This is a genomic window from Planctomycetota bacterium (genome assembly GCA_018242585.1).
Taxonomy (GTDB): Bacteria; Planctomycetota; Planctomycetia; order Pirellulales; family PNKZ01; genus JAFEBQ01.
The window spans coordinates 1-57,671 of the sequence record JAFEBQ010000005.1; the positions used below are offsets into that span (position 1 = coordinate 1).

At 64.5% G+C, this 57,671-nt stretch carries 53 protein-coding genes; 41 read left to right on the top strand and 12 right to left on the bottom strand.

From position 1 onward, the window contains the following. Positions 1-56: 56 nt before the first annotated feature. On the top strand, positions 57-488 hold the full coding sequence (locus JSS27_02420) for a hypothetical protein (protein MBS0207784.1): 432 nt from the start codon (positions 57-59) through the stop codon (positions 486-488). 45 nt (positions 489-533) lie between these two features. On the opposite strand, the gene JSS27_02425 is transcribed toward JSS27_02420, so the two are convergent. Next, positions 534-1,862, bottom strand: coding sequence for a DUF1570 domain-containing protein (locus tag JSS27_02425; protein ID MBS0207785.1), 1,329 nt, complete (start codon positions 1,860-1,862; stop codon positions 534-536). A gap of 297 nt (positions 1,863-2,159) precedes the next feature. On the opposite strand from JSS27_02425, the gene JSS27_02430 reads away from it, so the two are divergent. The 28 genes from JSS27_02430 (at position 2,160) to JSS27_02565 (ending at position 28,001) form a co-directional block, all read left to right on the top strand. Further along, on the top strand, positions 2,160-3,407 hold the full coding sequence (locus JSS27_02430; GenBank protein ID MBS0207786.1) for a hypothetical protein: 1,248 nt from the start codon (positions 2,160-2,162) through the stop codon (positions 3,405-3,407). A 48-nt stretch (positions 3,408-3,455) separates the two neighbouring features. Continuing rightward, complete coding sequence (locus tag JSS27_02435) at positions 3,456-4,061, top strand: hypothetical protein (protein ID MBS0207787.1); 606 nt, start codon at positions 3,456-3,458, stop codon at positions 4,059-4,061. Between the two features lie 36 nt (positions 4,062-4,097). Continuing rightward, on the top strand, positions 4,098-5,150 hold the full coding sequence (locus JSS27_02440; GenBank protein MBS0207788.1) for a TIM barrel protein: 1,053 nt from the start codon (positions 4,098-4,100) through the stop codon (positions 5,148-5,150). A gap of 126 nt (positions 5,151-5,276) precedes the next feature. Continuing rightward, positions 5,277-7,004 carry a c-type cytochrome gene (locus JSS27_02445; protein MBS0207789.1) on the top strand — a complete coding sequence of 576 codons (1,728 nt, stop codon included), beginning with the start codon at positions 5,277-5,279 and terminating at the stop codon, positions 7,002-7,004. A 305-nt stretch (positions 7,005-7,309) separates the two neighbouring features. Further along, positions 7,310-7,606 (top strand): hypothetical protein, encoded by a 297-nt coding sequence (locus JSS27_02450; GenBank protein ID MBS0207790.1) that lies wholly within the window; start codon positions 7,310-7,312, stop codon positions 7,604-7,606. A 43-nt stretch (positions 7,607-7,649) separates the two neighbouring features. Then, entirely contained in the window at positions 7,650-8,057 is a 408-nt protein-coding gene (locus tag JSS27_02455; GenBank protein ID MBS0207791.1) for a hypothetical protein, read from the top strand. After that, positions 8,054-9,163 carry a S8 family peptidase gene (locus JSS27_02460; GenBank protein ID MBS0207792.1) on the top strand — a complete coding sequence of 370 codons (1,110 nt, stop codon included), beginning with the start codon at positions 8,054-8,056 and terminating at the stop codon, positions 9,161-9,163. The genes JSS27_02455 and JSS27_02460 overlap by 4 nt, the downstream gene beginning before the upstream one ends. Before the next feature lie 59 nt (positions 9,164-9,222). Continuing rightward, positions 9,223-10,617 (top strand): hypothetical protein, encoded by a 1,395-nt coding sequence (locus tag JSS27_02465; GenBank protein MBS0207793.1) that lies wholly within the window; start codon positions 9,223-9,225, stop codon positions 10,615-10,617. A gap of 4 nt (positions 10,618-10,621) precedes the next feature. After that, positions 10,622-11,170, top strand: coding sequence for a hypothetical protein (locus JSS27_02470; protein ID MBS0207794.1), 549 nt, complete (start codon positions 10,622-10,624; stop codon positions 11,168-11,170). A 3-nt stretch (positions 11,171-11,173) separates the two neighbouring features. Next, complete coding sequence (locus JSS27_02475; protein MBS0207795.1) at positions 11,174-11,485, top strand: hypothetical protein; 312 nt, start codon at positions 11,174-11,176, stop codon at positions 11,483-11,485. A gap of 236 nt (positions 11,486-11,721) precedes the next feature. Then, on the top strand, positions 11,722-12,279 hold the full coding sequence (locus tag JSS27_02480; protein MBS0207796.1) for a ParB N-terminal domain-containing protein: 558 nt from the start codon (positions 11,722-11,724) through the stop codon (positions 12,277-12,279). A 97-nt stretch (positions 12,280-12,376) separates the two neighbouring features. Further along, positions 12,377-13,501, top strand: a complete 1,125-nt coding sequence (locus JSS27_02485) for an ABC transporter ATP-binding protein (protein ID MBS0207797.1) — start codon at positions 12,377-12,379, stop codon at positions 13,499-13,501. Then, complete coding sequence (locus JSS27_02490) at positions 13,498-13,992, top strand: hypothetical protein (protein MBS0207798.1); 495 nt, start codon at positions 13,498-13,500, stop codon at positions 13,990-13,992. The genes JSS27_02485 and JSS27_02490 overlap by 4 nt, the downstream gene beginning before the upstream one ends. Beyond that, a complete protein-coding gene (locus tag JSS27_02495; protein ID MBS0207799.1) occupies positions 13,989-15,587 on the top strand; it encodes a hypothetical protein in 1,599 nt (532 codons plus the stop codon). Before JSS27_02490 ends, JSS27_02495 begins: the two co-directional genes overlap by 4 nt. 227 nt (positions 15,588-15,814) lie before the next feature. Next, on the top strand, positions 15,815-17,215 hold the full coding sequence (locus tag JSS27_02500; GenBank protein MBS0207800.1) for a phage portal protein: 1,401 nt from the start codon (positions 15,815-15,817) through the stop codon (positions 17,213-17,215). A gap of 307 nt (positions 17,216-17,522) precedes the next feature. Continuing rightward, positions 17,523-17,705 carry a hypothetical protein gene (locus JSS27_02505; protein MBS0207801.1) on the top strand — a complete coding sequence of 61 codons (183 nt, stop codon included), beginning with the start codon at positions 17,523-17,525 and terminating at the stop codon, positions 17,703-17,705. A 168-nt stretch (positions 17,706-17,873) separates the two neighbouring features. Continuing rightward, positions 17,874-18,833: a hypothetical protein gene (locus JSS27_02510; GenBank protein ID MBS0207802.1), complete on the top strand. Its 960-nt coding sequence runs from the start codon at positions 17,874-17,876 to the stop codon at positions 18,831-18,833. Between the two features lie 61 nt (positions 18,834-18,894). Beyond that, the gene (locus tag JSS27_02515; GenBank protein ID MBS0207803.1) at positions 18,895-19,368 is read left to right on the top strand and encodes a hypothetical protein; all 474 of its coding nucleotides are present in this window, start codon (positions 18,895-18,897) and stop codon (positions 19,366-19,368) included. Positions 19,369-19,444: 76 nt separating this feature from the next. Further along, positions 19,445-20,611: a hypothetical protein gene (locus JSS27_02520; GenBank protein ID MBS0207804.1), complete on the top strand. Its 1,167-nt coding sequence runs from the start codon at positions 19,445-19,447 to the stop codon at positions 20,609-20,611. A gap of 244 nt (positions 20,612-20,855) precedes the next feature. Next, the gene (locus JSS27_02525; GenBank protein MBS0207805.1) at positions 20,856-21,071 is read left to right on the top strand and encodes a hypothetical protein; all 216 of its coding nucleotides are present in this window, start codon (positions 20,856-20,858) and stop codon (positions 21,069-21,071) included. Between the two features lie 2 nt (positions 21,072-21,073). Beyond that, positions 21,074-21,400 (top strand): hypothetical protein, encoded by a 327-nt coding sequence (locus JSS27_02530; protein MBS0207806.1) that lies wholly within the window; start codon positions 21,074-21,076, stop codon positions 21,398-21,400. Between the two features lie 50 nt (positions 21,401-21,450). Beyond that, entirely contained in the window at positions 21,451-22,440 is a 990-nt protein-coding gene (locus JSS27_02535) for a hypothetical protein (protein ID MBS0207807.1), read from the top strand. Beyond that, positions 22,441-23,103 (top strand): hypothetical protein, encoded by a 663-nt coding sequence (locus JSS27_02540; protein MBS0207808.1) that lies wholly within the window; start codon positions 22,441-22,443, stop codon positions 23,101-23,103. Further along, the gene (locus JSS27_02545) at positions 23,100-23,615 is read left to right on the top strand and encodes a hypothetical protein (GenBank protein ID MBS0207809.1); all 516 of its coding nucleotides are present in this window, start codon (positions 23,100-23,102) and stop codon (positions 23,613-23,615) included. The genes JSS27_02540 and JSS27_02545 overlap by 4 nt, the downstream gene beginning before the upstream one ends. A 185-nt stretch (positions 23,616-23,800) precedes the next feature. After that, positions 23,801-24,664 (top strand): hypothetical protein, encoded by an 864-nt coding sequence (locus JSS27_02550; GenBank protein MBS0207810.1) that lies wholly within the window; start codon positions 23,801-23,803, stop codon positions 24,662-24,664. A gap of 31 nt (positions 24,665-24,695) precedes the next feature. Continuing rightward, on the top strand, positions 24,696-25,430 hold the full coding sequence (locus JSS27_02555) for a hypothetical protein (GenBank protein ID MBS0207811.1): 735 nt from the start codon (positions 24,696-24,698) through the stop codon (positions 25,428-25,430). 148 nt (positions 25,431-25,578) lie between these two features. Beyond that, positions 25,579-27,351 (top strand): hypothetical protein, encoded by a 1,773-nt coding sequence (locus JSS27_02560; protein MBS0207812.1) that lies wholly within the window; start codon positions 25,579-25,581, stop codon positions 27,349-27,351. Between the two features lie 2 nt (positions 27,352-27,353). After that, positions 27,354-28,001 carry a hypothetical protein gene (locus JSS27_02565; GenBank protein ID MBS0207813.1) on the top strand — a complete coding sequence of 216 codons (648 nt, stop codon included), beginning with the start codon at positions 27,354-27,356 and terminating at the stop codon, positions 27,999-28,001. Here JSS27_02565 and JSS27_02570 read toward each other — a convergent pair. The 5 genes from JSS27_02570 to mnmA form a co-directional block, all read right to left on the bottom strand. Next, positions 27,998-28,537 (bottom strand): helix-turn-helix transcriptional regulator, encoded by a 540-nt coding sequence (locus JSS27_02570; protein ID MBS0207814.1) that lies wholly within the window; start codon positions 28,535-28,537, stop codon positions 27,998-28,000. The genes JSS27_02565 and JSS27_02570 overlap by 4 nt on opposite strands. Positions 28,538-28,836: 299 nt before the next feature. After that, a complete protein-coding gene (locus JSS27_02575) occupies positions 28,837-29,001 on the bottom strand; it encodes a hypothetical protein (protein MBS0207815.1) in 165 nt (54 codons plus the stop codon). Positions 29,002-29,036: 35 nt separating this feature from the next. Continuing rightward, entirely contained in the window at positions 29,037-29,993 is a 957-nt protein-coding gene (locus tag JSS27_02580; protein ID MBS0207816.1) for a ThuA domain-containing protein, read from the bottom strand. Between the two features lie 99 nt (positions 29,994-30,092). Continuing rightward, a complete protein-coding gene (locus JSS27_02585; GenBank protein MBS0207817.1) occupies positions 30,093-31,973 on the bottom strand; it encodes a chloride channel protein in 1,881 nt (626 codons plus the stop codon). A 173-nt stretch (positions 31,974-32,146) separates the two neighbouring features. After that, the gene (gene mnmA / locus JSS27_02590; GenBank protein ID MBS0207818.1) at positions 32,147-33,304 is read right to left on the bottom strand and encodes a tRNA 2-thiouridine(34) synthase MnmA; all 1,158 of its coding nucleotides are present in this window, start codon (positions 33,302-33,304) and stop codon (positions 32,147-32,149) included. A gap of 388 nt (positions 33,305-33,692) precedes the next feature. On the opposite strand from mnmA, the gene JSS27_02595 reads away from it, so the two are divergent. Both JSS27_02595 and rpiB read left to right on the top strand, forming a co-directional pair. After that, positions 33,693-34,874 (top strand): Sua5/YciO/YrdC/YwlC family protein, encoded by a 1,182-nt coding sequence (locus JSS27_02595; protein MBS0207819.1) that lies wholly within the window; start codon positions 33,693-33,695, stop codon positions 34,872-34,874. 94 nt (positions 34,875-34,968) lie between these two features. Beyond that, a complete protein-coding gene (rpiB, locus tag JSS27_02600; protein ID MBS0207820.1) occupies positions 34,969-35,412 on the top strand; it encodes a ribose 5-phosphate isomerase B in 444 nt (147 codons plus the stop codon). A gap of 15 nt (positions 35,413-35,427) precedes the next feature. Here rpiB and JSS27_02605 read toward each other — a convergent pair whose 3' ends face one another. The 4 genes from JSS27_02605 to JSS27_02620 all read right to left on the bottom strand — a co-directional run bounded on the left by JSS27_02605 (position 35,428) and on the right by JSS27_02620 (position 38,635). Next, a complete protein-coding gene (locus tag JSS27_02605; protein ID MBS0207821.1) occupies positions 35,428-35,757 on the bottom strand; it encodes a hypothetical protein in 330 nt (109 codons plus the stop codon). Then, complete coding sequence (locus JSS27_02610) at positions 35,750-36,166, bottom strand: HEPN domain-containing protein (protein MBS0207822.1); 417 nt, start codon at positions 36,164-36,166, stop codon at positions 35,750-35,752. Before JSS27_02610 ends, JSS27_02605 begins: the two co-directional genes overlap by 8 nt. Positions 36,167-36,227: 61 nt before the next feature. Then, positions 36,228-37,916: an alpha-keto acid decarboxylase family protein gene (locus JSS27_02615; GenBank protein MBS0207823.1), complete on the bottom strand. Its 1,689-nt coding sequence runs from the start codon at positions 37,914-37,916 to the stop codon at positions 36,228-36,230. Positions 37,917-38,239: 323 nt separating this feature from the next. Continuing rightward, positions 38,240-38,635 (bottom strand): type II toxin-antitoxin system PemK/MazF family toxin, encoded by a 396-nt coding sequence (locus tag JSS27_02620; GenBank protein MBS0207824.1) that lies wholly within the window; start codon positions 38,633-38,635, stop codon positions 38,240-38,242. Here JSS27_02620 and JSS27_02625 point away from each other — a divergent pair. The 8 genes from JSS27_02625 (at position 38,634) to JSS27_02660 (ending at position 49,689) form a co-directional block, all read left to right on the top strand. Then, the gene (locus JSS27_02625; protein ID MBS0207825.1) at positions 38,634-38,798 is read left to right on the top strand and encodes a hypothetical protein; all 165 of its coding nucleotides are present in this window, start codon (positions 38,634-38,636) and stop codon (positions 38,796-38,798) included. The genes JSS27_02620 and JSS27_02625 overlap by 2 nt on opposite strands. 86 nt (positions 38,799-38,884) lie before the next feature. Continuing rightward, a complete protein-coding gene (locus tag JSS27_02630) occupies positions 38,885-39,748 on the top strand; it encodes a fumarylacetoacetate hydrolase family protein (protein MBS0207826.1) in 864 nt (287 codons plus the stop codon). Positions 39,749-39,933: 185 nt separating this feature from the next. Beyond that, a complete protein-coding gene (locus JSS27_02635) occupies positions 39,934-42,462 on the top strand; it encodes a U32 family peptidase (GenBank protein MBS0207827.1) in 2,529 nt (842 codons plus the stop codon). 40 nt (positions 42,463-42,502) lie between these two features. Beyond that, complete coding sequence (locus JSS27_02640) at positions 42,503-43,546, top strand: sugar nucleotide-binding protein (GenBank protein MBS0207828.1); 1,044 nt, start codon at positions 42,503-42,505, stop codon at positions 43,544-43,546. 256 nt (positions 43,547-43,802) lie between these two features. Then, positions 43,803-46,652, top strand: coding sequence for a hypothetical protein (locus JSS27_02645; GenBank protein ID MBS0207829.1), 2,850 nt, complete (start codon positions 43,803-43,805; stop codon positions 46,650-46,652). 183 nt (positions 46,653-46,835) lie between these two features. Next, positions 46,836-47,507, top strand: a complete 672-nt coding sequence (locus JSS27_02650) for a (d)CMP kinase (GenBank protein ID MBS0207830.1) — start codon at positions 46,836-46,838, stop codon at positions 47,505-47,507. An 80-nt stretch (positions 47,508-47,587) separates the two neighbouring features. Then, positions 47,588-48,757 (top strand): iron-containing alcohol dehydrogenase, encoded by a 1,170-nt coding sequence (locus tag JSS27_02655; protein ID MBS0207831.1) that lies wholly within the window; start codon positions 47,588-47,590, stop codon positions 48,755-48,757. After that, on the top strand, positions 48,754-49,689 hold the full coding sequence (locus JSS27_02660; protein MBS0207832.1) for a bifunctional hydroxymethylpyrimidine kinase/phosphomethylpyrimidine kinase: 936 nt from the start codon (positions 48,754-48,756) through the stop codon (positions 49,687-49,689). Before JSS27_02655 ends, JSS27_02660 begins: the two co-directional genes overlap by 4 nt. Positions 49,690-50,428: 739 nt before the next feature. On the opposite strand, the gene JSS27_02665 is transcribed toward JSS27_02660, so the two are convergent. After that, positions 50,429-52,822 carry a galactose-1-epimerase gene (locus JSS27_02665; protein ID MBS0207833.1) on the bottom strand — a complete coding sequence of 798 codons (2,394 nt, stop codon included), beginning with the start codon at positions 52,820-52,822 and terminating at the stop codon, positions 50,429-50,431. Between the two features lie 479 nt (positions 52,823-53,301). Here JSS27_02665 and JSS27_02670 point away from each other — a divergent pair, with 479 nt between their 5' ends. Both JSS27_02670 and JSS27_02675 read left to right on the top strand, forming a co-directional pair. Beyond that, entirely contained in the window at positions 53,302-53,961 is a 660-nt protein-coding gene (locus tag JSS27_02670; GenBank protein MBS0207834.1) for a 1-acyl-sn-glycerol-3-phosphate acyltransferase, read from the top strand. Between the two features lie 500 nt (positions 53,962-54,461). Next, positions 54,462-56,546, top strand: coding sequence for a UvrD-helicase domain-containing protein (locus JSS27_02675; protein MBS0207835.1), 2,085 nt, complete (start codon positions 54,462-54,464; stop codon positions 56,544-56,546). A 103-nt stretch (positions 56,547-56,649) separates the two neighbouring features. On the opposite strand, the gene JSS27_02680 is transcribed toward JSS27_02675, so the two are convergent. Further along, positions 56,650-57,654 (bottom strand): FkbM family methyltransferase, encoded by a 1,005-nt coding sequence (locus JSS27_02680; GenBank protein MBS0207836.1) that lies wholly within the window; start codon positions 57,652-57,654, stop codon positions 56,650-56,652. Between the last annotated feature and the right edge of the window lie 17 nt (positions 57,655-57,671).

A 57,671-nucleotide genomic window follows, 5' to 3' on the forward strand; every position in this document is an offset into this window, starting at 1 on the left:
TTCTCCCCGGGGGAGAAGGGTTCGTGTGCTGGCCCGCGCGAGGTAGATACTACCAAATGAGCACCCTCCCCTATCATCTGGTGATTCACTCACGCCCGGCCGGGCCTGTCGCCGCGCGCGTCGTGCCGGCCGGCGGACGCGATTGGCGGGCGCTATCGATCGATCCCGCGGCCCTGGCCGACCCGCTGCCGGCGTCGTTCGAGGGGGCTTTCGTCGCGCTGGAACAATTCGAGCGGATGTTCATCGAGCCCGACGGTTCGTTCGTCTGGCGCGGCGAGTCGCACGGCCGACCGTGGCAATTGGACGGCGTGCTTTACGACCGGGCCGGGCAATTGATGCACGTCGAGCTAAAAGGGGACGCGCCGATGGGGCCGCTGGAACAGTTGCTGACGGTTATCGGCGACCACCGGCCGCTGGTGATTCAACTGGCCCGCGAAGGCGTCGTTGTCTCGGCCGAGGAGTTCCTGCGAGTGTTAGCCGGAGACTGACGTCCCTGGCTCTTGTCGAATGGCGCGACAAGATCACGCGCGCCGTCATTTGCCGCGCTTGGTCGACGACTTGGACGGCACGACGATCACCCGGGCTTCGGCCAGGGGATCGCGGAACGGCAATTTGGTCAGATGCGTGAACAAGTTGTCGCTCATCCTGCCATAGTCTTTGCCAAAGTGACGATTGAACAGCTCTTCGTCCTCTTCCTTGTCAAACCGCTTCAGCGGCGGACGCTGGCTGACTTCCTGCATAAAGCTTTGAAACTCGTCGGATCGCTTCTGGGCCAGAAAGTGGGTCAAGGCCCAGGCGCTGGCATAGCCGGTCGACGTCAATTGCGGCGCCGTCGCGGTGTCACGAATCGTGGCGCTGTCAAACCCGCCGCGCGCCAGCGCGTAGCGCTTCAGCTCGGACATCCGCAGGTCGTTAACCTTGCCGATCCCCTTCCATTTGATGTCGTTGACCTTGGCCGGAATATCGGTCGGTGCCGAGAACTCGGCCAATCCCTCGCTGATCCACATCGGCCAGCGCGACAAGCGCTGCTGCACACCGATGTTCTGCAGAATCTGATGCACCCCTTCATGGGCGACGGTCGAGACGGCTTGCTTCAGAGCGATGTCAGGGAGCATCTCCGACAGCTTGGACATCTCGTACATCACAACGTAGTTGGTCAGCCCGTCGTAATAGGCCACCACGCCGTCGGGCATTTTGCGGAAGCGATCAAAATCTTCCTGATGCCGGAACATGATCACCACCAGCGGCAAGTCCGCCTCGTGGCAATTGAGCTTCAGCGTCTTGCAATAAGCCAGCAGCCCTGGATACATCGTCTCGAGAATGCGACTCGTGCCGGCGTAGAACGTGTCGCTGCTGTTGTAGACGTACAAGAAGCGCTTCGTCTGCTTGGTCTTGAACCCTTGCAGCGGCCCCATGTTGGTCAGCGAGCGGGCCAGTTGATCCTTCGAGGCCGGCGCGAATGTCCGGTCGGTCGGCGTCGCTTCCTTGAAGGTGTAGGGGAACATCTGTCCCGAGGGGACGATCACGTAGTAGCCGTCGCTGGCCGTCACGTGGACTCGGCCGACGGTCAGCCCGTCAGAGCCCGCGCTCGCGCCGGCCGGCGCGTCGTCGGGGACTCTGACCAGCACGCTCTGCCCCGGCAAGGCATGTTCATACCTGGCGGCGGGGTCGGCCGTTGGCGCGGCGCGCGACGACACCACGTCCGCCGGCGCTGGCAATCCGCCCGACGCTGACTTCGACGACTTGCCCGGCTCGGCAGCAGTGGCCAGGTTGGCCGGGCCGGCAACATTCACCGCGACCACAGTTGCCAGCCAGGAAACGAGCCAGCAACTCGACACCAGCCAGCACCGATGAACATGCATCGCGTCTGCCCTCATGGCAATCGCCGAGTTGCTGTCGCAAAGAAAAGATCGCGACCAAGAAAGTCGCTGGGCGGCGCGCGGCGATTGCCTTGCCGCTGCGCCACACCGCACACCCTTCAGGTTAGCAATTCGCCGCCGAAGCTCCAAACAAAAACCCTCCGGCTTGCTTGCCAACCGGTCACCGCATACAACAACAGTTCGGCCGGTTTTTGTGGGGTCTTTCCTTCAGCGCAAAGATTACGGCCCGGTCTTTTCGCATGTAATGTTCACTCCCTTTCCCGTACGAGTGTCGGCCCTATGGTTACCAGCAACGTCCTGAAACGAGATAACGTCGCCAAAGTCCTGGATCGCGCCTTGGACGCCCATCGCGGGCTGTTGCGGCTGACGCCGACCTGGGTGCCGCGCAGCTTCTTGCACCCGGGCCACCGCATTAAGCTCCACCCGGACGATTACTACGCGTACGGCGCGAACCGTGGCGGCATCGACGAGCGCTGGTTCGCCAGCACGACCGACGCCGCCAACGAAGGGCGCGTGCCCGACGAAGGACAAAGCTACGTCTCGTTCGAGGGTCAGCGGTTCCAGTTGCGCGACGCCGTGGCCGAATCCGGCGCGCGGCTGATCGGCAAGCCGATGTTCGACAAGTACAAACGCTGGCCGGTCTACTCGAAGTTCTTCGACAACATGGGGCCGATCCCTCATCACATGCACCAGCGATTCGCCGACGCCAAGCTGGTCGGCCAGGAAGGAAAGCCCGAGAGTTATTACTTCCCGCCCCAATTGAACAACGTCGACAACAACTTCGCCTACACGTTCATGGGACTCGAGCCCGGCACCACCAAGGCCGACGTGCGCAAGTGCCTGGAGAACTGGAACAAGGGTGACAACGGCATTCTCGATCTGTCGCGAGCCTATCGCCTGAAGCGCGGCACCGGCTGGCTGATTCCCCCCGGCGTGCTGCACGCCCCCGGTTCGCTGTGTACCTATGAGCCGCAATGGGGTTCCGACGTGTTCGGCATGTACCAGTCAATTGTCGAAGGACGCTATGTCCCCTGGTCGCTTTTGGTCAAGGACATGCCGCCGGAGAAGCACCAGGACTTGGACTTCATCGTCGGGCAGCTCGACTGGGAGAAGAACGTCGACACCCACTTCAAGGAACACAACTACCTGGAGCCGATTGTCGATGCCGCGCAAAGCGGCCAGGGCTACACCGATCGCTGGATCGTCTATGGCACGGTCGACGGCGAGCAGTTGTTCAGCTCGAAAGAACTGACCGTCGAACCGGGCGCCAAGTGTACGATCAAGGACCCGGGCGCCAGCGGCTGGATCACCGTCCAGGGCAAGGGCCGGATGGGGAACCTGGCGCTCCAGACGCCGGTGATGATTCGCTTTGGCCAGGAGACCGAGGACGAAGTGTTCATCACGGCCGAAGCCGCGACGGCCGGAGTCGAGATCGAGAACACCGGGACCGAACCGCTGGTGGGATTGCGCTACTTCGGCCCGGCCATGCACAAGAACCTGCCCAAGCTAGGTGATGCGCGCAAGTAAGCTGCATATCTTTGGCATGAATCTTGAAAGTCTCGCGGATACTCAGCCATGTACTGGCTCGTAACTTGGACTACATATGGTTCATGGCTACCCGGCGACCCACGTGGGTTCCGCACTTGGCGTGGTCGTGAATTCATTCCGCCACCGCCTCGATACGCCGAAGGGGGTGACCGTCCTTTTGATCCGGCGGAGTATCGAACGCGCTATTTGGCGGATAAAAGTAGGTCACTGTCGACCACTCGCTTAACCGCCGATCAGCAGCAGGTTGCGATTGACGCTGTCGTAGAAGACATATCAGCGTTGTTGCTCGAGGCAATTATCGTTTCGATCAACGAGGCGCATGTTCATTTGATTGCTGACTTTGGTGACTTGTCAATTCGGCCGACGGTTGCACGGCTAAAGTCGGTCGCGACTCGAGCACTCGGCGGGCGTGAGCGCACAGCAAAGCGGTTCTGGTCGTCGGGATGCAATATGAAATCGCTGGCGGATGACGCGGCCGTGCAGGCGGCGTTCAACTATGTGAAGGCGCACGAGACCGAGGGAGCCATCGTTCGGGTACTAATCGACGCGCCAGCGTGCAACGATACCAAGCCGGCGGCTCTGCCGCCGAATGACACCGATCGGCGGCAGAGCCGCCGGCTTGGTAGAACCTAGCTCAATCAATCCTCTTTCAATTGGAACACACCATAAATGCCCGCCAACAATTTCCCCAAGTTGCATAACGCCGCCTGGCCTGGGGTCGTCGGCAAGGGATCGCCCGATGGCGAGCCGTTCATCGAACTCGATACCATGCTCGACATGACCGCCGCGGCCGAAGTCAACGGCCAGAAGTTCGACGGCGTTGACATCTTCCTGTTTGCTCCCCACGTCGACATCGACAGCTCGGACGACGATCTCAAACGGCTCGCCGAGCGGGTTGCCAAACGTGGCCTCGTGGCCGGCAGCGTCGTCGCGCCGGTCTGGCCGCCGACTGGCGGCGGCTCGGCCATGGGGACGCCCGAGGATCGCAAGAACTTCCTCACCCAAGTCCGCAAGGGTTGCCGCATTGCCAAGCGTCTGCGCGAAATCGGCATTCGACCCTACGGCGTGGTGCGACTTGACTCGGCCGCGTCGGTCGGCGATTGGTTCAGCGATCCCGAAGAACACCAGCGCCGCATCTCGGCCACTTTCCGCGAAGCGGCCGTGATCGCCGCCGATCACGGCGAACGGCTGGCAGCCGAAGGAGAGATTTGCTGGGGTGGCATGCACAGTTGGCGCCGCATGGTGCAACTGCTCGAGCAGGTGAACCGCCCCGACGTGTTCGGCTTCCAGGCCGACATGGCCCACACGTTGCTCTACACCTTGGGCTACAACGCGCCCGACGATCGGATCCTGCCCGAGAATTGGAATTGGTCTGACCCGGGCACGTTGGACAAGGCGCTCGTGACGTTGACCGCGGCGCTGCGTCCTTGGACCATCGACTTCCACGTGGCTCAGAACGACGCCACGGTCAAAGGCTCGGGCAGCCACGACAAGACCGGCCGCCACTGCTTGCCGAACGATCCGAACGGCAAACTCAAGATCGCCCATCACGCCGGCTTCTGGATGCGCGACGGCTACGGCCAGCCGCTGCGCAAGTACCGGCACATCTGTTGGGACGGCTGTATGTTCCCCAACGAAGTGATGACCAAGCCGCAAACCTGGCGCGACGTATTAGCCACGATGGTGGCAGTCCGCGAAGCCCACGGCTGGCACGAAGGGTAAGGGACGCGTCGCGAGCGTTGTTCGCCCGGTGTAGAATCGTTATGACACCGTGCGGAGCGTTGATCGACCGTGGCCGCTTGCTTTCCATTTCGAATCGCTGCCCTGTTGCTGTTTTTCACGGCGGCGGTGGCGACCTCTGCGCGGGCCGCTGAGCCGGCGGGGGAAAACCTGGCGGGCGATGCTCACTTGCGCCGGCCCGTGGCGGCGGCGTTCTTGCATGGCCAGCGGACCATTGCCGTGGCCAACGCGCGGTCGGGGAGCCTGAGCTTGCTCGATGCCGCGACCGGCCAGGTCCAGCGCGAAACAACGGTGGCCGAGTCGCTGTCGAGTCTGGTGGCGATCGACGACGAGCATGTTGTCGTGGCCGACCAGGACGCCGGTCGGCTGTATCTATTGCGCGTGACGGCCGACGGCATCGAGCGCCGCACTGAAGCTATCGTTGAAAACCCGGCCCGCCTGGCTTGGCACGCCAGGCAGCATTGCCTGGCGGTCGCTACTCTCTGGTCGCGCCGAATCGAGTTCTATCACTTCGAGCGCGATTCGGTGGACGGTGCCAGTCTCGTGTGCAACAAGCGCGACATCACACTCCCGTTCGCGCCGCGCTGCCTGACCTGGTCCCCCGATGGCCGCTGGTTGGTCGTGGCCGACGCCTTTGGGCCGAACCTGGCGGTGATCGAGGCTGAGCGCGGAAAGCTGCATGCGGTGCGGCAAATCCGCGGTCACAACCTGGCCGGCCTGGCGTTCGATCACGCGGGCCGCAACGTACTGGTGACCCATCAACGGCTTGACCAGCACGCGCCGATTCTGCCCGACAACCTGGCGACCGGCACGCTGATGGACAACTTTCTCAGCGTCGTCGCGCTCGATGACTTGCTCGACGTGAAAGCGCGCGGCTCGTTGCGCACCTTCGAACTGCGACTGGGCATGCCCGACGATGGGGCCGGCGACCCGGCCGAAGTGGCGGTCCTCGACGAGCGGCGCTTGGCGATTTCGCTGGCCGGCACCAACCAGGTGGCCACGGTGATCGACCTGCACGAGGTGTCGATGCGGATCAACGTCGGCGCGCGACCCGGTGCGCTCTTGGTGGCCGACAAAGGGGGCCGCTTGTTCGTCGTCAATCGGCTCGACGACTCGTTGGGCGCCGTAGACTGGCGGGGCGAGAAGCTTCTGGCCGAATGGTCGCTCGGACCGCGTGGGTCCGAGTATCCGCGCGATCGCGGTGAGCGGTTGTTTTACGACGCTCGCCTTTCGCCCGACCGGTGGATGAGTTGCCACAGTTGCCACACCGAAGGGCACACGGGCGGCCTGCTGGCCGACACGCTCGGCGACGAAACATTCGGCACGCCCAAGCGGACGCCGACACTGCTGGGCACCTCGATCACCGATCCGTGGAATTGGAGCGGCAGCCTCCGCGAGCTGCGCGACCAGGTCCGCAAGTCGTTCGACACCACGATGCACGCCCCGCACGTCACGGTCGAGCAGGTTGATGACGTGGTGGCGTTTTTGCACACGCTCCGCCGGCCGCCACCGCTCGAGCCGCCGCGCGACGACACCGACCGGGCGCAGATCGCCCGCGGACGCGCCGTGTTCGACGCGCGGGGCTGCGCCGCCTGTCACGTGCCGCCACTGACGTACACCTCGCCAGCGGCGTACGACGTGGGACTGGCCGACGAGCGCGGACAAGCGAAGTTCAATCCGCCGTCGCTGCGCGGCATCGGCCACTCGGCCGGCTACTTCCACGATCGCCGCGCCGCCACGCTCCGCGACGCATTCACCGAATACGGCCACCAGCTCGACGATCCGCTCACCTCTGGTGAGTTGGAAGACCTGCTGCGGTTCCTGCGCAGCTTGTAAGCGGCCTCTTCAGTAGGTCAGGCCTTGGCCTGACATTGTTGTGCGTCATTGATGAATGACGTTTTGCTTCGGCTGGAGAACACAATGACGTCAGGCCAAGGCCTGACCTACGGTCTATCTGCGAGTGGCCTACTTCTGTGGTTGAGCGTCGCCGCGCCAGTTCCTAAGATGCCCCCGTCAACTTGATCGAGGCATCGGCCGAGCCTGAACTTCTCAGGTATCCCAAGAGCCCGCGTCGAGACCACCTGCGTCTCGCCGCGGGCTTTTTTATTGGCCGCGCCTCGCACTCGCCCAGGGAGCGCGCGATGGAAGCCCTTGGTCCCGGACTGCCGATCCTCGACTTCGGCAACCTCACGGCGACGGCCATCCTGGGTTGGTACGCCTGGCACACGGTTGCCAAGACCATCCCCGGCATCATCCGCGCCTTTCGCGAAGAGACGAGCGCCCTGCGGGCTGAATGCCGCGACGAGCGCGAGGCCCTGTATGTCGAACTTTCGGCCGAACGTCAGCAGCGACACCACGACACGCTGGCCGTCGTTGCCGCCTTGCACGAGCTATCCGCGCGGATCAGCGGCCTGGACCGCGCGGCACAACAGACTTGATCGCCCCACATCACCACCCACGTTTCAATCGGAGCGCTTCGCCATGACCGTCACCCCTTCTTGGCAATTGTCGGCCGCCGGGCTCGGCACGTTGCGACAGATTGTTTCGCTACTGGCCCAGGTGCGCAACCTGAGCGGCCCGCTCAACACCGCCGCCGGCTTGCGCGACGCGTTGGGCTTGCTGGCCCAGTTGGCCCAAGCGGCGGGCGTCGATGCCGCCTGGGTCGCGCGGATCACCCAGGCGCTGAACGACCCTGGCGTGTTCAACATCGTGCTGGCCCTGGTCCAGTACCTGACCGGCGGCGCGAGCACCGAGCAAGCCGACGGCGGCATCCACGCCACGGACGTCCACGGCGCGGCGGTCACGGTCAGCGCCGCGAGTCTGGCCGATTGGCTGCCGATTGTCGTGCAACTGGTCAGTCTGTGGAACCTGATTCGAGGCCAACAATGAACACTGCACCGATCTACCGCTTGCCCCCGTGGCGCTGCGAAGCGACCCTACGCGCCGAGCAATTGACCGAAGTGGTCGACTGGTCGCTGGCGGCGTATCACGTGCCCGACCAGTGGAAGACCACGATGGGTCAGAACGTCCGCGTGGCGGTCCTCGACACCGGCATCGACGCGACGCATCCCGACCTGGCCGCGGCCATCGACGCCACGGCCGACTTCACGGGCAGCCCGGTCGGCGCAAACGATCGCCAAGGCCACGGCACCCACACCGCCGGCACAATTGCCGCGCGGCGCAACGGGCGCGGCGTGGTCGGCGTGGCGCCCGAATGCCGGCTGCTGGTCGGCAAGGTCCTGGGCGATGACGGCAGCGGCAGCGATCAGAGCGTCGCCGCCGGCATCGACTGGGCCGTGGCGCAAGGGGCCGACATTGTTTCGATGAGCCTGGGGAGTCCGCAGCCCAGCCCGGCGATCTATGCCGCGATTCGTCGCGCGTGCGACGCGGGCAAGTTCGTCGTCTGTGCCGCCGGCAACGACGGCGCGCAAGCCGACGCCGACACGATCAATTATCCCGGCCGCTGGAAAGAAACCGTGGCCGTCGCGGCCGTCGACAGCCAGGGGCACGTCGCCGAGTTTTCCAGTCGCGGTCCCGAGATCGACATTGCCGCGCCGGGCGTGAACATCTTGAGCACGTTTTTGAACTCGGGCTACGCCCGACTGTCGGGCACGTCGATGGCCACGCCTTTCGTGGCCGGCGTGGTGGCGCTGATGTTGTCGAAGCATCGCGCTCTGGGAAGCAGCACGCCGCTGGCCAATGTCACCGATCTGCGCGAGCACCTCCGCCGCACGGCCACGCCCGCCGCGCCGCAAGAGCCCGACCCAGCGTACGGCTGGGGCCTGATCGACCCGAACAAGTTGGTGGCCGACGACGCGTCGCCAGTCGCCCCTCCGGCCACGATCGCGCCGCCAGCAACAAGTCCGCCGTCGATACCCGAGTTGCGTCAACCGATAACGCTGGTGATTGCCGGGCAGCCGATCGTCGGCGCGTGGGTCTTCACCCCCGACCAAGCAACCTCGCCGCCACCGACAAACACCGCGAGCGTCGCATAAGCCCAGTCCGCTGCTCCCCGTCTAATCGCTAATAGCTAACCGCTAATCGCTTACCCAACATGTTTCTCCCCACGATCACGCTGCTGCTCATCACTTGCCTGACGCCGGCCGAGGCGGTGGCCGCGGCCTTGGCCGATCTGGCGACGCAGCCCACCGAGCGCCACGGTCAGACGCGGTATTTGTTGCTGCTCGAAGCCGATGCTGCCGCACGCCAAACGACGCACCAGGCGGTCAGCTTCTTGTTGAACTCGGTCAGCCGCACGCGGACGATCACGGTTCCGCCGCGCGTCGGCGCCGATGGCTGGTTGATTCGCGTCGACCTGGCCGCCTGGACCGACTTTCGCCAGCCGCAGGGTTATCAAGAGCTGTTCGCGGCCTGGGAACGCCTGGCCCGCGATGATCCCTACTTTCACCTTCGCACCCAAGTACTGGCCAAGGGGAAGTTGCGCGAGGTGACCACCGACGGGGGCTGGGTCGGCTTGGAGCCAGCGGCCCAGTTGCGCGAAATGACCGGCAGCTTTGGCGCCGTCTTGCGCGCCGACTACTTCATTAGCGCCGTCGCCGCCGAGGCGTACTACGAGTGGGCGGGCATCCCCGCGACCGAAGCGGAGTTCTTCCGCCAGTTCGGCGTCGATCCCGACGAGGCCACGCGGCTGTCGGCCGACAGCGCCGCCAACCTGCTCCGCTCGCGCGTCACCCAGAAGCCGCGCCGGATCATCCAGCGGCCGGGCTTGTTTGGCGGTGTCTGGCACACCAAGGATGTTGACGGCGAGTCACCCGATCGCGACCCGGTGCGCAACCCGATCGACTTCGCGCCGCAGCGGTTCAACTTTCAGGCGTCCGAGTTCTTTGCGATGGGGGCGAATCGCCTCTGGCGCGTCGCGCTGTACGACGCGGCCGGCCGCCGGCAAGAGACCGTCCCCGATCGGGTCGCCAAGGATTTTACGGGCGATGGCATCATTCGCCCGCTGGTCAGTTGTCTGCGCTGTCACGATCGGCTCGGCGGCCAGTCGGGCTTGCAACCGTTCGCCGACGATCAGGCCGAGCTGATGGCCCGAGTCGGCTTGCAAAGCTACGAGCCGCAGATCGCTCAGCGACTGCAAGAGCTGTACGACCCAGCGAGGTTGCATCAAGCGATGCAGCGTGACCGGGAAGATTACGCGGCGGCCGTGGCGCTGGCGACCGATGGCATGACGCCCAAGGAAGCGATTGACGCGCTGGTCGCCGTCTATACGCGCTATGTCGATGTGCCGGTCACGCTATCGCGCGCCGCCGAGGAATTGTGCGTCAGCGAGCAGCAACTGGCCGCGGCGCTGGCTGAAAGCCGAGACCCAATGGCCCTGGCGCTCGTGCTGGGCAAATCGATCAATCGCGCGGCCTGGGCTTCGGCCTTTGGCGACGCGGCGCTGCGCGTGGCGGCACACGCAAGTCCAAATGACACGGCGAAGGAGTAAACGCATGGCAAAGCGGTTGATGATGTCGTTGGTGGTTGCGGCGTGCTGCATCGCGAGTTCCGCGCCATTGCAAGCCGGCGGGCGCGCAGTCGTGGTCGCTAGCGCGACAGCCGTGCCGGCCGGTGTCGTCGTGACGCAATTCGCCGTCCCCGTGGCGGTGCCTCAGTATGCCGTGCCGGTCGCGCCGCAGAGTTACGTCCAATACGGCGGCCAGGTCGGGGCGGCGACACCGCTCGAAGGGCTTGAAGATCGGATCGCCGCCAAGGTGGTCCGCAATCTGCAAGCGGCCGGCGTCAACAGCGCGCTGGCCGCGCCGCCGAGCCTGATCGCGAAACATTGCGGCTCGTGCCACAGCGGCGCCACGCCCAAGGCGGGTCTCGATTTGACGAGCCTGGCGGCGCTCGGCGAAACCCAGCGTTTGAGCTGCATTGCCCGCGTGTTGGCCGACGACGCCTCGCAGCGAATGCCGCCAGCCGCCAGCGGCGCGAAGCTGACGGCCGAAGAAGTGGGTCGATTGTTGCAAGAGTTGTCTCAACCGGTGAAAGGAAAGTGAACCATGAAATGTTTTTTGGTCGGACTGTTGGCGTTGTCGGGTGGATTGTTGGGTGTGGCTGGCGCCAAGGCGTGCCCGCCGGTCGCGGTGTCGAGTGCGGTTGCTTTGTCGAACGGTTGCCCGGTCGCCGTCGGTGGCGCGTTGACGACGCAAAGCGTCCTCGTCGCGCCGCTGGTCACGACGATCCAGCCGTCGGTCGTGGTCCAATCCCCCGTGGTGGTCCAGCAGCAAGTGGTCCGCGCCCGGGTCGTGCAGCCACGACAAGTCACGCGGCAACGCTCGGTGACGCGGATTGGCGGCTTGGGGATGTTTTAGGCGGCCTGGTCTTACACCTCTCCCTCCTAGGGAGAGGTCGCGAGCGGAGCGAGCGGGTGAGGGTCGAGGCGTTCACTGCCAGGACGCTCTGCGCCAGGCGACATCCGCTGAGCGCAGAGCTTTTTGGCCAGTGACGCTTTCACCCTCCCCCCTGCCCCTCCCTGAAAGGGAGGGGTGTTTGTCGCGCACGCCTGGGTGATGGGCATCAATATTCATCGCAAAAGGAGAACATGCTCATGCAAGTCCGTGATCGGATCGTGGAGTTCATCCGCGTGCCGGCGCGCTCGTTGCGCCCCAATCCGCGCAACTGGCGGACGCATCCACCGGCCCAACAAGATGCCCTGCGCGGCTTGCTGGCCGAGGTCGGTTATGCCGAGGCGCTGGTCGCGCGGCGCCTGAATGATGGCGAGCTGGAACTGATCGACGGCCACCTGCGGGCCGAGACCACGCCCGACATGGACGTGCCGGTGCTGGTCGTCGATGTCAGCGATGCCGAGGCGGACAAGCTGCTGGCCACGCTCGACCCGCTGGCCGCCCAGGCTGGCGCGGACGAAGCGTTGCTGACCGAACTGCTGTCCCGCGTCGAGACCGAGCACGACGCCGTGCGGCAGTTGCTCGACTCGCTGCTGAAAGACTCCGACACCGCCGCTCCGACGGAACAAAGCGCGCCGCCCGACGTGAACATCGATGCGCTGTTTCAGGTGGTGGCCGAGTGCCGCGACGAAGCCGACCAGAAGTCGCTCTTCGAGCGTCTGCAAGCCGAGGGCTACCAATGCCGGCTGTTGATGCTTTGAAATAGTTGCTAGTTGCTGGTTGCGAGTTGCTAGTAAAGGCAATCACCGGCCTTCGGCTCGTACCAGAAAACTAGCAACCAGCAACTAGCAACTTCCTATGCCACAACTGACCATCCAACTCGACTGTCCCCTGTATGACTCGTTCCGGGTCCAGCAATTGGCCGGGATGTTCGACGTGCCGCTCGCGCGAAAGCTTTCGGAGAGGTTTGACGTCGAGGTGCCCGACCTGGCGGCCGATGATTGGCGGATCGGCTTGATCGTCGGGCCGAGCGGCAGTGGCAAAAGCACGCTCGCCCGCCAGTGGATCGGCGCGCACCTCGCGGAACCGGCCCCCTGGCCCGATGATGCGGCCGTGGTCGATGGTTTTGGCGACCGGCCGATCAAGGAGATCACCGGGTTGCTGACCGCGGTTGGTTTCAGCTCGCCCCCGTCGTGGATCAAGCCGTACCGCGTGCTCAGCGGCGGCGAAAAGTTCCGCTGCGATCTGGCTCGGGCGTTGGCGCTCGTCGGACGCGATGCAGCGCCGGCCGGCGCGACGCCGATCGTGGCCTTTGACGAGTTCACCAGCGTCGTCGATCGGATCGTCGCGCAAATCGGTTCGGCCGCGGTCGCCAAGGCGATTCGGCAGAGGCGGGCCCGCTGTCGCTTCGTGGCGATCACTTGCCACTACGACGTGGCCGAGTGGCTGGAACCTGACTGGGTGGTTGATATGGCCGCGCGGCGCGCCGAGCGGAGGCGTCTTCGGCGGCCGGCGATCGAGCTGCGCATCGGCCGCACGCACCGGGACACGTGGCGGCTGTTCGCTCGTCATCACTATCTGAGCGGCCAGCTCGCGCCGACCGCGCGTTGCTACCTGGCCACCTGGCGCGACGCGCCGGTTTGCTTCTGCGCCCTGTTGCCGGCGCTCGGCCGGCGCGGGCACTGGCGGATTTCGCGCGTTGTCACGCTTCCCGACTTTCAGGGGATTGGCATCGGCCTGCGCGTGGCCGAGGGGATTGCCGAACAGTATCGGCGCGATGGTAACCGTGTGAACATCACGGCCAGCCACCCGGCGCTCTTGGCCCACTGTCGCCGGTCGCCGTTGTGGCGCGCGGTGCGCGTGGTGAAGACCGGCCGGCGGAGCCCGACGTTTTTGAAGCACTACCGCGCTTCGGCTGGCCGCGCCGTGGTGTCGTTCGAATACTTGGGACAACAACCCGCCGCAGGTGAGCACGCCCTATGACCGCCAAGCCGCGCACCATCTTGGATGAAGTCAAGCGCCGCGAGATCTGCGCGATCGTGAGCGTCGGCGCCACGCGCACCGTGGCGGCCCGCTACGTTGGTTGCAGCGTGGTGACGATTCGGCGCGCGGCCTTGCGCGACAAGAAGTTCCGCGGACAATTGCTCAAGGCCGAGTCGCACAACGAAATCGCACAGCTCCAAAACCTGCAATCGGCTTCGAAAAAGGCGCAATACTGGCGGGCGGCGGCCTGGATGCTCGAACGCTGCTATCCGCAGCGCTACCGCTCGCGGCCGGTCGACACCGTGACGATGGAGCAAGTCGGGCCGGTGCTCGAGCAGATGGCCGAGTTGATCGCCAGCGAAGTCAGCGACCTGAACGATCGTCGCCGCATCCGCGCCAAGCTGCGCCGGCTGGTGAACTTTGTCTTGCGAAGGCGCAAGCCCGCGGCGCGTCGACGCACGACCACCAACAAACGGAAGCCCGCGTCATGAGCGCACGTCCGGTTACCACACGTCTGTCGCAGCGCCGTTTGCGCCGGCAATTGTTCGGCCGGTTGCAAAGCGCCCTGCGCCAGCGCGCCACGACGGCCGGCGAGCGGTTGCCGTTGCTGGCCTGGGGGAGGAAATACCTGCCCGAGCATTTCGCGTCGCCGCCGTCGGCCATGCACCGCTGGCTCGAAGCCGAGTTCGCCGCGATGGAGCGCGAGCGCGGCACGAAGCTGAACGTGATCGGCCCGCGCGGCAGCGCCAAGAGCACGCTCGGCACGCTGGCCTGGCCGCTGCGGTTGGCGGTCGACGGGACCGAGCCTTACGTGTGGATCATTTCCGATACCAAGCCGCAGGCGCTTGCGCATCTGGCGAACCTGCGGAACGAACTGCTCGACAATCCGCGGCTGGCGCGCGATTACCCCGGGGCGGTCGGTCGGGGCTTGCGCTGGCGCGGGCCGTCGATCGTGCTCAAGAACGGCGTGACGATCGAAGCGTTTGGGACCGGACAGCGGATACGCGGGCGTCGGCGTGGCGCCGCGCGGCCATCGTTGATTATTTGCGACGACTTGCAGAACGACCGGCATATGGTTTCGGCCCAGCAGCGCCAGCGGTCGCGCGATTGGTTCCACGGCATGTTGCTCAAGGCGGGCAATCGGCGGACCAACGTCGTGAATCTGGGGACGGTGCTTCATCGCGAAGCGTTGATGCTCGAACTGGATCGGACGCCGGGCTGGCGCTCGCGGATCTTCCGGGCGATCGAACGCTGGCCCGAGAACATGACGCTGTGGAGCGCGTGGGAGCAGCTTTATACAGACCTGGACGACGCGGAACGGGCCGCGCACGCGCGCGAGTTCTTTGACGCGCACTTCGAGGAGTTGACGCGCGGCGCGGTGGTCCTCTGGCCCGAGCAGGAGGATTTGTACGCCCTGATGCAAATGCGCGTGGAAAGCGGCCGGACGTCGTTCGAGCGCGAGAAGCAAGGCTCGCCGCTGGCGCCGGAACTGTGCGAGTGGCCGGCGGAATACTTTGACGAGCCGTTGTGGTTCGACGCCTGGCCCGCGCGGACCCAGGTGCGGACGATGGCGCTCGACCCCAGCAAAGGGACCGACGCCGCGCGGAGTGATTACTCGGCGTATGTGCTGCTGGCCGTTGACCCGCAGGGGGTGTTGTACGTCCAGGCCAACCTGGCCCGGCGGCCGCTCATGCAAATGGTCGCTGACGGCGTCGAGCTGTTTGCGCACTTCCGCCCCGATGGACTGGCGATCGAGAGCAACCATTTTCAGGAACTGCTCGCGCCTCTGTTCGCCGACGAGGCGGCCAGGCGCGGCATGCTGCCGATCAACCCCTGGCTGTTGAACAACACGACGAACAAGCAGACGCGGATTCGCCGACTGGGAGCGTATCTGGCGGGACATCGGTTGCGATTCAAGGCCGGCTGTCCCTCGACGGCGTTGCTGGTCGAGCAGTTGCAGGAGTTCCCGCTGGCCGACCATGACGACGGGCCCGACGCGCTCGAGATGGCCATTCGACTGGCGGCCGAACTGTTGAACGCCCCGCGCGACGACGGCCTGGGCCGGCGATTGCCAGTGAGCGGGTGACATGCCAGGCAAGGTTCCATCATCACCAATCGCGCGAGAACCCTTCTCCCTCCGGGAGAAGGTGGCCGAAGGCCGGATGAGGGTCCACGGTCCACTTGTTGTGGCGTGGACAGCAGGGCAAACGGAACCCTCATCCGTCGGCTACCGCCGCCACCTTCTCCCGAGGGGAGAAGGGTTCTGTTCGTCAGTCGCTCACGAGAATACATCTTCACTTTAGGAGCACAATAATGATCGACAGCACTCATCAACCGGACGACGTAGGCACCCTGAATCGTTTACAGCAGCGGCTCCGCGAAGCTTGTGATGACTTGTGGAGCAGCTTCGTCGACCCGCGCGAGCCGTTTTATGACGACGGCGGCGAGTGGCTGGCCTTGGGGGCCGCGGGAGAGGCCTTCGGCGTGCGCGGCGCGCCGTTCACCACCGAGGTCGAGCTGCGCCAGATTCGCCTGCACGCGCGTCGGCTGGCCGTGGGGAATGAGTTCGCGCTTAACGCCTTGGAGAATCGGGTCAACTACCTGGTCGGCGCGGGGCACAACTACCGGGCCGCGCCGGTCAAGGGACGCGCGCCGGCGGTCGAGGCGGTCGCGGCCGTGCAGCAGTTGCTTGACGACTTTGTCCGCGACAATCGTTGGCACCGCCGACAGCAAGAGCTTGTCCTTCGCGCCGACCGGGACGGCGAAGCGTTTCTGCGATTCTTCTTCGCGCCGGACGGAACGACGCGGCTGCGGTTCGTCGAGCCCAGCCAGGTGAGCACGCCCCCCGACGTGCCCGCGAGCCCGGCCGACAGCCTGGGCATTCAAACCGAGACGGACGATGTTGAATCGGTCGTCGGCTATTGGATCGACGGCCAGTTGATCGCCGTCGACGAAGTACAACACCGCAAGGCCAACGTCGATATCAACGTCAAGCGCGGCTTGCCCTTGTTGTTCCCAGTGGCCAAGAACCTGCGCCGGGCCGAAAAGCTGTTGCGTAACATGACGACCGTAGCCGAGATTCAATCGGCCATCGCCTTGATTCGCCGGCATCGCAACGCCACGCGCGGGGCGCTCCAGCAATTTGTCGCCGGGCAGGCCGACGCCACGCAGGCCGGGCCGGCGGGACGCGCGGCTTACCTGAAGCGTTACGCGCCGGGGACCATTCTCGACGCCCATGCCGACGTCGACTACGAGTTCCCGACCGCGGGGCTCGACGCCGGCAGCTTTGTCACGGTGCTGCAAGCCGAGTTGCGGGCGATTGCTGCGCGGTTGGTGATGCCCGAGTTCATGCTCACCAGCGACGCCTCGAACGCCAACTACGCCTCGACGATGGTGGCCGAGAGTCCGGCCATTCGGATGTTCGAGCGGTTGCAGGCGCAGTTGATCGAAGACGACTTGGACGTGTTGTGGCGGGTCGTGCGTCACGCGGCCCGGGTCGGTCGCTTACCGGCCGACGTGGCGGCACTGGTCGAGATTCAAGCGGTCCCGCCGTCGCTGGCCATGCGCGATCGCCTGCAGGAGGCCCAGTTATACAAGCTGCAATACGAGGCGGGTCTGTTGTCGCCGCAAACCTGGAGTCAACTCAGCGGGCTCGATTACGACCAAGAGCAGGCCAACTTGGCACAAGCGCGCAGCAAAGAAAAAAAGTCATGAAGGTTTCTTTCATCACCGACAGCGCGCGAACCCTTCTCCCTCCGGGAGAAGGTGGCCGAAGGCCGGATGAGGGTCCCCGTTCCAGCAGTGCGGTGCCAGATTGATGCGCGACCCTCATCCGGTTCGCTGCGCTCACCACCTTCTCCCCGGGGGAGAAGGGTCATTGCCAACTCGCGCTAGATTCAATCTTCCTAGTCCGGACAATCGCGGTGTCTGGGTCACCTTAAGATTGATGCCAAGAAAAAAATCTTCGCTGGCCTAAAACTTTCCTGGAGCGCGAAGCCACTTTTCAGTATCGTGCGACACCATGAAAACGTGCTGCGAAACACCAGGAAACGTCACCAGGCTGGAGCAATTGCAATCGGCCTGGAGTCAGGTTCTGCGTGAAGTCTTGCAGCGCGGCGTTCATGGCACGGCGGCGATCGAGATCGTCGTCCAGGACGGCGTGATCCAGCAACTCAAACGACGCATCGAACGCATCGAGCGTTGAACAGTAAACGAGTGACCGCGCGTCGGCCCGACCGACGCCTTGCCAGAATACTAACGGTATCGCAGCGAGCCTGATTCCCACGGGAACCAGGTATCGACCACGAGCCCGCCGCAGACTCCCCCGGGATTTTGCGGCGGGCTTTTTTATTTGCTCAGGAGATTTGCAACCATGCACGAAACGGTGATCGAACGGTTCGATTCGCGGGGCCTGACGTTGCGCGTCGATCGCGAGCTGGGCGTCCTGCGCGGCGTGAAGGTGCTAGGACTCGAATCGCGCAATGGGCGCAGCTACCGGCCCGAGGCGCTGCGCGGCGCGATCGCGCTGTACGAAGGGGCCAAGGTCAACGTCAATCATCCCAAGGGTCATCCCGGCGCTCCGCGCGACTATCAGGACCGGATCGGCGTGATTCGCCAGGTCCAGTTTCGCCCCGAGGGGCTGTTCGCCGATCTGCACTTCAATCCCCAGCACGCCCTGGCCGGCCAGTTGGCGTGGGACGCCGAGCACGCTCCCGAGAACGTCGGGTTTTCGCACAATGTCCAGGCCCGCGTCGCTCGCCACGGCGACCAGCAGCTTGTCGAAGAGATCGCCCGGGTGATCAGCGTCGATCTGGTGGCCGACCCGGCGACGACGCGCGGCCTGTTCGAGTCGACCGTCGCTGGCGGCGCGACGACGACGCGCGAAGCGACGCTGGCGTCGGTCACGCTCGAACAACTGCGCACCGCGCGCCCCGATTTGATTGCCGAGCTGCTGGGCGAGCAACGATCGTTGACCGAGCAGCTCGAAGCCGAGGTCCGCCAATGGCGCGGGGCCGACGCGGCCCGCACGCGCCGGGCGCTGTGCCGCCGGGTGCTGGCGGAACACCAACTGCCCGATCCCGACGCGGCCGATGCGACCGCGCGGCGGGTGTTGGGCGAAGGGTTCCTTGAACAGTTGCAAGCCGCGCCGGACGAAGCTGCGGTTCGCCGGCTGGTGGCCGAACGGGCGCAGTTGATCGAATCGGCCAGGCAATGGACACCCGGCGCGGCCGCGACCAGCCGACCCGTCTCGCGCCCCCAGTTGTGGAACGAAACCCACGAACCGCCGGTGACCGATGGCCGTTCGTTCGCCCGGGCCATCACCGGCGGCTAGGGCACGCCGTAACGCTGACCTCAATCCTCTTTTCAACTTTTGTTTCCCAGGAGTGCAAGACATGGCTGACACGATGCGATGGCGATATGGGGACACCAATCCGGTGGTCCTGCCGGTGCTGAGTGGCACGGTGCTCGAGATCGGCGACCTGGTCTACCTCGACAGCGGCACGGCCCTGCCCGCGGCCGCGCTGGCCGACGCCGGCAGCAAGGCGGCGAACCAGCAGGCCTTTCACGCCAAGTTCGCCGGCGTGGCCATGCAGCGTTCGCGCGTCGGGGACGTCAACCCGATCCGCGTGGCGACGACCGGCGTGTTCGAGTTTGACTGTGCCGCGGCCACATTCATGGTCGGCGACAAGCTGGGCCCCGAGCAGCCCACGGGGACGACGGCCCTGGCCAATCAGCAAGTGGCGGCTGTCTCGGCCATGAACGAAACGATCGGCCGCTGTGCCAAGCTGGTGAACCCGGCCGGTTCGCAAGTCTTGGTCGACATCGTCAGCACGCTGATGTATGGCGGCCCGCAGGCGGCGCTGTAGTCATCGCCGCGTCGCGCGGCACGACCGCGCTGTCCAATCCCTTCAGCATTTAACAAACCTAGCAAGGAGATGTGACGTGAAACCGATCCAATATCGCGAGATCAAGCGACGCTGCGAGCTCGACGGAGTTCAGCGGGCCACGGCCCACCTGGCGGAAGCCCTGCGCGACAAAGTGCTGCAACCCGAAAGTTTCAGCCTGCGCGACCTGGCCGAGGCGCTGGTTCCCGACGGGCATCATTGGGTCCGCTCGTTGGACCCGCGCAACGGCGGTGGCACGAGCTTGCTCGAAGCCAGCGACGGCGTTGATGTGTCGGCGTTCTTGAACATCACCGGCCAGGTGATCTACGCCCGGGTGATGGAAGCCTATACGCAAGAGGCGTTCGTCGTCTCGAAGCTGGTCGACACGGTTCCCACTCGGCTCGACGGCGAGAAGATTCCCGGCGTCACGCGGATTGCCGACGACATCGACGAAATCGCGCCGGGCATGCCCTACCCTTCGCTCGGCTTCGGCGAGGACTATATCGAGACGCCCTCAAAGTCCAAGCGCGGCTTCATCGTGCCGGTGACCAAGGAGGCGATCTTCTTCGATCGGACCAACCTGGTCCTGGCCCGGGCCGCCGAGGTCGGCGAGCTGTTGGGCTTGAACAAGGAGAAGCGGCTGCTCGATTTGGTGATTGGCACGACGAACAACTACAAGTGGCGCGGCACGGCGTACAACACGTACGCCAGCAGCGGCGCGTGGGTGAACGTCAAGAGCGGCAACGCGCTGGCCGACTGGACGAACGTCGACGCGGCCGAGCAACTGTTCGCCGAGATGCTCGATCCGAACACGGGCGAGCCAGTGCTGGTCCAGCCGAACACGGTGCTGGTCATGCCAGCCTATCGCCACGCGGCGCACCGCGTGTTCTACGCGCCCGAGCTGCGCTACACGACCGGCGGGGGCCCGACCTCGACGGCCATCGCGCGCAACCCGTTGGGCGATTACCAGGTCTATGACAGCCGGCTGGCCTATCGCCGGTTGCTGGCGGCGGGGGTTTCAGAAGCCAACGCGCGGCAGTACTGGTTCCTGGGCGATTTCCGCAAGGCGTTCGCCTACATGGAAAACTGGCCGATCACCGTCACCCAGTCTCCCATGAACAGCGACGCCGATTTCGACGCCGACATTGTCGTGCGGTTCAAAGCCAGCGAACGAGGGGCGGCCGCCGTGCTCAACCCGCGCTATGTGGTGAAGAGCACGAACTAGGCGCACGCACTTCGGCCTATGGCCGAACACCTCTCCCTCCCAGGGAGAGGTCGGCGAGCGCAGCAAGCCGGGTGAGGGTAGACGCGTTAACGGCCAAGGATGCTTCCATTGTCATTGGCTGAGGCTCCTCTGGCCTGCGACGCGTTGACCCTCCCCCCTGCCCTCCCTGACAGGGAGGGGTGTTGATCGCCCGCGACTGATGACCAGTTCCTAGAGGACTCCGCCTTATTGAGGTCTTCGCCCGATGCCAACCTACCTGGAAAACTTGCTGGCCACGCGCGATCAAATCGCGGCCAACTTGGCGGGCATCACGGCCCAGCCGAAGCCGAGCTATGCGATCGACGGCCAGCAAGTCGACTGGCAGAGCCTGTTCAATAGTTACACGCAGCAGCTTGCCGAGCTGAACGCCCAAATCGCGGCGGCCGACCCGGTCGAGGTGCAAAGCCGGGGGACGACGTAGCCATGACCACTCCGAACGTGGCCGGCGATCACCAAGTCTGGGACGGCGTCGAGACGATCGTCGTGTCGACGGCCCAGTGCGCGCGACACACGCTGGCGGGCGTGCTGGTGCGCGGCCAAAGCGCCAGCCAGTCGGCGGCCGGCGGCGTGTTGAACGTGCCGGCCACGGAACGCGCCTTCGTGATTCCGACCTCAACAGCGGGCGATTATCAACCGACGCTGGGTGACATCATCACCGACGCGCGCAGCGACAAATGGCGCGTCGCGGCGATTGAAACATTGACGCTCAGCTCGCGCTGGCGCGTCGTGGGCCAGCGCCTACTCGAATGACGGCTTTGGTTGGTATTCCCTAGCCCCTAACTCCTAGTCCCTCTTCTTCCATGAACACCATCCAAAAGCTCAGCTTCGATCACGACGCCAACAGCGGCGGCCTGGGATTGAGCGCCGGGACGACAACCATCGGCATGTCGCCGACCGGCTCGCTGGCCTCGAACCAGGCGGCGCTCGATGCGCTGTTGGGGTCGGGCAATTCCCTGCTGGCTGGCGATTGGTCACCTGCCGGCGGCCTGACCATTGAACTGACCGGCGCGTTTGCCAATGGGAATGTTCCCCTGTTGGCGATCACCAACGACGGGCTGGCCCTGGTCGAGACGGCGCCCCACGTCTGGGACGGCGCGTTGCACACCGACTTTGCCGATGGCGCCACGCCGGCGGCGGCCGCGCCGGCCACGTTCACGGTCACGCCGACCGACACGATTGGCGCTGGCAGTTGGACGATCGACGATTGGACTGGCGGCGTGAACGACACGCCCGCGCCCAGTCATTGGACCCTGGTCAGCGGCGCGAATTTCGCTGCCGCCAGCAGCAGTTCGGGGAGCCTGGTCTTTCAGAGCAATGGGACCGGCTCGGGTCAGTCGCCGCCGACATTCAACGACTCGAGTACGCTCCATCCTGACTCGTCGCCACCGATCAGCTTTGCCAGCACGTCGTTCGCCGACGGCGCCGACGCCGTCACCGGCGCGCCGGCCACGTGCGTCATTTCACTCGACAGCGCCGGCAGCGCGTCCCCCGACGCGGGGCATTGGAGCCTGGGAGATTGGACCGGCGCGATCGGCGACGCGCCAGCTCCCGGCGGCTGGACCAGCGGCGGCGGCACGCTGGTCGACATCTTAAGCGGCGCGACGGTCAATCTGACGCGCACCACCGACGGCGCGGGTCAAAGCGCGCCGGCGCTCGTCACCTCGACTCTGACCTACACGGCGACCAACACCACTCCGGTTGACGTGAACTTTGCCACCGTCCAGGTCGGCGCGGCCCCTCCGGGCGGCAACCTGGCCCAGCATCAACTCATCAGCGCAGGAGCCTGGTAAATGACGTTGAATCCTCCCAAAAAAGGCGTCGCCTTTCAGTTCGCCCTCGGCCTGGCGTCGCAAGCCGACGGCCGGGTGTTCGCCGCGCCGCCGACGTTAGCTTCCGGAGACGTGAAGCTCAGCAAGGATGGTGGCGCGTTGACAAATCTTACAAGTCTACCGACGGCCTCGGGCGCATTGGTGCAAATCGCCCTGACCAGCGACGAGATGAACGCCGATCGTATCGACGTCCTGTTTCACGACGCGGCCGGCGCCGAGTGGTGCGACCGGCTCGTCTCGCTGTTCACGGTCAGCGAGCAGTTTAATGATCTGTTTCCGGCCTCGTCCTACGTTGCGCCCAACAACGCGGCAATTGTCGCCATCCAGGCTCAGACCGATCGGTTGCCCGCCTTGCCAGCCGCCGTGGGAAGCGCGATGACCGTCGCCGACAAGACCGGCTTTGCGCTGGCCAGTAACGGGCTCGACGCCATCGGCGTGGCCGCGCCGACCGGGCTGGCGACGACTTTCCCACAGATGCTCGTTCAACTTTGGCGGCGGTTCTTCAAGCGCGCACGCCGCGACATCGACACGCTGGTCACCTATGCCGACGACGGGACGACCGTGCTGACCACGCAGGCGATCACCGACGACGGAGTCACCCAGCAACAGGGAGCGGCCGAATGAACGTCGGTGGTTTATTCGACGAGTTGTCGCCGCGGCGCGCGCCGCCGCGCTCGGTTTATGAACGCTGTGCGTGGCAGGTGCAGGCCGCGATTCGCGCGCTCGCGCTCCCCGGCTTGCGCCCGGCGGCGGTGGCGATCCGCACGCTGCCGTCGCTGCGCGAGTCGGTGGGCGAGCGGATTCCGGCGCTGCCGGCCGTGCTGGTTTGTCCGCTGGGGCGTGAATCGAACGAGACGCTGGCCGCCACGAATCGGAGCGATACGGTCGGCTATCCGGTTGGCGTGGCGATCGTGGCCGCGGCCGATCAAATGTCGGCCGACCGGCGGAGCCTGTACCTGGTGTGGCGCGAGCGGATCGTACGGGCCTTTCGCCATCAACGCCTGGCCGGAGTCGACGAGGTGTTGACCTGCGTGGTCGAGCCCGAGCCGGTGGTGGCGGCCGAGGCTTGGCTGCGGAATGTCTGGCACTCGGCGGTGGTGCTGCGGTTCATCGCTCGCGAACCACGCGGCAGTTAAGGTGCCGCCTGGATTGTCTGGTCTTGGAAAGTAAGCGGCGAGGTAGGTCAGGCCTTGGCCTGACATTGTTGTGGTCAATTCTCGCAAACGACTCTCGAACGGCTTGTTCGCACAATATCGTCAGGCTGAAGCCTGACCTACGGAAATGTGTCGTCTGCTCTTGGCAGGTAAACAGGAATTGCATCGTGGCGACTGGCTTTGCAACGCAACTGGCGATCGATACCGAGCTGCCGGCCCGGCGTGGCTTGGAGTTCGACGCGGTCGAGCTGCGCGCGCAACCTTCGCAACGAAATAATCCCGGTCTCGGCAGCGGGGACGCCGCGCTAGCCACACAGGCTTATCCCGGCACGATCGCGGTCGGCGGACGAGTGCGTTTGTTTCCGACACCGGCGGATTGGCTGGCCCTGTTGCCGTGGCTGGTTGGCCCGGCCGGTGACGATGGCAACTTCGCGCCGGTTGACCAGGTAGCGACACGGTATCTGGTCGTCGATAACACGCTGGAAGTCTTGACCTATGACCAGTGCGCCGCGGCTCGGGTCGAAATCTCGGCCGCGCGGCAAGAACCGGTCACCTTGCACATCGACGTCATCGCGCATGGCGAAACGGTTGGCGAGGCCAGCACGTTTCCGCCCGTGATCTACGGTACAGGGCAGCCATTCTTGTTCGGCGACGCGACGTTCACGTTTGCCGGGGCCGAGCGACCGCTGGAAAGGTTCCACCTGCGGATCGATCGCCAGCTTCGGCAGCGCTATGTCAATTCACGGCTGGCCACGTGGGCGACCCCTGGCAAGCGGGTGGTGACGTTCGAGGCCTGGCTGCCGTGGACCAGCGAGACCGTTGATTTGCACGCAACGCCTGTGCCCGGGCCGGCCACGCTCAGCTTGGTTCAAGGAGCCGCGTGGGTTGTGTTTCGGTTCGATCGCTGGCAACCACTGCCGATTGCGCCCACCACACCAGGACGCCAGTTCCTCGGTCTGGCGCTGGCTGGGCAGGTCGATCGCGCCGGCGGCGCGGCCGAATTGCAAGTCAGCGTTTCAGGCGTGACCTGAAACATTTTCAGCATCGCAAAGGATTCATCCCGTGATTCTCGTCTATGGCAGCTATCGACACGCGCTCGGCGAAGCGGCGCTGGCCATCACGCGCGAGACGGTCTATACCGCGCAGCGGACGCCGCTGGGCGTCCGCGAGCGCTGGGCCGTGGCCGGCGTGCTCCAGGCGGCTGATGCGGCAGCCTTGAGCACGGCGATCGACGCCCTGCAAACCGCGTACGCCACGCCGGCACAGGATGCCGTGCTGCTGTTCGACGATGGCGCGACCGCTTCGTCGCATCGCTTGATTACCTCCAATTCCCTCGGCGGTGTGCAAGTCATCCAGCCGCCGCAATTCCCTAGCGGCGAAGGGGCCGAGTACACGACTTGGCGGAGCTACTCGCTGGTGCTCGAAGCGATGTTCCCCGTGGCCGACGCGGCCAGTGTGCTGGTCAGTTGGGAAGAGACATTGTCGTTCATGGGCGGCGGCGCGCGTTGGGTCTACTTGCCCACGCTGAGCGGCCCGCCGGTCAAGCAGCAGTTGCAGGCCCAGTCGCCGCAACGAGTCGTCCAGTCAGGACGCGCCGTCGGGTTCGGCGGCTACCCCAGCCCGTCGGCTCCGCTCTTTCCCACGAACCTGCATCAGGAATCGTCGAGCCTGTCGTATCAAGCGCCGAAGCGCGTCGGCACGGGCGACAGTGCCGCGAACATCGAGTACGAAGTCCGCTGGGTGTACGAGTTCGAGTCGGCGTCAGCGCTGAGCGGCGCGCCGACCCTGTCGCCATAGTGAGGGTTTCGCAGACGACAAACCGTAGGTCAGGCCTTGGCCTGACAACATTGTGGTTGCTGTTCGCGAAAGAGGCCTCGATCAACTTGTTTTGAACATTATTGTCAAGCTAAAGCCTGACCTACGGCTGACCCCAGGATCAACGACCATGTCCGAGACAACCTACGTGCCGAGCATCGCCTTTCCGGGCATCGAGACGCCGCTGGCGGCGCGGGTGGTCTGGTCGCACGGCGTCGCGCCGAATCGGTTCACGCTGGAATTGGCCCCGCAAGAGCCGTTCACCACCACGATCGGCGATCTGACGCTCGGCTACAGCGCGACAACGCTCGTGTTTCCGGGCTGTAAAGTCGTGAGCACTGCGGTGCGCGCGGACGAACATGGCGTCGTTTGGGTGCTCGAATTGCTCGACCGGCGTTGGCGCTGGCAAGGGCTGGGGCAAATCTCGGGGCGCTACAACATCTATCAAGACACGACCAACGACGGCATTGCCGGGACCGAGATTGTGGCTGGCTCGGAAAGGACGCCTCGCGAGCTGCTGACCCTCTGCCTCGCCGCGCTCGGCGAGACGGGTTACGACCTTTCCACCGTGCCGAACGACGCGCGGCCCACGGTCGAATGGAATTACTTGCCGCCGGCCGAAGCCTTGGCCGAGTTGGTCGATCGGCTCGGCTGTCGCGTGGTGGTGAAACTCAACAACACGGTGGCGGTCGTGCCTTGGGGCATGGGAAGCGCTTTGCCGAGCAGCGCTTCGGCCCAGGCGGGCAGCCTGGCGGTCTCGCTCGTGGCGCGGCCCGACGCCTTTATCGTGGTTGGCGGCCCGACGCGCTATCAGGTCGATTTGGCGCTCGAACCCGTCGGGCTCGATACCGACGGCTCGGTGCGACCGATCGACGATTTGTCGTACGCGCCGAGCGGCGGTTGGCCAAAGGCCGACGTGCCGAGCTTCAACACGCTGGCCGACGACGATGGGCGTGCGCGCGAGTTGGCTCGGGCGACCGTCTATCGCTGGTATCGGGTCTGCGGCATGGTCTCGGGCGTAAACCCCGACGGGGCGCTGGTGTCGAGCAGCCTGGCGCCGCTAGGGGTGACGAAGCTCACGCAGATTGTCCCCTTGGACGTGACGCAAGTCGATCAGCAAAATGTCAGCGATGCCCTGGCGGGAACTTCGGCCGTGTTGCCCCGACGGGCGGTGGTCTGGGGCGTGTGGGCGGAACTCGATTATCCCTTGCCGCGCACGGACAATGCGGACGGCAACGTGGTGTCGGCCGTCGCGCCGTTGAACGAGACCGCCGGCGACGAGTATGCCGCCCGAGCGCGCTATGCGGGAGCGTATACGATCGATCCTGGGCGCGCGATCGTATGCTTCGAACGGCCGGTCTATCGTTGGCGAGTCAATGGCGCGGACTACGAGCGGCTGCCGGCGTCGCTGGTGTGGCGCGCGAGCTTCACCGTGCGCGACGCCGATACCGGCGCGCTCCAACGCTACGAACGCCGGCGCGACAGCGACGGCCCAGCGCTCGGCACCTTGCCGCGGTACTTGCTGCACGACGAGCTGACGCTGACCAAGGTCTTGCGCTACGCCAGCGATTACAGTCTGACGTCGGTTGCCGACAATGTCGCGCTGCTCGATGCCCAGGCCGACGCGCTACTCTCGGCGGCCGAGCAAGCCGTGGCGGCGACTTCGCCCCAGTGGCGGCGGTATTCAGGCATCGAGCCGATCGACCTCGACGGGTTGGTGGCGATGGTGGTCTGGTCAATCGACGCGCGCGGCGCGACGACCACCGCCTCGGCCGGCATGGAATTGTCGGGCGAGACGCAAACCCAACAGGCCAAACGTCAGGCCGGACGCTTCAGCGCGCTGTGGCGGCAAGCCCAGTTCACCTTGCGCCAGCGCGCCCTCGAACAACGGAAGGCAATTTGAGCATGCAGCCGATCTACGACGTTCCGTTTCAGAACCAGAGCGGCGAGACGATTCCGGCCTTCGCCATCATGAAATGCCCGGTTGAGGACACGGCGTCCGTAATTCACGCCGTGACGTCGATCGAAGGGCAAGTGGTGTTGCAGATGGTCCAGCCCGATCATCTGTTCGAGCGGACCTACTACCTGAACGGCCCGACGCCGGTGCCGGACCAGGGGTTCGGCATGTGTACGACCGCCGACCGAGGCGCGCTCGTGCGCATGGCCCCCGACGCCGAAGGGGTGTGGGGCGAGAACATCGGGCCACGCCCAGGCTCGTGGGGCGGCTACGGCGGCGGGCTGGGCTTCATTCACATGCCGAGCATGAGCTATTGGAACTACGGCACCGGCGACGACGAGGTGACGATGGTCGCGGTCCAGCGCGATCGGATGTCGCAAGTCATCGGCCGTCTCGACAGCGTGATGTACGCCGGCGGTTCGTTCACGCTCAATCTCATTGGACCCACGGTCGGCGATGTGAAGATGCAAATTCACGGCCAGGATGTCGGCCTGCTGGCCAGCGACGACATGCTTGACGCCGGCCGGCTGATTTGGGCGTTCCGGGCGGTGAACGGCTGGGCCTTTGGAGGCTGCTACCCGGTCTCGGCAAGTTAAGGTGGCGACGCGCCGGGCGCGTTTGTTGCTGCTTGCGGAGTCGCCTCGCGCGGGACGACCAGGATTCGTTCGTATAGCAGATCGATCATCGAGGCGAGCAGATCCGCTTCGTCGCTTTCGAGGACCAGCGCGGCGCGGCGGAGATGTTGACGTTTGCGGTTCATCGTGCCGGTCGCTTCGATCGTCCCGTCGTGGGTCAGCGCGCCGCCCGCGCCAAAGCGGCTGTACAGTTCATCGAAGTCGGCCGGCGACCAGCCGTGGAACAGTTGCGGCTGCTCGGCGATCACCTGGTCGACGAGGGGATTGGTCGCGCGGTCGAACGCCGTCCGCCGCGCGCCGGGCTCGAACAGCTCATGCACCTCGACGCCCAGTCCCTCAGCCAGGGCGTGCAACGTGGTGGCGTGAGGGCGCGCCGATTCGCCGCGCAAGATTCCCTTCACCGTGCGCACGCCCAGCCCGCTGGCCCGGGCCACGTCAGCGGTCCGCAGACCGGTGACGGCCATCAACTGCTGCAAGTTTTCGGCAAGGGAAGCCACGGCCGGCAGTGACCCAAAGGTGCAGAAACGGCGCGAAAATAGTCCGCACTTTTCCGTTGACACGATAGTGAACAAATGTATATTAACCGTCGGCTGTGAATTGTCAATTCCGCGTGTGATACCGGCCAATTCCAGCGCGAAGGCAAGCCAGTGAGAGGAGCGGCAACGATGGGGCGAACGAGCGTGGAAAAGCCGGTGGGGTATCGCGTCTGGATCGCCCGTTGCGACGGCTGGCAGCCCTCGCGGTGGAGCGATGTGCCGCCGCAAGCGAACATCGTGGCCTTGGCCGACCCGGGCTGCTACTCGGCCTTCGAGGCCCAGGCCTTGGTGCGCGGCTTCAACCGGCGGATGTTGCAACTGGGCGCGCGGCGGTGGGCCGTGGCCGTGCCGGTTACGGTGCGCTTCGCGGGCGAGCCGCGCCCCGGGCGGCGCGTGCGCGTGGTGTTGCCGATCGTGCCGCGCACTGCCCAACGCGCGGAAGCAAAGCACCCCGAGCGAGTTACTTTGCCGGCGCGTCCAGCGCCCAACGAATGCCCGCCAGCACGTGCTGTTGATACTGCGGGTTCCGCCAGACCTCGTCCCGGTGTCCGAGCGAGGTATAAAAAACGCGCCCCTTGTCGATTGGCTTGACCCAAGCCACGGCATAATCCCGATCCGCGCGCTTGCCGCGCTCGAAGAAGCCAAGCGGTTCGCCGTCGGGCTTGGCCTTCTGTTTGGGGCGGCCGTCGTTCGTCGCGTCCAAGCTCATCAGCACTTGCTTGTCGTCGCGCGAGTAGGACTTGAACTGATAAATTTCGTCGGTGATCTCGAACGTCGAGCCCCACGACGTGGCGACCGGGTTGCTCGAATCCTCGCTCTTGACGGTTACCAGTTGATGCCAAGGGTGGCCGTCGAATTCGCCGCCGATCATGTCGATGTACGGGCGAAAGTTGTGGAACGTGTCGGTGGCCGAGTGCATGCCGATGAACGCCTTGCCCGAGCGGAGCCAGTCGATGAAGCCTTGCTTGTCCGGGAGCGGCAGGTCGCCGGTGGTGTTGGCGAAGATCACGCCGTCGTAGGGCTTGAGCGCGTCGAGCGACATCCGCTCGGCCAGCAGCTTGGCCACGTCGGCTTGCCAGCCGGCGTCGAACGGCTTCCAGGTTTCGACGTCCTTCTGGTATTGCGATTCTTTCGCCTTGAATGTTTCGTCAGTGTCGGCCGCGGCCCGTTGTGGCTTCTTGGGCTGCTGCGGACGGGGGCGAGGCTCGCGGACAAAATCGACGCTGAACGCGCCGCTCTTTTCGCCCAGTTCAGCCAAGGTCTTTTCAGCCACGGGAATCGAGCCGTGACGGAACCCGGTGGTGACCGTAACGACGAGCAGCTTCTTGGCCGGCTCGGCAGCGAACGCGGCAGCGCATAGCGCGCTCGACCAGGAGATCACCAGCAGCGAGCCAACCAACAGCGTGCGATGAATCATCGGGAGCGTCTCCGCGAGCGAGGGGTATGTTCAGGTGAGCCGTTTAGGATAGCTCTCCACTTGGCGCGTTGCCATTGGCGTGCTGGCGGCAGCCGCCAATTACTGAGCCGGGGCGTCGCGGCGGGGGAAGCGCGGCAGGTGGGTCGAGAAAACCCGCTCGCGGAGTTGCTCTTCTTCGAGCTGGCGAACCCGCGGCTTCAGCAAGTCGCCGCTGGTGATCACGCCGACCAGTCGCTCGGGCGCGTCGTCGGCCACGACCAGCAACCGGCTGACATGGTGCTCGGCCATCAACTCGGCGGCCGCGCGACAGGTATCGCTGCCCGTGATCGTCAACGGCGGATCAGCGACCAGGTCATAGGCCACGATCGGGCTTGATTCGGCCTGGGGATTGGCGGCGGCCTGATACCATTCCTCGAGCAGATCGCTCTGCGTGACCACCCCCAACAACTTGCCGGCGTCGTCGACCACTGGATAGCCGTCATGCTTCAAAGCGCCGTGGCCGAGAAAATAGTCGTGGACCAGTTCGTGCAGCCCCAGCCCGCCAGGCACGGTCACGACGTTGGTCGTCATTACCTCGGCCACGCGAACGCGTTCGAGCGGGTCGATGGTGAACTCGTAGCTGACGTGCCGGCCGCGCCGCGCGATTCGCTCGGTGAGAATCGAGCGGCGCATGGTCAGCACGGTGAAGCCATAGGCGACAAACGTCGCGATCAAGATCGGCAACAACAGCCGCAGGTCATAGGTCATCTCCAGCGCGAAGATCACGCCGGTCAGCGGCGCGCGCATGGTGCTGCCCATCATGGCGGCCAGGCAAACCAGCGGCCACAAGCGCGGATCGTCGGCCGGCAGCACGCCGCTCAACAGCCCGCCGAACAGCGCGCCCTGCATTAGTAACGGGGCCAGCACGCCCCCCGAGGTGCCCGAGCCGAGCGCCGTGGCCCAGATGATCGCTTTGACAATCATCAACGCCAGGGCGGCGCCGATGACGTAGTTCCCCTTGAGCGCGTCGAAGATCACGTCATAGCCGATGCCCAGGGCGTGGGGCTCGATCAAACCGCCCAGACCAACCACCAGTCCGCCGAGCGTCGGCCACCACATCCAGTGAATCGGCAAGCGGTGAAACAAGTCCTCGGCCGTGTAGACCGCCAGCGTGACCAGATTGGACAACACGCCCGTCCCCAGGCCGGCCACCAGACTGGCCAGCAGGATCATCGTCGACGGCACGGCCCCGTGCAGCGGCACGCTGACCAGTGGCATGGCCCCCAGGTGCAACAGCGGGCGTGCCGCGGTGGCCACCGCGCTGGCCAGCACCACGGGGATCAAGCTGCGCGGCTTCCACTCGAACAGCAACAGCTCGATGGCGACCAAGACCGCGGCCAGCGGCGTGCCGAACGTGGCCGACATCCCGCCGGCGGCGCCGGCCACCAGCAGGGTTTTGCGCTCGTTGCTGGTCAGGTGAAAACACTGTCCGATCAGCGAGCCGAACGCGCCGCCGGTCATGATGATGGGGCCCTCGGCGCCGAAGGGCCCCCCCGAGCCGATCGCGATCGCCGAGGACAAAGGCTTCAGCACCGCGACCTTGGGGGACATGCGGCTGCGCCCGATCAGGATCGCTTCGATGGCTTCGGGAATGCCGTGGCCCCGAATCCGGTCGGTGCCAAACCGCGCCAACAGTCCGACAATCAAGCCACCGGCCGCCGGCACCAGAACCGACCAATAGCCCAGATGATGATTTGCCGGCGACGCGGACTCGGCAAAACTGAAGGTCTGGAAATAGAACAGATTCGTGAACAGCGCAATCAGCCGCTGCAGCCCCAGCGACACCAAGGCGCAGATCAAGCCGACACACACCGTCAGCGCGCTGATGAAGATCACCCGGCTGGTGACGGTGTAATCGCCCAGCGCCGAACGGGGCGGCGCGGCGTTTCCGCTTGCACCGTCGTCCGAGATCGCGGGCGTGGTCGGCTCGGCGGTCGTCATCGAAGGAGTGTCGTTCATCAGGGCGCGAGAGTATGCGAAGTTAATGCCGCCGATCCTAACAACTTCGCCGAAAGGCAAAGCGTCAACCAGATTACACTTCGGAGAGGAATCTGGCTAACGGCGCTGAACCGCGACAGATTGTCCGGTCGGCGGCCAGCGCGCAAGCGCGGCGGTCATTCGATCCAGCCGCCGCCGAGCACTTGATCGCCGGCGTAGCACACCGCCGCTTGGCCCGGCGCGACGCCGGTGGCGGGCTCGTGCAGCTCGAAGTCGAGCCGGCCGTCGGCCAGCGGCGTGACCCGCGCCGGCACCGCCCGGCTTTGATAGCGGATTTGCACCGCGCATTCGAACGGCGACTCGGGCGCGTCGATCAGCCAGTTGGCGCGATTGGCCGTGAACCGCGTGCGACCCAGTTGCTCGCGCGTGCCGATCACGACGCGGCGCGTGTCGGCGTCAATGCGCACCACGTAGCGCGGCTCGCCAAAGGCGACGCCCAATCCCTTGCGCTGGCCAATGGTGAAATGCTGCACGCCGTCATGGCGGCCGACGATGTCCCCCTCGACGGTGACCAACTCGCCGCCGCGATCGAGCACGTCGTGGCCGGTGCTTTGCAGGCGGCGCTCGACAAAGCCCGCGTAGTCGTTGTCGGTGACGAAGCAGATTTCCTGGCTGTCGCGCTTGTCGGCCACGCGCAGGCCGGCCTGTCGGGCGATGACCCTGACCTCGCTTTTGCGGTAGCCGCCGATCGGCAGCATGATCCGCTGGAGCCGTTCGCGTGCCACGCCGAACAGCACGTACGACTGGTCCTTCGACGGGTCGATGCCGCGCCGCAGCACGGGTCGCGGCCCAGCGTCGAGCTGCGCATAGTGCCCGGTGGCGATGAACTCGGCGCCGACGCTGTCGGCATAGTCGCACAGCTTGCCGAACTTGAGCCAGTTGTTGCAGACGACGCACGGGTTCGGTGTGCGACCGGCGATGTACTCGTCGACGAAGTAATCGACGATGCGCCCGAACTGTTCGTCAAAGTTCAGCGCGTAGAACGGAATGTCGAGGGCATCGGCCACGCGGCGCGCGTCGGCGGCGTCGGCCGCGGTGCAGCAGCCGTGTTGCGGTTCGCCTGGCAGGCTGACGATCGGCAGGTTGAACGTCGAGCCAGTGGCAGTTCCGTGCGCCGCGGCGTTAGTTGCACCGGTCGATTGGCACGCGGTTGCCGACTCGGCCACGCCGTGCTTCATGAACAGGCCGATCACCTCGTGGCCAGCTTGCCTGAGCAGGTAAGCGGCGGCGCTTGAGTCGACGCCGCCCGACATGGCTAACACGATGCGGGCCATAAACCGATTGATCTCAGCGAGTTAATGCCGCAGTGGGTATCGGCGGCGGGTTGCATGGAAAGAATTCATCGTAGGTTTGGCCCGCTTGAGGAACAACCCACACACCCCCACTGATGGGTGGAATGCTTCTTGACCGTGGCAAGCGACTGGACCTAAAATATTTGTCTGGTTTTTGGCGGGCCGGTCGCCCAAGCGGCCCCTTGGCTTGTCGCGAGGCGTCACCGCGCTCGTCCCGGTAGCGTCGGCTGCCGGGGGCGATGTGCATCCTGCCGCGCGCCTTGGTTTGAGAATCATCAGTTTGCTACAGGCAACGGCGGCGGGCGGGCGCAAGCGCGGTCGACCGGCCAGGTTATGTTGCGCCTGGAATTGACCTGCGGTTCGTCAGCCTATGCACGCCTATTTGATCGATTTAAAAAGCGCTGAAGATCGTCGGGACGTGGTGCATCGCGCGGTGCAAACATTGGTCGAAGGTCAGGTCGTGGCGTTTCCCAGTGAAACGGTTTACCTGCTGGCGGTCAGCGGGTTGCACGGCCAAGCGGTCGATCGCTTGACCCAGATTCGAGCCGAGCAGAGTGCCCAGGGGGCGGTCGCCGACGCCGGCGGGCCGCCGTTGTCGCTGGCGGTCAAGAGCGCCGACGAGGCGCTCGACTATGTTCCCGATTTGTGCGCGATGGGGCGTCGGCTGGGCCGGCGGTGCTGGCCCGGGCCGGTCACGCTGGTGGCCAACGATCACCATCCCGAGAGTTTGTTGGCGCGGTTGTCGCCGGCGGTGCGGAACGCATTGGCGCCGCAAGGGCGCGTGGGCATTCACGTGCCGGCGCACCCCGCGATTCATGAAGTATTGCGATTGTTGGCGGGGCCGTTGGTGGTTTGTCCAGCGCCGCGCGCCGGGTCGGGCCATGCGGTGACGGCGCAAGAGGTGATCGAGTCGCTCGACGCCCGCGTACAATTGGTGTTGGATGACGGCCGCAGCCGTTACGCCCAGTCGCCGAGCGTGATTTGGGTCGACGATAATTCCTTTGAAATGATGAGCGTGGGTGTCGTGTCTTCGCAAACCATTCGCCGCTTGTCGAGTCGCGTGGTGCTGTTTGTCTGCACGGGAAACACCTGTCGCAGTCCGATGGCCGAAACGATGTTCCGCGCCGCGGTGGCCGAGCGGCTGGGCTGCGCGATCGAAGACGTCGAGGAGCGGGGCGTGGTCGTGATGTCGGCCGGCATTGCCGCGATGAATGGCGGCCGGGCCAGCAGCGAGGCGATTCGCGTGATGAGCGAGGCGGGACTGGAACTGGGCGGGCACGAGAGCCAGCCGCTGACCGAGGAACTGGTCCGGCAAGCGGACCTGATTTTGACCATGACCCGATCGCACCGGCAAGCGATCTTGGGCGAGTGGCCCGAAGCCGCCGATCGGACCCATCCATTGCGCCGCGACGGGACCGATGTTTCGGACCCGGTCGGCGGCACGGCCGATTTGTATCGACGCTGCGCGACGCAAATGCGCGGCGAGTTGGACGGCTGGCTCGACCATTTGGAAATCGGCAAGGCCGACGGCCCCGCGCCGCCGGACAAGTAATAAGAGCAACCAAGAAGTAAGAGCAACGAACCTGCTGACATGTTTGTCTCGCCGGCGCTAACCGACCGGGCGAGAGAAAGGCATTGATCGAGCTATGCGTATTGCCGTGGGGAGCGACCACCGAGGATTCGCGGTGAAATCACGAATCATCGAAATGCTTCGCGCCATGCAGCAAGAGGTGACCGACGCCGGAACCTTTGCCTCGGACAGCGTCGACTATCCCGACATCGCCGCCGAAGTGGCCGGCAAGGTCTCGCGCGGCGAGGTCGAGCGCGGCATTCTGATCTGCGGCAGCGGCATCGGCATGGCGATTGCCGCCAACAAGTTTCCCGGCGTGCGGGCCGCCCCGTGCCACGACGACCTGACGGCCGAAATGTCGCGCCGGCACAACGACCTGAACGTGCTCTGTCTGTCGGCCGATATGCTCGGCGAACGCCTGATCGACCGGATGGTCGAAATCTGGCTAAAGACCGAGTTCGAAGGAGGCCGTCACGCGCGGCGGGTCGAGAAGATTAGCCAGTTCGAGCAGCGTGAATAGTTGCCAATCGACAGCTCACAGTCTTGATTGGCTAGGATCTTCGAATTCGAGATTCCGAAGGGAGAATCTCGAGAATCCGGAGATCTCGTCAGGAGCAATCGCGAGTAAATTGACGATGTCTGCCTGAACTTCTTCAGGCAGCGTTGCCAAAATTGGTTCGATCATTGAATCCCGCTGTTCATCCGACAGACCGTGGAATCGTTGATCAACCACTCTTACCCGGATGGATGCCGAATTAAATTCGTAAGCATCGGTTTCGGGGAATGTCCCTCGCAAAGCAGCTTCAACTTCACGGCTTCTATCCGAACGCATTGCATGCCATCTTGGTTCGGTTTGACTAGACATTTTGCATCAACCCTTCCGCCCAAAGCAGTGTCGCCTGAGCAGTCTTGAGAAAGGCGCGGGTCTCACCGGTATCTGTTCTACCGGTTTCATAGCGCAAGTCTGTCGTCCAATTCGAGCGTCGCAGTCGCTTGACAATTTCCAGCGGAAGCGGGACAGGCGGGCTAAGTTGCACGAGTTCCCTCTTCAAAGTTTCCACGTAATGCATACTGCCGCCGTGCGTGATTCGATGCAAAACCTGGCTTTGCGTAGCGGCCGGAGTGCGATCGAGAATCAACGCCTTCAGAGCACATTCCATAGTATAGCCAGCCAAATACATCGAATCTAAGTTATAGCCTTTGCTCAGCAGGAATTCGGCGGTTGCAAACCTTTGCTTTGCGGCACGAAGGAACTTCAAACTCTCGTCGCTCATTCTCGGTCCTTGCAGTCCTTCGTGTAGTGCGACTCTAAGGGGCTATCAATACCAGTACACTTTAGACTTTCTTGCTTAGCTTCTCGGCCAGGCGCTGCAGCGCGAAGCTGTGATCGTCCTCCGGCAGATGCACCTGAATGACGTGTACGTCGGGCTTGGTCCAGGCCGCGCTTAGCGCCGCGTCGAACTCTCCTTCGGTCCGCACATCGTAGCCGTGGCCGCCGTTATAGACCTCGGGCAGACGGTGGTATTGCCAGCCGTGGATGTCGTTGTAATCGCCCGGGTGCAGCACCCGCTCGGTGCCGTACCCCTGGTTATCGAGCACGATGATGATGCAGTGCCGATGGTGGCGGATGATCGTCGACAGCTCGTTGCCGGTCATCTGAAACGCGCCATCGCCGACGAGCACCACCGTCCGCAGGTTGGGGCGCGCGGTCGAGGCGCCGAGCGCCGCCGGCACGCTGAAACCCATCGAGGTGTAATAGGCCGGGCCGATGAACTCGGTGCGGCCATGCGTAGTCAACTCGGTGCCGGCGAACAAGGCGTCGCCGACGTCGCAGATCACAATGGTCTGATCGTCGAGCGCCTGGTCCAGCCGCGCGATCGCCCGCATGATCTTGATCGGCTCATTCGGCTTCAGCTCGAACTTCTTGCCATTCGTGGCGGGTTTGGCCGGCAGCGCGCGGTGGGGCGGCCGCGGGCGGCGCGCGCTCAACTCGCTGATAAAGTCGGCCAGCAGCACATCGTGGTAATGATGGTGCTTGATCCTGAGTTGTTCGCTGGTGGCATAGATCCACTTGCCCGGGTCGATATTGGCGGTGAAGATCCCCAGGTCGATGTCGGTCAGGAACATGCCGAGCAATAACAAACAGTCGCTGTCCTCGACGAACTGCGTCACGTCGGCCCGGCTCATCGCTCCTTCGTACAGGCCGACGTACAACGGATGCCGCTCGCTGATCACGCTCTTGCCTAACAGCGTGGCTGCGATCGGAATCTGCGTCGCTTCGGCCAAGGCCAGCAACTGGTCCTGCAGGCCAAAGCGATGAATCTCGACGCCGGCCAGGATGATCGGCTTTTGGCTGGCGCTGATGATCCGCGCCGCTTCGTCGGCCGCTTCGGCCAGCGCCTGCGGATCGCTGGTGAAGGTGGTCTTGCGGAACTCGTGCGGGACGTCGGGCACGACCTTGACCATGTCACGGGGGATTTCGATATAGACCGGCCGCTTGTAGCGAACCGCCGCGTCGAGCACGCGGTCGATTTCGCGAAAGGCGTTCACCGGATCAACCAACTCGGTGGCCGCCACGCAAATCTTCTCGAACACTTCGAGTTGCGTGCGGAAGTCGCGGACCTTGTGATGCAACAGCGGGTTGTTGGTCCGCTCGCCCAGGCCGGGCGAGCCGCTGATGACGACGACCGGCGACTTTTCGGCATAGGCGCCGGCCACGCTGTTGGCCAGGCTGAGCCCGCCGACGCAGTACGTCACACAGACTACGCCCAGCCCGTTGATCCGCGCATAGGCGTCGGCGGCGAAGCCGGCATTGTCTTCGCGGCAACAGCCGACGACGTTGATCGGGCTGTCGCAGAGCATCGAGTAAAAGCCCAGCACATAGTCGCCGGGAATGCCGAACACGTCGCGGACGCCGTAGTCTTGCAGGCGGCGGATCAGATACTCGCCAATCGAAAGCCCGGCGGCGGGACGTGCCGCGGCGCCGGTCGATGCGCCGGCCGGGGTGTGCGATTGCGCCGACATGGCCACTTCCTCCAAAGCCGCGGGGCGAGCGAGACGCCAGTGGCCAGATTATGGCCACAATCCATTCTACGCAGCAATGCGAACTGCGATGCTGACGACAGCGTTGGAAGCAGGACAGGCGCGGTCAACCATTGGCTTAGTCAAATAAAAAAAAAGACGGCCGCCGGTTAAGGCGACCGTCTTCCTTGCTTCGTACTAGGCATCCGGCGGCTTGGCTTCGCCGCGGATGCCTGCTGCCCGGCTCGAAGTCCGGGACAGTCTCACAGGCCCCTTGCGGGGAACACTTTTAAGCATCGGCTGTCCTGACGATAAAGTCAAGGCAATTAAAGACGCAGCAATCCCCTAAGTGCTTGTTTGATAAGGTCCATGTCTGCTGCCAGTGCATGATGAGTAACATAGCGACGTTTGCCGGTAAGGGGGTCTTTGATGTCTCTCACGCGATCGAGTCGCCAGTAGGCCACCGTGCAGACCATATCACACTTCGCCCAACAACGCCTGTCACGCAACGATTCCGGCAATGAAAGCGTGCTCATCTCGACGTGAAACGATTGCAAAGGAACAGGCTCAGCCGTAGACAGCGGGATCACGATGACGGTTTGGCCGTTCCCCTTCGACATCACGACGACGGGACGGCGCTTCACCATTTCGGGTGGCTTGAATCCGGAATCGAAGTCGCACATCAGGATGTTGGCTGGATGTGGATTGAATGTGATCGGCATGTCAGAAGCTGCCCCCAACGAACTTCGCCAACGAAATCAAGTCATCGTCCTAGCCAATCAACCGCAGCGCCGCCAGGCGGTTGCAAGCAAGTTGAAAGCTTTTCTCCTGCCGAACTTTCTGCTCGCCTTACCGACCCAGAAAAAAGTAGAGCAAAACCACTAACCAGACTGGCTCTCGTCATTCGCCTGTGAGTTGGTTTTGCACTATATTGTCTGGTTCATTGACTTCCTGAAGACCCGGATTCTGTTATGAAGCTGGCTAAGGTTCGACCGATCGGTGGTGACGAAACGATCTGCCTGGTGCAAGACGCCGGGCTGGCGCCGTTGGATTTGTCGGGGGGCCAGTATCGCTCGCTCACCGATCTGCTCGAAGCCCCCGATCCGGCCGAAGCCATCGGCCTGCTCGTCGACCGAACCGCCAAGCATCTCTCGTTCGACAGCGTGCAGTGGCTGCCGCCGATCGATCGCCAGGAAGTCTGGGCCGCCGGCGTGACCTACAAGCGGAGCAAAGCCGCCCGCATGGAAGAGTCGGTCGGCGCGGCCAGCTTCTATGACAAGGTCTACGAAGCGGCCCGCCCCGAGTTGTTCTTCAAGGCCGTCGCCTCGCGCGTCGTCGGTCCCGACCGACCGGTGCGGATTCGCAAGGACGGCAAGTGGAACGTCCCCGAGCCCGAGCTGACGCTGGTGCTCTCGTCGCGATTGAAGCTGGTCGGCTTTACGATCGGCAACGACATGAGCTCGCGCGACATCGAAGGAGAGAACCCGCTCTATTTGCCCCAGGCCAAGGTCTATGACCAGTCGTGCGCGCTCGGCCCGTGGATTACGCTGGCCTCGGCCATGCCCAAGCCCGAGCAGATTGGCATTCGCATGGTGATCGAGCGCGGCGGCAAGCTGGTCTTCAAGGGAGCGACCGACATCGGGCAGTTGAACCGGACGTTCGAGGATCTGATTGAGTACCTGGGGCGCGACTGCACCTATCGCGACGGGGTCTACCTGTTGACCGGCACGGGCATCGTGCCCGACGCCAGCTTCACGCTCCAGCCGGACGACATGATCCGGATTGCGATTGATGGGATTGGGACGCTGTCGAATCCGGTCGTGCGGGCGGGGTGAAGGAGAAGTTGCTAGTTGCTGGTTCCTAGTTGCTAGTTGGGAAAACGCCGTTTAGCCGCAGGGCCATAGGCCCGCGCGCGTTGCTTTACTCCCCCACCCCCCAACGCCCCCACACCCCCACCTCTGACGGTCCCCGGCGGACGCGGCACGTTTCTGCTAAAATGACGGCGAAACGAGCCCTCGCCATGTCCACTACGCCGCAACCTCGCGCTGAACTCCTCGCCCCAGCGGGCGATTGGGACGCGCTGCGCGCGGCCGTGGCCTGTGGCGCTGACGCGGTCTATTTCGGCCTGGCGAACTTCAACGCCCGGCATCGCGCCACGAACTTCTCGCGCGACGAGCTGCCCGAGGTGATCGGCTTTCTGCACCGCCACCTGGTCCGCGGCTACGTCACACTGAACACGTTGATCTTCTCGGACGAGCTGCCCGAGCTGGCCGAGACCGTGGCGGCCATCGCCCAAGCCGGCGCCGATGCGGTGATTGTGCAGGATCTCGGCGTGGCCGCCTTAGTGCATCAACTCGCTCCGCAACTGCCGATTCACGCTTCGACCCAGACGACCTTGGCCGAGCCGCGCGGCATTGCGCTGGCCAAAGAGTTGGGCGTTGACCGGGTCATCCTGCCGCGCGAGCTGTCGCTGGACGAGATCGGTCAGATCACGTCCCAGGCCGAACTGCCGGTCGAGGTGTTCGTTCACGGCGCGTTGTGCGTCGCCTACAGCGGCCAGTGCCTGACCAGCGAAGCCATCGGCGGCCGCAGCGCCAACCGAGGCCAGTGTGCCCAGGCTTGTCGCTTGCCTTACGAATTGTTGGTCGATGGCCAGCGTCGCGAGCTGGGCGACGTGGCGTACCTGCTCAGCCCGCAGGATTTGGCGGCGTACAACCTGGTGGACGATCTGGTGAAGCGAGGCGTGTGCAGCCTGAAGATCGAAGGACGCCTGAAGAGCGCGCAGTACGTCGCCGTCGCCACCCAGACCTATCGTGCCGCACTCGACGCGGCGCTGGCCGGTCAGCAGTTTCAACTTGATCAGCAAGCGACCCTCGACCTGCAACAAACCTTCTCGCGCGGCTTCAGCCCGGGATTCTTGCGCGGGGTCGATCACCAGGAACTGGTCCAAGGCCGCTTCCCAAAAAGTCGCGGCGTCTTTGTCGGCACGCTGGTCGAGGCCTACGGCGGTCGGGCCACGATTGAATTGGCCGACGGGGTTCCCGACGAAGTGCTCCGCGCCGGCGACGGCATTGTCTTCGACGAAGGACATCCCGAGCGGGACGAGCAAGGAGGCCGGCTGGTCGGTGTGCGATTGCTCAATGCACAACCCGGCTACCGTGCGACAACTCGGCGGGTCGAAATCGAGCTGCTGCAAGGGGCCGCCGATTTGTCGCAAGTGACGCGCGACGCGCGCGTTTGGAAGACCGACGATCCCCAGCTTCGTCGCCGCGTGCAGCGAGCCGTGCAAAGCGACGAGCACGAGCGCCGCGAGCCGATCGACGCGGTCGCGCGCGGCAACGTCGGCGGCGCGCTGACGCTGGTTTTGCGCGATGGCTTGGGACGCGAGGCGAGCGCCGCCTGGCCCGGTCCCTTGACCCAGGCGATCAAACATCCGCTCACCGTCGAAAGCCTGCGCCAGCAACTCGATCGATTCGGCGACACGTCGTTCTGTCTGGGCAATGTCGCGGTCGAAACCGACGCGCCGGTGATGGTTCCCAAGAGCGTGTTGAACGAGCTGCGCCGGCAAGCGGTCGCCACACTCGAAGCCACGCGCCAGGCGCAGGCCGAGCGCACCATCGACATGACCGCCCTGGACGAGCAGCGCGCCGTCGCGCGACAGATCACCGCCCCGCACGAAGACCAGCCGCGGCTAGCAGTGCTGGCGCGGACGATGGATCAGCTGGAAGCGGTGCTGGCCTGGTCGCCGAGCGACGGGCTGCCTAAGCCGGCGATTGTGTATTGCGATTTCGAGGACGTGCGGCGCTATCGGCCGGCGGTCGAACACTGTCGCGCCGCCAATATGCCCGTGGGGGTGGCGACGTTGCGCGTCATCAAGCCGGGCGAGGAAGGCTGGCTCGTGCAGATTGCCCGCAGCGAGCCCGACGTGGTGCTGGTGCGGAACCTGGCGGCAATCTCGTATTTTCGCCAGCACCGCCCCGAGTTATCGTTGGTGTCCGACTATTCGCTCAACGTGGCCAACGAGCTGACGGCGGCCGTGCTGGAACGATGGGACGTCGAGCGAATCACGCCCAGCCATGACCTGAACTGGGAACAGTTCCAGGCCCTGATGCGGCGGATCGATCCTGGTTTGTTCGAGGCCGTGGTCCACCATCACATGCCGATGTTCCACATGGAGCACTGCGTGTTTGCCCATACGCTCAGCGACGGTAAAGACTGGCGCGACTGCGGACGCCCGTGCGACACCCACCGCGTCGAGCTGCGCGACCGCGCGGGGGCCGAGTTCCCCATCGTGGCCGACGCCGGTTGCCGCAACACCGTGTTCCACAACTTGCCGCAAAGCGCGGCCGAGTACCTGGGGCGGATGTCGCAACTGGGCGTGCGTTGGTTCCGCGTCGAGTTGCTGCGCGAGGCGGCGGCTGACGTGGCGCCGTTGTTGGAACATTACGCCAGCGTGCTGGCCGGCCGTCACGACGGCCGCAGCGCCTGGCGCAGCTTGCAAGTGCTGAACCAGGTCGGCCTGACCCGCGGCACGCTGCAAATGTCGTAACCAGGGTTCCTTCCTCACCACCCCGAGCGACTTCGTCCCCGTGAAACGCCCGCGACTTACTCCGCCGCTGCCGCTGCTGATCACCGGCGTCTCGGGCGTGCCTGGTTACAACGCGCTGCCGTATTTTCGGCGGCGCTTCCCGGGCCAGGTCGTCGGCGTGCGCCAGCGCGACAACTGGAAGCTGCGCGGGCCAGACATTGTGGCCTGCGACGCCGAAGATCGGGACGGGCTGCTGCGACTGTTTGACCAATACGAGTTCCGCGCGGTGTTGAACTGTGCCGGCAACTGCGCGCTGAAGGCCTGCGAGCTCGATCCCGAGTTGGCCTGCCGGATCAACGTCGGCGGCGTCATCAACCTGCTCGACGCCATCGCCGATCGACCCGTCCGATTGGTCCATCTGTCGGTCGACATGGTTTACTCGGGCGTCGGCCCCGGCGGGTACATCGAGTCGGCTCCCGTCGATCCGGTGAACATGTACGGCAAGACGATGGTCATGGCCGAGCAGGTGATCGCCGAGCGCAAGCTCGACGCGGCCGTGCTCCGCATCTCGCTACCGATGGGTGTCAGCTTCAACGGCCATGCCGGCGCGATCGATTGGATTCAGTCGCGGTTTCGCAAGTCGCGCCCAGCCACGCTGTACTACGACGAGATTCGCACGCCGATCTATACCGACTGTTTGAATCGCTTGTGCCGCGCCGTGCTGGCTCGGCCTGACTTGCAAGGGCTGTTTCACGCCGCCGCGCCGCGAGCGATGAGCGTCTATCAGGTGGGCCAGGTCATCAATCGTGTCGGCGGCTACGATCCTGAATTGTTGATGGGCTGTCCGCGCGTCGAGGCCGGTCCCATCCCCCCCCGTGCTGGCAACATCGCCCTCGATTCATCGAAGCTGGCGGCCGCGCTCGGCTATCCGCCGCTCGATCCCTGGCCATTCGACGAGCGGTTCGTGCCGACCCATGACCAGTGGCACTTCGAGCGCGAAGTCGACGAGCCGGGCTCGTTCGAGCTGCTGAGCCGTATTCTTTATCGCAACCCACGTCGCCGCAAAGCCGAAGACGATGTGTCGTTATTAGGCCCGGCGACTTAACAAAGTAACGCCAGGGTAGCCCAGGTTGCTCGTCAACCTGGGCGGCGAAGCCGCAAGAGGCGTTGCGCAGGATGCACTTCGACATCGAATTTGACCTTTCCCGTCGCCTCTTGTTGCTGCGCAACACCGGTTGACGAGCAACCGGTGCTACCCAGAGATCAAGATCGCCCCTCTTGGACCTGCGGCGGTTGGCAGCTATCGTGAAGTGACGTTTTTCCCGCCCCGCACGCGCCGCCCTTTGCGATCGAACCCGCCGATGAAGTTTTCGGAACTGATCGTCCTGCTTCCCTGTCACAGCCTGGAGGACTTTCCGGTCCATCACCAGGGGACCGAAGCCGAAGGGCTGTTGTCCGCCTGGTCGGCGCTGTGGCACCCGGCCTTGATCGCGGCCGCCGCTCAGATGCCCACCTGGTTCCGGGCCGACGCTCCGCCCGAGGAACTTGAGAATCGGCTGCTCATCATTCCGCAAGCGAGCGAATCGCTGTTGTTGGCCGGTTGGGCGTCGCGGGCCAAGAACGAAGGGGCCTGCGTCCTGCGCAAGACGCATCGTCGCGATGAACTGATCGCGGCGGCGCTGGCCCAGCTTGACGCCGACGCCTTGCCGCGCCCCGTGGCCGAGATCGACCTGGAACTGGTCGCCGACTTTCTGGCCCTGGGGACGGCGTACCTGCTGGTCGAGTTGCTCACCCGCCAGATGCGCTATATGAGCAACCTGGACGAGGTCAACCTGCGCAACGAAGTCGTGGCCGGCGCCCAGGCCGCGGTCGAGGGGAACGGCGACGAAGCGCGCCGCCACTTGCGCAACGGCTTCGAGGCGTTGACCGAAGCCCGCGAGCGGTTCTACCCGGTGAATTGCTACCTGGTCGATCTAACACTAGTCGCGCCGACGACGGTCGGCGCCACGTTGCGCGCTGAGTTCGATGCCCCGGTGCCGACCAATTTGCTGATCTCGGGCGAGACGGCTGAACACCTGGCGCGAACCGAGCCCGAGACGCTGGCTGCTTTGAAGCTCGCGCTCAATCACCGCCGCGTGGCGCTGGTGGGTGGCGAGTATCGCGAGGGGGAACTGCCGCTGTTGCCGCGCGAGGCGGTGCTGACGAATCTGCAACGAGGCATCGCCGCGACCGAGCAGGCGCTCGGCGCGCGACCCGTGGTTTACGGCCGGCGTCGCGCTGGCCTCAGCCCGATCCTGCCGGGCATGCTCGAACAACTGGGCTTCACCGGCGCGCTGCATGTGACGCTCGACGACGGTCAATTCCCGCAAAGCCCGCAATGCAAAACCCGCTGGCAAGGGCTCGACACCGGCGCGATCGACGCCTTGTGCCGCGTGCCGCTCGATGCCCGCTCGGCCGACAGTATCCTCAGCTTTCCACGGGCCATGGGTGAGTCGATGGACAACGACCACGTCGCCACGGTCTGTTGGGCCCACTGGCCCGGCGAGGTGAGTCCGTTCTATCTCGATCTGCGGCGCGTGACGGCGTATGGCTCGCCGCTGGGAACTTACATCGCGCTCGACGCCTATTTTGCCGATACCGACCGGCCGGGCGACTTGACCCAGTTCCGGCCCGACCAGTATCGGGTGCCGTACCTGCGTCAGGCGATCATCAAGCAGCAGGCCGATCCGATCTCGCGCCACGCGCGCCGGCTGGCGATGTGCCGCCGCGCGGCCGCGGCCCGGGCGATCGACGCGATGGCGTTCGCGCTAAAACCTGCGGAGAGTGCGCCAGCGGAACTTCCGAGCGCCACCGATTGCGATCTGGCGGCCGACGAGGCGAGCGCCTCCGAAGCGCTGGCCACGAAACTCGATGATGCCTGCCAGGGAGCGATCACTCGACTGGCCGGCGCGGCAGCCAGCGGTGCCACGCGCGGCCTGCTGGTCGCCAATCCCGACGGCTTCGCGCGGCGGCTGGTGGTTGACGTCTCGTCGCTGGGCGCGCTGCCCGACGTGGCCGGCCCGGTTCAAGCGGTGCAGGAGCTGGGGGATAAAAAGCTGGCGCTGGTCGAAACCCCCAGCCATGGCTTCGCCTGGCTCGCGGCGGGAAGTGGCAAAGCGTCCACGCCGGCCAAGAGTGGCAAGCGCGCCGCGCCGATGGCCGAAGGTCAGGTGCTGCGCAACGAGCTGTTTGAAGTCACGCTCCACCCGACCAACGGCGGGATCAAATCGGTCTACACGTTGAACAGCCGGCGCAATCGACTGGCCCAGCAGTTGTCGTTTCGCCTGGCTCAGCCGCGCCCGCAACCGGGCGAGACGTGGAGCGACCCGGACCAGGCGGCCTTGTACAGCACGATGGTGGCCGATGAAATCCAAGTGCTCAGCGCCGGCCCGGCGTGCGGACGCCTGGCCAGTCGCGGCCGACTGCTGGGGGCCGAGGGGCAGGTGCTGGCCCTGTTCACGCAAGAATACGAATTGTGGCGCGGCTCGCGCACGCTGTTGATCGACATCACGCTCGACATCAAGGAACCGCCGCGGGCCGATGCCTGGAACTCGTACTACGCGGCGCGGTTTGCCTGGAGCGAGCCGTCGGCCGAACTGGTGCGCGGCGTGGCGCTGGCGGCCCAGCCGACCGAGGCCAAGCGCATCGAAGCGCCCCAGTTCGTCGAGGTCCGCGCCCCAGGCTGGCAGACAGCGATCCTGACCGGCGGCTTGCCGTACCATTTGCACGGCGGTGAGCGGATGCTCGACACGCTGCTGGTCGCGCGGGGCGAAACGCGGCAGAAGTTCCGCCTGGGCGTCAGTTTCGATCCGCCTCACCCAGCCGCCGAAGCCCTGGGGCTGGTGACCGACGTGATCGTGGCCCGCGACGTGGCCATTCCGAGCGCCACGGCCGGCAGCGGCTGGCTGTTTCACATCGACGCGCGGAATGTCATCGCCACGGGGCTCGAACGAGCGACCACTGCCAGCGGCGACAAGGTCGTACGCCTCAGGCTGTTAGAGACCGAAGGGACCGCCGGCGCGGTGCGGGTTCGCACCATCCGACCGCCGCAAGCAGCCCGGCATGTCGACCTGCTGGGGAACCGGCTGGTCGACTTGCCGATCGACGGCGACGCGGTACAAGTCGACCTGGGGGCCTTTGAATGGACGATGATCGAGCTACAACTAAGTTAAAAGGAAATTGAACCGCAAAGACGCAAAGCGATATGTGGGGGTGTGGGGGAGTAGAGGGTGGGGGAGTAAATTACGCTTGCGGTTTAGCCGCAGGACCATAGGTCCGCGCGCTCGACGACGATGGTAATTCATTAACATTTCGAGCATATTGGATCACAGGACATGGACTTCACGGACTGCTCGATGATTGTGACGATTGACGGACCAGCAGGCTCGGGCAAGAGCAGCGCCGCGCGGCAGTTGGCGCGGCGGCTGGGGATTCGCTTTCTCGACACCGGCGCCATGTACCGGGCCGTCACCCTGGCGGCCATGCGACGCGGCGTGTCGTGGGACGACGCCGACGCGCTGGCGGCGCTGGCGCGTGATGTGCGAGTCGAGCTGCGCGACGATCGGGTCTACCTGGACGACGAGGATGTGACCCAGGCGGTCCGCGGGCCCCAAGTCACCGGCCTGATCTATCACCTGGCCGACAATCCCGAGGTGCGAGCCCACCTGGTCGAGCTGCAACGGCAGGCGGCCCGCGGCCTGAGCGTGGTGACCGAGGGGCGCGATCAAGGGACGGTCGTGTTTCCCGAGGCCGAGTGCAAAATCTTCCTCACCGCCACGCCCGACGAACGAGCCCGCCGGCGGATGGGCGATCTGTTGGCCCGGGGCCAGACGATCACGTTCGACGAAGTGTTCGAACAGCAGACGCTGCGCGACGAGCGCGACTCGCGCCGCCCGGTCGGGGCGCTGCGCAAGGCCGACGACGCCATCGAAGTAATCACCGACGGGATGACGCCCGAGCAAGTGGTCGAACGCCTGGAACAAGTCATCCGCGCCCGGCTGGCGGCGATCCAAGGCTTGTCGCGGTGACGGTGATTGGTTGGTTCGTGCCTGGAAGGCTTCCCTGAGCAATGAGTTGCTAACGACCGATGGCGATCAGCCCGAGCCCGATCGATTACGACTTTCTTTCGCCGCGGCAGATCGTGTTTGGTTGGGCGCGGCGGCAGCAGCTTATCTCGCTGGTCGCCGATTGGGGCAAGCATGTCTATGCGGTGATCGGTTCGCGGACTCTGCTCACCAGCGGCGCTTGGACCGAAATCGAAGAGTCGCTCCGCCAGTCGGGCAAACACGTCATCGTTGCCGCCACGATCAATCGCGAGCCCGAGGTCGAAGACGTCGATCGGCTGACCACGCTGCTCCGCTCGCAGGCGCCGCGCGGCAATAGCTGGCTATTGGCTCTTGGCGGCGGCGCGGCCATCGATCTGGCCAAGGCGGCCGCCGCGCTGACCACGCAATCGCAACCGGCCAGCGTTACCGATTACCTGGAAGGGGTCGGTCGCGGCTGCCAACTGGTCGAGCCGCCGCTGCCGATGGTGGCCATGCCGACCACGGCGGGCACGGGGGCCGAAGCGACCAAGAACTCGGTGATCACCAGCTACGATCCGGCGTTCAAGAAGAGCTTGCGGTCCAACCTGATGGTGCCGCCGCTGGTGCTGGTCGACCCGCAATTGACCGTCTCGCTGCCGGCCCGGACGACGGCCTGGACGGGCATGGACGCGATCACGCAACTGATCGAAAGTTATCTCACGCGCAACGCCCGACCGATGGCCCGCGCGCTGGCCGTCGAAGGGTTGCGCCGCGCGCTGCCCGCGTTGCCCGAGGCGGTTCGCGATGGCAGCTCGCGCCCGGCCCGCGAGGCGATGAGCCATGCCGCGCTGCTCAGCGGGCTGGCCCTGGCGAACTCGGGACTGGGGCTCGCCCACGGCGTGGCCGCGGCGCTCGGCAGCGTGCTCAAGACACCGCACGGTTTGGCTTGTGCCATGATGTTGCCGGCGGCGCTGCGCGTGAATCGATTGACGTGCGAGTCGCAACTGGCCGAGTTGGCCCGCGACGCCCGGGTGTCGAACTCGGTGCGTGACTCCCTGGCGGCCGACACGCTGGTCGATCGAATCGATCAATTGATTGTCGACCTGCAAATCCCGCGACGGCTGGGAGACATCGGCGTCAAACCCGAGCAGCTCGACGCTCTGGTCGCGGGCTCGCGCGGCAACAGCATGAACGGCAACCCGCACCAGGTGGCCGACGCCGAGCTGCGCGAGCTGTTGGAGAACATGCTGTGATCGTCGCGGCTGGACTGACGCCTGCCTGGCAGCAGATTCTCGCCTTTGACGCGCTCGCGATCGGCGAGGTGAACCGGGCCGCGAGCGCGCACTGGTGCGGCTCGGGCAAGGTGCTGAATGTCGGCGTCGCACTCCGCTGCTTGGGCGTTGAATCGCTGACCGTTTCGCCGCTGGCTGGCCCGGCGCGCGAGCAGATCGAGCGCGAGTTCGCCGCGCTGGGGGCGCGGCGCCGCTGGATCGAGACCGCGGCGCCGACGCGCGTTTGCACCACGCTGTTGGATCGCGCGAGCGGCGCGACGACCGAGCTGGTCGAAAACGCCCAGCCGTTGACCGACGCCGAGCTACGCGAGTTTCAGGCGGCGTACGCCGAGGCGGCCGTCGGCGCCGAGTGCGCCGTGTTGACCGGGTCGCTGCCGCGCGGCACGCCGGCGACGTTCTATCGCGACCTGTTGCGTGCGCGGGCTTTGCCGGCGGTGCTCGATGTGCGCGGACCCGAGCTATTGGCGGCGCTGACCGAGCGCCCGCTGGTGGTGAAGCCCAATCGTGAAGAGCTGGGGCACACGTTCGGTCGCACGCTCGTGACCGATGACGATGTGCGGGGGGCGATTCGTCAGTTGCTCGCTGCCGGCGCGCAAGGCGTGGTGATGACGCAAGGCGCTGGCCCAGTTTGGGTGGCCACGGCCGGCAAGATCGAACAGTTCGCGCCGCCGCGCGTGGCCGAGGTGGTCAACCCGATCGGGTGTGGCGACTGTCTGGCGGCGGGGCTGGCGCAGAGTCTGGTCGCGGGGGACGATCTGTTCGAGGCGGCGGTGCATGGTATGGCCGCGGCGCTCGAGAACTTGACGTCGCTGCTGCCGGCGCGGATCGATCGCGCGGCAGTCACCGCGCGAGAGGCAGAGTTGAGAAAGAGTCGCCCGACCAGGCCAGGTTGAGATCTTAGCCCAGGATGAAGTAGCTGGCCAGTCCGATCAAACCAACGATGGGGTACAGATCGGTCAGGTCGAAGCGCGGGCGCAGATCCTGTTCGAGCTCCTTGGCGGCGGTTTCACGTCGCTTCATGGTGGTGATCTTTCTACTCGAATCCAGAACAGGAATTATCAGCGAGTCGGTCGTTGCTATCGGTCAGTACCGTCTCAGGACATCCGCCTCGACGACCCCCTGGGGCGGCTCCAAAGAGGGCGTGGTCGCATAGCTTGACCCTGAGGCAACTAAGGCTAGGCCACTCAATTGCATTTAGTGCGCCAAAGATAAACATTCTGTTAACTGGACGCGATGGATTCAGCAATATCAGTATTGCTTATCTTTGTAAGTTGTTATTATTTATTGATTTATTGACGGCATCTGTTTTTGGTGACCTGGCAGACCGCGAAGAAAACTACGACATTGTGTCGCAGTTTGTTCTGCCAGTGGTGCCTAAATGACAGGCAAGGCGCGCGGCGAGGATGAGGGGGTAGGAGCGAGGGATTAAGGGCTAGGCAAAGGGCCAATCGAAGTCGAATGGCCAATGGCCCAAGCCATACCAGCCTGGGGCATGTTCCGTTTGCATATAAGCGCGACGACGAATGGCCGTCAGCGCGTTGAGACCCTCCCCCGCCCTGGCAGGGTGGGGTGTTCGTCGCGCACGCTTTGAACGCGCGCTAAGTGCTACGAGCTGAAACAACGTCGCAACGACTACTCGACCGAGAAGCGGTGGATCGTCGTCTGCTTGTACGTCTGCCCTGGTCGCAAAACCGTGGTCGGAAACGACGGCTGGTTCGGCGAGTCGGGATAGTGCTGCGTCTCCAGACAGAACGCCGTGTGCTGCTCGTGCCCACCGTTCACCTTGTCGCCGTCCAGGTAATTGCCCGTGTAGAACTGCACGCCCGGCTCGGTGGTGAAGACTTCCATCACGCGGCCGCTGGCCGGATCCTTGACGCGCGCGGCTAGTTGCACGCTGCCGTCCTGGCTGCGCAGCACGTAGCAATGGTCATAGCCAGTCGGCCCTTCCGCGGGCTTCATCTGCTCGATCCGCTCGCCGATCTTGTGCGCCTGCTTGAAGTCGAGCGGCGTGCCGGCCACGGGGGCCAGCTTACCCGTCGGGATCGATTCCTTATCGACGGCCACATAGCGATCGGCCGCGATCGTCATCTCGTGGTCTAACACCTTGCCGCCGCCGGCCAGGTTCCAGTAGCCGTGGTTCGTCAAGTTCAACACAGTCGGCTTGTCGGTCGTGGCCATGTAGTTGATTCGCAACTGGTTGTCATCGCCGAGCAGGTATTCGACCCGCACGCTGAGCGCGCCGGGAAAGTTCTCATCGCCGTCGGGGCTGACATGGCTGAACGCCACGCCGTCGGCCAATGACTCGGCCTTCCACACCGCGCGGTCAAAGCCCCGCGCGCCGCCGTGCAGATGGTTCGCGCCGGCGTTGGTCGCCAACTGATAGTCATAGCCATCGAGCGTGAACTTCCCCTTGGCAATTCGGTTGGCATAGCGCCCAGTGGTGCAGCCAAAGAACGCTTTGTGGGCGATGTAGCCGTCCAATGTGTCGAAGCCGAGCGTCACGTTCGCCGGTTTGCCGCTGCGATCCGGCGCTTGCAACTCGACCAAGCGCGCCCCGTAATCGGTCAGCTTGACCACCAGTCCGCGCGCATTGGTCAACGTGAACAGCGAGGCCTGTTTTCCCTCGGGCGTCGTGCCGAACGGCTGCTTGTCGATGTTCATCGAGCTTTTGCTCCCGCTGGTGGCGATGGGACGAATCTTGACGTTCCGAAACGCGATCAGGTTGCCGTGATCTTGCAGACAGATATACCCGCGCGTCGGCTTGCCGAACAAAGGATACTGGGCGAACTTGCTCTTGGCCACCCGCTGGTTCCAGTCGTCGCTCCCCTTGACGTACTCACAGTATTTGACGCCGTTCATGTACTGTTCGCACTTCTCGGGCGTGATCAGAATGCGCAACTGATTCCACTCGCCGGGGGGCTTGGTGGCGTCGACTTCGGACGAGTAAAGCTGGTACAGCCAGCCCGCCTTTTGCGGGTCGTGACCATCTTTGTTGTCTTGAATCTGAATTTCCGGACCGGTCTGCCAGGGTGTCTTCCCCTCGTCGGTCACGTGGAACATCAGGCCGCTGTTCCCCTCGGGCGAGATGTTGTATTCGAGCGACAACTCGAACGCGTCGTACATCTCGTTGGTCAGGATGTCCCCCGCCCCTTTGTCGACCCGCGTTAGCGCGCCGTCGATGATCTTCCAGCCTGGGCCAACTCCGTCCTTCTTGTAGTTGTGCCAGCCGCGGGTCGTGCGTCCGTCGAACAGCATTTTCCAGCCGGCTTTTTCCTCGGCCAGGCTCAGCGCATTGGGCGCCACTTCCCCCAGTAGCTCGACCAGCTTGGCCTCAATGGCCGCGGCCCAAATGTCATAGCCGCGCGGGCTCAGGTGCAACAAGTCGGGCATGATCACCTTGTTCAGGCGCTTGTCGAAGCCCAGGAACTCGTCGCCGATGTCCAGGTAAAACACGTTCTCGCCGTCGGCCACGCTTTTGAATATCTCGTTGGCGCCGACGTTCACTTTGTGACCGGGGCTTTCAGCGTCGCCGCCGCGCGGAAAGACGGCCAGCACCAACACTTTGGTCTTGGGCAGCTTGTCGCGCAACTTGGCGACGATTGCTTTGACCCCCGCGGCAATGTCCTCCGAAGTGTTCTGACCCGAGTTGTTGGTGCCGATCATCAGCACGGCCAGCTTGGGACTCAGGCCGTCGATGTTGCCGTTGTCCAACCGCCACAGGACGTGCTGGGTCCGGTCGCCGCCGATGCCGGCGTTCATCGCCTTGCGATTGCCGTAATACTTGGCCCAGGTCTCCTTGCCGGCCCCTTCCCAACCCTGGGTGATCGAATCGCCGATGAACAGCAGATCGACATCCCCTTGCTTGGCACGCTCGTTGATCGAGTTGTGCCGCACCAGCCAACGCTCGTCGCGCGGCACGGGTTTGGTCGTTTCGAGTTCCTCGGCGGCGCGGGCCGGCGCGGCCCCGTACGTTCCGCACACCAGCGCGCACAGCGCCAACCAGCATGCCAGGCGTCGATACATCATGAACGTGACTCCCTCGGGAAAGATGAAGCGGAGCGGACGCTCCGCGGCAAAGGCGGGGCGAGCGGCGGATTCCGGCGCAGGTTCGGCGGGCCAAGCGCCGCTCGCAGCAAGGCTATCAGCCTAGCCGCTGCGCGCGCCGGTTTCCAGCAGCCTGAATTAGATCGCTTTTCACGGCACTGACGCATCGAGGTGTCCGTTCAGCCGGTGGAATGGCCACGGTTCGCGGCAACGAAGCCGATTCGGAATCAGGAATCAAACGCCAGCCCTGATTCCGTCATTCCCGCGCAGGCGGGAATCGAGAGGGTAACCGCAACCACTAGATTCCCGCCTGCGCGGGAATGGCGGCCTGGCTAGGCACGCTCCCACGAATTGAAATGCGATCTAGCAGGATTACGATAATCCAAGATGTCCCGCTTGGCGTATCATAGAGCGACACCTGTGGATGCACTTCCCTGAAGTTTTGACGAGACGCCCGATTCATGGCCGGTCGCACGCCCCTCAAGTACCTCTATTACAACTTCCTGCAACTCAGTTGCCGGCTGCTGGGGGCGGCCTTGCTCGACATTCGCGTCAGCGGCCGGCAGCACGTGCCGCCGACCGGCGGGGCGTTGGTGTTGTCGAACCATCAGAGCTTCTTCGATCCGCTGCTCCTTGGCCTGGCGGCGGATCGCGACATGTTCTTTCTGGCGCGCGATACGCTGTTTCGATCGGCGCCGTTGCGATTGGCGCTCTGGGCGGTCGACACGATCCCGCTCGATCGCGAAGGGGGCGGGCTGTCTGGGCTCAAGGAGACGCTCCGCCGCGTGCGCGAAGGGAGCGCGGTCGCGATCTTTCCCGAGGGCACTCGCACGCCCGACGGCGATCTGCAAAAGATCAAGCCCGGGTTTTGCGCGCTGGCCCGCCGCGCCCGAGCGCCGCTGGTGCCGGTGGCGATCGACGGGGCCTATCAGGCCTGGCCGCGCAAACAGAAGCTGCCGCGCCGCGCGACGGTTCACATTGTCTTCGGCCCACCAATCGCGCCCGAACAGGCCCAAGCGCTCGACGACGCGGCGCTGGTGGCCGAAGTGCAACAGCGGATCGGCGACTGCCTGGCCACGGCCCGCGCCGGCCGCCATCGCGCGTCCTGCGTTCACGCCTAGTTTGCCACGGAGGCACAGAGACACGGAGGTTTGCACGGAGAGAAGGCAGAGAAGTTGAGAGAGGGAGTCGGTGTTTGATGAGTTTGGTTGTGAATTGAATGATTGTTGGATCTTATGAGCGACGCCGCGCAACCCCTTCTCCCCCCGGGAGAAGGTGGCGGCGCTAGCCGCCGGATGAGGGTCTCGCATCAATCGCCATTCGCGCCGCAACACGCACATTCAATAATCGCCAGTCTGATTCCGTCGTCTAACAAGCTTGCTCGAAGCCCCTCATCCGGCCTGTCGGCCACCTTCTCCCGGAGGGAGAAGGGTTGGCGCGCGCCGCGTGATGGCAACAGCGCCGCGAGTCTGCGCCGCCCGTATTACTAGCAACCAGCAACTCGCAACCAGCAACTTCCCCACCCCTCCTTGACCGCGCGGCGTGAAATGTTTCCACTGCATGGTCCGAGCGCGCCCTGTCGAGCGCGTCGTGCTTCTCCATTGCCAGACGTGCCCACGCCATGTCATCCCTCGCCAAATTGAATCCGCCGCAGCGCGAGGCTGTGACCACCCTCAGTGGCCCGCTGTTGGTACTGGCCGGCGCGGGCACGGGCAAAACCCGAGTGGTCACCCATCGGATCGCCGAGCTGATCCGCCACGGCACCAAGCCCGAGCGGATTCTGGCCGTCACGTTCACCAACAAAGCCGCCGGCGAAATGCAAAGCCGGGCCGCCGAGCTGCTGGGCAAAAAGTTGCCGACCAAGCCGGAGATTTCCACGTTTCACTCGCTGTGCGTGCGGATCCTGCGGCGACAGATTCGCCACCTGGGCTATCCGGCCCAGTTCGGCATCTATGACCGGGGCGATCAAGAGTCGGCGGCGCGCGGCGCGCTGCGCGAGTTGAAAGTCCCCGGCGCTGACATGCGCCCCAGCGATCTCCTCTTTCACATCGGCCGCTGGAAGAACGCCTCGATCGACCCGACCCAGGCGGCTCAGACCGCGCGCACCGACAAGGAACACCTGGCGGCGATGGGCTACCGGCGCTATCAGCAAGCGCTCAAGAACGCCGCCGCCGTCGACTTTGACGACTTGCTGCTGTTGGCCGAGCAGTTGCTTTGCAACTTCGACGAGGTCCGCCGGACCGAAGCCGGCCGGTTCGATCACGTTCTGGTTGACGAGTACCAGGACACCAACGGTTCGCAGTACCGAATCATCAAGGCCCTGGCCGGCGGGCACCGCAACTTGTGCGTCGTGGGGGACGACGATCAATCGATCTACGGCTGGCGCGGGGCCGAGGTGACGCACATCTTGCAGTTCAAGCGCGACTGGCCCGACGCCAAGGTCGTGCGCCTGGAAGACAACTACCGCTCGTGCGAGCCGATCATCACGCTGGCCAACCGATTGATTCGCCACAACAAGCAGCGCCACGACAAGGTGCTGAAAGCCAGTCGCAAGGAAGGTGAAGAGCCGCGGATTCTCACCTTTCCCGACGAGACGACCGAAGCCAACCAGGTGGTCGAGGAGATTGCGTCGCTGTTGTTCCGCCGACTGGCCGAGCCGCGCGACATCGCCATTCTGTTCCGCACCAACGAACAGCCGCGCCCGTTCGAGGCCGAGCTGCGCCGCGCGAAGTTGCCCTACACGCTGATCGGCGGCATGTCGTTCTATGACCGGAAGGAAGTTCGCGACATCCTGGCCTGGCTCAAAGTCCTGGCCCAGCCCCAGGACGAAGTGTCATTGCTCCGCGTAATCAACACGCCGCCGCGCGGCATTGGTCCCAAGGCGGTCGAGCAACTACTCGCCCGCGCCGTCGAGCAGGGGAAACCGGTCTGGGAGATTCTGCCCGAGGCGGCCCGCGTCCCCGGCTTGCCGCCGGCCGCGCGCAAGGGTGTCGAGCAGTTACGCGCGCTGGTGGCCGACTTCAGCGCTCGGGCCAAGTCGCAACCGCTCGTGGACGTGGCGGTCGATCTGCTGCAAACCCTTCGCTATCAGGACGAGATTCACCGACTCTACCACGAGCCGAACGACCAATCCTCGCGCTGGGCGTCGGTCGAGGAGCTGGTCAACTCGCTCGGTTCGTATCAGGACCGGGCCAAGAATCCGACGCTGGCGGGTTTTCTGGAAGACGTCGCGCTCAACAATCGTGACGATGAAGATGACAAAGAGTCGCAACTGGCCCGCAACGCGATCGTGCTGATGACCATGCACGCGGCCAAGGGGCTGGAGTTCCCACACGTCTACATGGTCGGGCTGGAAGAAGGGCTGTTGCCGCACCACCGGGCCGTGGCCGTCGACGGCATCGCCATCGACGAGGAACGCCGGCTCTGTTACGTCGGCGTCACGCGGGCGCGCGATCGGTTGACCCTGTCGCTGTCCCTATCGCGGTTCAAGTGGGGCAAAGCCCGCGACACGATTCCAAGCCGGTTCCTGTTCGAGCTGCAAGGACGCGCCGACAGCCCGCAAGCGCGCAAAGCCCTCGATCAAACGCGCGAGTCAGTGCGCAAACAGCCGGCAAAGCAGGCAGCCAAGCCGACGGCCAAAGCCACCGCACGCCCGGCGCAAGGTTCCTCGGCCGCCACCCCGCGCCGCGCTCCGCCGCGCAAATAGCGCGGTGTCAGGGCCAGCAAACCGGGCCGCTTTCGCCGCTTGGGTCGATGTCCCCGAGGGCCTTAGGTATTTGATGAAGGCACTAAGCCTGGATTGAACGCCACTAAGCGAACTGCTCACTCGTCTTGGGAATCGCCAGGATATTCTGGAAACGAAAGACTTCGTTCCAAGAACTGTAATCCCAAATCGGGATCAATCGTCGCGAGTCCAGGCGATAGAAACGATGATTCGGCAACAACGTGTAGAAGTCACGGAGAAAGCGACGAGACACGATATTCATTTCGTTGAATTCAAATTGAATCACGTCAATACAATTCTCCCTCAACAGGTCTCGCGCCCCCTCCAGCACGGCGTATTCATGTCCTTCCGTATCGATCTTGAGAAAGTCGATGCGATCGATGCCATGAGTATTGCAAAAGTGGTCCAGCGTCTCTACGACAATAGTGCTGTATTTGATTTCCTGCCCTTTGTGAATGGCCGTCAGTACCTCCTGGTGCAGTGACGCATGGGCGGTTCCATGCTCCCTGGCATAGTCATAGATATTCGCCGTGGCTGCTTCGGCTCCCAATGCCACGTTGTGGACATCGACGTTGCTGGTCGCTAAGGCCTGAGCGCAGCGGGCAAAGATTTGCGGCTGCGGCTCAAAGGCGACGATTCGTGCCGTAGGAAACTGCGCGCGCAGCGCCATCGAATAGTCGCCTTCATTAGCGCCAACGTCAAAAAACATTGGCGTCGGTTTCTTGATTAAACGCGTCAAAACGCGCTCGATGACGAACGTCTCGCCCGAGACTTCGGGCGTTTCCCACTTGTTAACTCCGATATTGTGATAGGCCAGATCGAGCAGATTCAAGCCGCACTTATTGGCGAGATCGATAACCATTCGTTCCGCCGCGTGCGAATCGTCGCCACGTTCGCGCTTGAGCACGTCCAACAGATCGAGTTGGGCAACGCGGCACAGCTTGTGAATCGTTCGTTCCACGGCACTATGGACGAGCGGGGAACGATTCTGCCGCTTGAGAAACCGAACCAAGCGATGAATGAAGCCCGCCTGGGCGCTGCTATTCGCTTCGCACGAACTTCGCACTAATTCTGAGGCATCGCGATCCATCATAAGCCAAGCAGCGA

Excerpts from the sequence above, each read along its gene's own strand:
- JSS27_02420 (MBS0207784.1), top strand. The coding sequence starts at position 57 with ATGAGCACCCTCCCCTATCATCTGGTGATTCACTCACGCCCGGCCGGG.
- JSS27_02425 (MBS0207785.1), bottom strand. The coding sequence starts at position 1,862 with ATGCATGTTCATCGGTGCTGGCTGGTGTCGAGTTGCTGGCTCGTTTCC.
- JSS27_02430 (MBS0207786.1), top strand. The coding sequence starts at position 2,160 with ATGGTTACCAGCAACGTCCTGAAACGAGATAACGTCGCCAAAGTCCTG.
- JSS27_02435 (MBS0207787.1), top strand. The coding sequence starts at position 3,456 with ATGTACTGGCTCGTAACTTGGACTACATATGGTTCATGGCTACCCGGC.
- JSS27_02440 (MBS0207788.1), top strand. The coding sequence starts at position 4,098 with ATGCCCGCCAACAATTTCCCCAAGTTGCATAACGCCGCCTGGCCTGGG.
- JSS27_02450 (MBS0207790.1), top strand. The coding sequence starts at position 7,310 with ATGGAAGCCCTTGGTCCCGGACTGCCGATCCTCGACTTCGGCAACCTC.
- JSS27_02455 (MBS0207791.1), top strand. The coding sequence starts at position 7,650 with ATGACCGTCACCCCTTCTTGGCAATTGTCGGCCGCCGGGCTCGGCACG.
- JSS27_02460 (MBS0207792.1), top strand. The coding sequence starts at position 8,054 with ATGAACACTGCACCGATCTACCGCTTGCCCCCGTGGCGCTGCGAAGCG.
- JSS27_02465 (MBS0207793.1), top strand. The coding sequence starts at position 9,223 with ATGTTTCTCCCCACGATCACGCTGCTGCTCATCACTTGCCTGACGCCG.
- JSS27_02470 (MBS0207794.1), top strand. The coding sequence starts at position 10,622 with ATGGCAAAGCGGTTGATGATGTCGTTGGTGGTTGCGGCGTGCTGCATC.
- JSS27_02475 (MBS0207795.1), top strand. The coding sequence starts at position 11,174 with ATGAAATGTTTTTTGGTCGGACTGTTGGCGTTGTCGGGTGGATTGTTG.
- JSS27_02480 (MBS0207796.1), top strand. The coding sequence starts at position 11,722 with ATGCAAGTCCGTGATCGGATCGTGGAGTTCATCCGCGTGCCGGCGCGC.
- JSS27_02485 (MBS0207797.1), top strand. The coding sequence starts at position 12,377 with ATGCCACAACTGACCATCCAACTCGACTGTCCCCTGTATGACTCGTTC.
- JSS27_02490 (MBS0207798.1), top strand. The coding sequence starts at position 13,498 with ATGACCGCCAAGCCGCGCACCATCTTGGATGAAGTCAAGCGCCGCGAG.
- JSS27_02495 (MBS0207799.1), top strand. The coding sequence starts at position 13,989 with ATGAGCGCACGTCCGGTTACCACACGTCTGTCGCAGCGCCGTTTGCGC.
- JSS27_02500 (MBS0207800.1), top strand. The coding sequence starts at position 15,815 with ATGATCGACAGCACTCATCAACCGGACGACGTAGGCACCCTGAATCGT.
- JSS27_02505 (MBS0207801.1), top strand. The coding sequence starts at position 17,523 with ATGAAAACGTGCTGCGAAACACCAGGAAACGTCACCAGGCTGGAGCAA.
- JSS27_02510 (MBS0207802.1), top strand. The coding sequence starts at position 17,874 with ATGCACGAAACGGTGATCGAACGGTTCGATTCGCGGGGCCTGACGTTG.
- JSS27_02515 (MBS0207803.1), top strand. The coding sequence starts at position 18,895 with ATGGCTGACACGATGCGATGGCGATATGGGGACACCAATCCGGTGGTC.
- JSS27_02525 (MBS0207805.1), top strand. The coding sequence starts at position 20,856 with ATGCCAACCTACCTGGAAAACTTGCTGGCCACGCGCGATCAAATCGCG.
- JSS27_02530 (MBS0207806.1), top strand. The coding sequence starts at position 21,074 with ATGACCACTCCGAACGTGGCCGGCGATCACCAAGTCTGGGACGGCGTC.
- JSS27_02535 (MBS0207807.1), top strand. The coding sequence starts at position 21,451 with ATGAACACCATCCAAAAGCTCAGCTTCGATCACGACGCCAACAGCGGC.
- JSS27_02540 (MBS0207808.1), top strand. The coding sequence starts at position 22,441 with ATGACGTTGAATCCTCCCAAAAAAGGCGTCGCCTTTCAGTTCGCCCTC.
- JSS27_02545 (MBS0207809.1), top strand. The coding sequence starts at position 23,100 with ATGAACGTCGGTGGTTTATTCGACGAGTTGTCGCCGCGGCGCGCGCCG.
- JSS27_02560 (MBS0207812.1), top strand. The coding sequence starts at position 25,579 with ATGTCCGAGACAACCTACGTGCCGAGCATCGCCTTTCCGGGCATCGAG.
- JSS27_02565 (MBS0207813.1), top strand. The coding sequence starts at position 27,354 with ATGCAGCCGATCTACGACGTTCCGTTTCAGAACCAGAGCGGCGAGACG.
- JSS27_02580 (MBS0207816.1), bottom strand. The coding sequence starts at position 29,993 with ATGATTCATCGCACGCTGTTGGTTGGCTCGCTGCTGGTGATCTCCTGG.
- JSS27_02585 (MBS0207817.1), bottom strand. The coding sequence starts at position 31,973 with ATGACGACCGCCGAGCCGACCACGCCCGCGATCTCGGACGACGGTGCA.
- mnmA (MBS0207818.1), bottom strand. The coding sequence starts at position 33,304 with ATGGCCCGCATCGTGTTAGCCATGTCGGGCGGCGTCGACTCAAGCGCC.
- JSS27_02595 (MBS0207819.1), top strand. The coding sequence starts at position 33,693 with ATGCACGCCTATTTGATCGATTTAAAAAGCGCTGAAGATCGTCGGGAC.
- rpiB (MBS0207820.1), top strand. The coding sequence starts at position 34,969 with ATGCGTATTGCCGTGGGGAGCGACCACCGAGGATTCGCGGTGAAATCA.
- JSS27_02605 (MBS0207821.1), bottom strand. The coding sequence starts at position 35,757 with ATGTCTAGTCAAACCGAACCAAGATGGCATGCAATGCGTTCGGATAGA.
- JSS27_02610 (MBS0207822.1), bottom strand. The coding sequence starts at position 36,166 with ATGAGCGACGAGAGTTTGAAGTTCCTTCGTGCCGCAAAGCAAAGGTTT.
- JSS27_02615 (MBS0207823.1), bottom strand. The coding sequence starts at position 37,916 with ATGTCGGCGCAATCGCACACCCCGGCCGGCGCATCGACCGGCGCCGCG.
- JSS27_02625 (MBS0207825.1), top strand. The coding sequence starts at position 38,634 with ATGTCAGAAGCTGCCCCCAACGAACTTCGCCAACGAAATCAAGTCATC.
- JSS27_02620 (MBS0207824.1), bottom strand. The coding sequence starts at position 38,635 with ATGCCGATCACATTCAATCCACATCCAGCCAACATCCTGATGTGCGAC.
- JSS27_02630 (MBS0207826.1), top strand. The coding sequence starts at position 38,885 with ATGAAGCTGGCTAAGGTTCGACCGATCGGTGGTGACGAAACGATCTGC.
- JSS27_02635 (MBS0207827.1), top strand. The coding sequence starts at position 39,934 with ATGTCCACTACGCCGCAACCTCGCGCTGAACTCCTCGCCCCAGCGGGC.
- JSS27_02645 (MBS0207829.1), top strand. The coding sequence starts at position 43,803 with ATGAAGTTTTCGGAACTGATCGTCCTGCTTCCCTGTCACAGCCTGGAG.
- JSS27_02650 (MBS0207830.1), top strand. The coding sequence starts at position 46,836 with ATGATTGTGACGATTGACGGACCAGCAGGCTCGGGCAAGAGCAGCGCC.
- JSS27_02665 (MBS0207833.1), bottom strand. The coding sequence starts at position 52,822 with ATGATGTATCGACGCCTGGCATGCTGGTTGGCGCTGTGCGCGCTGGTG.
- JSS27_02670 (MBS0207834.1), top strand. The coding sequence starts at position 53,302 with ATGGCCGGTCGCACGCCCCTCAAGTACCTCTATTACAACTTCCTGCAA.
- JSS27_02675 (MBS0207835.1), top strand. The coding sequence starts at position 54,462 with ATGTCATCCCTCGCCAAATTGAATCCGCCGCAGCGCGAGGCTGTGACC.
- JSS27_02680 (MBS0207836.1), bottom strand. The coding sequence starts at position 57,654 with ATGGATCGCGATGCCTCAGAATTAGTGCGAAGTTCGTGCGAAGCGAAT.